The organism is Flavobacterium sp. CF108, from assembly GCF_900129795.1.
Taxonomy (GTDB): Bacteria; Bacteroidota; Bacteroidia; order Flavobacteriales; family Flavobacteriaceae; genus Flavobacterium.
In genome coordinates, this window is sequence record NZ_FQWW01000006.1 from 346,029 (window position 1) to 403,699 (window position 57,671).

General features: G+C 33.2%; 52 protein-coding genes and 1 pseudogene (1 of these 53 only partly in view). 17 read left to right on the forward strand and 36 right to left on the reverse strand.

Annotated features, from left to right (window positions below; genetic code table 11):
- Positions 1 to 14 precede the first annotated feature (14 nt).
- Positions 15 to 782 (reverse strand): hypothetical protein, encoded by a 768-nt coding sequence (locus BUE10_RS17845; protein ID WP_073487277.1) that lies wholly within the window; start codon positions 780 to 782, stop codon positions 15 to 17.
- Positions 783 to 1,479: 697 nt separating this feature from the next.
- On the opposite strand from BUE10_RS17845, the gene BUE10_RS17850 reads away from it, so the two are divergent.
- Together BUE10_RS17850 and BUE10_RS17855 are read left to right on the forward strand one after the other, a co-directional pair.
- On the forward strand, positions 1,480 to 2,097 hold the full coding sequence (locus tag BUE10_RS17850; protein ID WP_073487279.1) for a hypothetical protein: 618 nt from the start codon (positions 1,480 to 1,482) through the stop codon (positions 2,095 to 2,097).
- Between the two features lie 41 nt (positions 2,098 to 2,138).
- A complete protein-coding gene (locus tag BUE10_RS17855) occupies positions 2,139 to 2,582 on the forward strand; it encodes a hypothetical protein (protein ID WP_073487280.1) in 444 nt (147 codons plus the stop codon).
- A 200-nt stretch (positions 2,583 to 2,782) separates the two neighbouring features.
- Here BUE10_RS17855 and BUE10_RS17860 read toward each other — a convergent pair whose 3' ends face one another.
- The 3 genes from BUE10_RS17860 to BUE10_RS17870 all read right to left on the reverse strand — a co-directional run bounded on the left by BUE10_RS17860 (position 2,783) and on the right by BUE10_RS17870 (position 5,212).
- Positions 2,783 to 3,895, reverse strand: a complete 1,113-nt coding sequence (locus BUE10_RS17860; RefSeq protein ID WP_073487282.1) for a DNA glycosylase AlkZ-like family protein — start codon at positions 3,893 to 3,895, stop codon at positions 2,783 to 2,785.
- A 30-nt stretch (positions 3,896 to 3,925) separates the two neighbouring features.
- On the reverse strand, positions 3,926 to 4,711 hold the full coding sequence (locus tag BUE10_RS17865; RefSeq protein ID WP_083598156.1) for a B12-binding domain-containing radical SAM protein: 786 nt from the start codon (positions 4,709 to 4,711) through the stop codon (positions 3,926 to 3,928).
- A 216-nt stretch (positions 4,712 to 4,927) separates the two neighbouring features.
- Entirely contained in the window at positions 4,928 to 5,212 is a 285-nt protein-coding gene (locus tag BUE10_RS17870) for a cobalamin B12-binding domain-containing protein (RefSeq protein WP_073487286.1), read from the reverse strand.
- 197 nt (positions 5,213 to 5,409) lie between these two features.
- Between BUE10_RS17870 and BUE10_RS17875 the strand changes: the two genes are divergently transcribed.
- Positions 5,410 to 5,715, forward strand: a complete 306-nt coding sequence (locus BUE10_RS17875) for a MazG nucleotide pyrophosphohydrolase domain-containing protein (protein ID WP_073487288.1) — start codon at positions 5,410 to 5,412, stop codon at positions 5,713 to 5,715.
- A 166-nt stretch (positions 5,716 to 5,881) separates the two neighbouring features.
- Here the strand turns inward: BUE10_RS17875 and lysA are convergent.
- The 3 genes and pseudogenes from lysA to gltB form a co-directional block, all read right to left on the reverse strand.
- Positions 5,882 to 7,108, reverse strand: a pseudogene (gene lysA, locus BUE10_RS17880) (diaminopimelate decarboxylase); the annotation flags it as partial.
- A gap of 645 nt (positions 7,109 to 7,753) precedes the next feature.
- On the reverse strand, positions 7,754 to 9,208 hold the full coding sequence (locus tag BUE10_RS17885; RefSeq protein ID WP_073487292.1) for a glutamate synthase subunit beta: 1,455 nt from the start codon (positions 9,206 to 9,208) through the stop codon (positions 7,754 to 7,756).
- 111 nt (positions 9,209 to 9,319) lie between these two features.
- Positions 9,320 to 13,837, reverse strand: a complete 4,518-nt coding sequence (gene gltB / locus BUE10_RS17890; RefSeq protein ID WP_073487294.1) for a glutamate synthase large subunit — start codon at positions 13,835 to 13,837, stop codon at positions 9,320 to 9,322.
- Positions 13,838 to 14,252: 415 nt separating this feature from the next.
- On the opposite strand from gltB, the gene sucC reads away from it, so the two are divergent.
- Positions 14,253 to 15,446: an ADP-forming succinate--CoA ligase subunit beta gene (gene sucC / locus BUE10_RS17895; RefSeq protein ID WP_073487296.1), complete on the forward strand. Its 1,194-nt coding sequence runs from the start codon at positions 14,253 to 14,255 to the stop codon at positions 15,444 to 15,446.
- A gap of 697 nt (positions 15,447 to 16,143) precedes the next feature.
- On the opposite strand, the gene BUE10_RS17900 is transcribed toward sucC, so the two are convergent.
- The 4 genes from BUE10_RS17900 to BUE10_RS17915 all read right to left on the reverse strand — a co-directional run bounded on the left by BUE10_RS17900 (position 16,144) and on the right by BUE10_RS17915 (position 19,685).
- Positions 16,144 to 16,608 (reverse strand): DUF1456 family protein, encoded by a 465-nt coding sequence (locus tag BUE10_RS17900; protein ID WP_073487298.1) that lies wholly within the window; start codon positions 16,606 to 16,608, stop codon positions 16,144 to 16,146.
- A gap of 221 nt (positions 16,609 to 16,829) precedes the next feature.
- Positions 16,830 to 17,849, reverse strand: coding sequence for an aminotransferase class I/II-fold pyridoxal phosphate-dependent enzyme (locus BUE10_RS17905; protein ID WP_073487299.1), 1,020 nt, complete (start codon positions 17,847 to 17,849; stop codon positions 16,830 to 16,832).
- Positions 17,850 to 17,851: 2 nt separating this feature from the next.
- Positions 17,852 to 18,862: a dipeptide epimerase gene (locus BUE10_RS17910; protein ID WP_073487301.1), complete on the reverse strand. Its 1,011-nt coding sequence runs from the start codon at positions 18,860 to 18,862 to the stop codon at positions 17,852 to 17,854.
- 31 nt (positions 18,863 to 18,893) lie between these two features.
- Positions 18,894 to 19,685, reverse strand: a complete 792-nt coding sequence (locus BUE10_RS17915) for an alpha/beta hydrolase (protein ID WP_369826691.1) — start codon at positions 19,683 to 19,685, stop codon at positions 18,894 to 18,896.
- A gap of 57 nt (positions 19,686 to 19,742) precedes the next feature.
- Between BUE10_RS17915 and BUE10_RS17920 the strand changes: the two genes are divergently transcribed.
- Positions 19,743 to 20,144, forward strand: coding sequence for an excinuclease ABC subunit B (locus BUE10_RS17920; RefSeq protein ID WP_073487305.1), 402 nt, complete (start codon positions 19,743 to 19,745; stop codon positions 20,142 to 20,144).
- Here BUE10_RS17920 and uvrB read toward each other — a convergent pair.
- The 13 genes from uvrB to trmD form a co-directional block, all read right to left on the reverse strand.
- Entirely contained in the window at positions 20,141 to 22,132 is a 1,992-nt protein-coding gene (uvrB, locus tag BUE10_RS17925) for an excinuclease ABC subunit UvrB (RefSeq protein WP_073487307.1), read from the reverse strand. The genes BUE10_RS17920 and uvrB overlap by 4 nt on opposite strands.
- Before the next feature lie 422 nt (positions 22,133 to 22,554).
- Entirely contained in the window at positions 22,555 to 23,496 is a 942-nt protein-coding gene (locus BUE10_RS17930) for an alpha/beta fold hydrolase (protein ID WP_073487309.1), read from the reverse strand.
- 91 nt (positions 23,497 to 23,587) lie between these two features.
- Positions 23,588 to 23,818 (reverse strand): uroporphyrinogen decarboxylase, encoded by a 231-nt coding sequence (locus BUE10_RS17935; RefSeq protein WP_073487311.1) that lies wholly within the window; start codon positions 23,816 to 23,818, stop codon positions 23,588 to 23,590.
- Between the two features lie 121 nt (positions 23,819 to 23,939).
- On the reverse strand, positions 23,940 to 24,599 hold the full coding sequence (locus BUE10_RS17940) for a DUF3800 domain-containing protein (RefSeq protein ID WP_073487313.1): 660 nt from the start codon (positions 24,597 to 24,599) through the stop codon (positions 23,940 to 23,942).
- Between the two features lie 177 nt (positions 24,600 to 24,776).
- Positions 24,777 to 25,727 (reverse strand): 23S rRNA (adenine(1618)-N(6))-methyltransferase RlmF, encoded by a 951-nt coding sequence (gene rlmF, locus BUE10_RS17945; RefSeq protein ID WP_073487314.1) that lies wholly within the window; start codon positions 25,725 to 25,727, stop codon positions 24,777 to 24,779.
- A 137-nt stretch (positions 25,728 to 25,864) separates the two neighbouring features.
- Complete coding sequence (locus BUE10_RS17950; protein ID WP_073487316.1) at positions 25,865 to 26,527, reverse strand: thiamine diphosphokinase; 663 nt, start codon at positions 26,525 to 26,527, stop codon at positions 25,865 to 25,867.
- A 136-nt stretch (positions 26,528 to 26,663) separates the two neighbouring features.
- Positions 26,664 to 27,110 carry a DinB family protein gene (locus BUE10_RS17955; RefSeq protein WP_073487318.1) on the reverse strand — a complete coding sequence of 149 codons (447 nt, stop codon included), beginning with the start codon at positions 27,108 to 27,110 and terminating at the stop codon, positions 26,664 to 26,666.
- Between the two features lie 44 nt (positions 27,111 to 27,154).
- The gene (locus tag BUE10_RS17960) at positions 27,155 to 27,637 is read right to left on the reverse strand and encodes a GyrI-like domain-containing protein (RefSeq protein ID WP_073487320.1); all 483 of its coding nucleotides are present in this window, start codon (positions 27,635 to 27,637) and stop codon (positions 27,155 to 27,157) included.
- Between the two features lie 6 nt (positions 27,638 to 27,643).
- A complete protein-coding gene (locus BUE10_RS17965; RefSeq protein WP_073487321.1) occupies positions 27,644 to 28,465 on the reverse strand; it encodes a DUF4249 domain-containing protein in 822 nt (273 codons plus the stop codon).
- Positions 28,466 to 28,501: 36 nt separating this feature from the next.
- The gene (locus BUE10_RS17970) at positions 28,502 to 30,883 is read right to left on the reverse strand and encodes a TonB-dependent receptor (protein ID WP_073487323.1); all 2,382 of its coding nucleotides are present in this window, start codon (positions 30,881 to 30,883) and stop codon (positions 28,502 to 28,504) included.
- A gap of 145 nt (positions 30,884 to 31,028) precedes the next feature.
- Positions 31,029 to 33,251: an NADP-dependent isocitrate dehydrogenase gene (locus tag BUE10_RS17975; protein ID WP_073487325.1), complete on the reverse strand. Its 2,223-nt coding sequence runs from the start codon at positions 33,249 to 33,251 to the stop codon at positions 31,029 to 31,031.
- 281 nt (positions 33,252 to 33,532) lie between these two features.
- Complete coding sequence (gene rplS, locus BUE10_RS17980) at positions 33,533 to 33,883, reverse strand: 50S ribosomal protein L19 (protein WP_073487327.1); 351 nt, start codon at positions 33,881 to 33,883, stop codon at positions 33,533 to 33,535.
- Between the two features lie 175 nt (positions 33,884 to 34,058).
- The gene (trmD, locus tag BUE10_RS17985; protein ID WP_073487328.1) at positions 34,059 to 34,733 is read right to left on the reverse strand and encodes a tRNA (guanosine(37)-N1)-methyltransferase TrmD; all 675 of its coding nucleotides are present in this window, start codon (positions 34,731 to 34,733) and stop codon (positions 34,059 to 34,061) included.
- Positions 34,734 to 35,489: 756 nt separating this feature from the next.
- On the opposite strand from trmD, the gene tnpA reads away from it, so the two are divergent.
- From tnpA to BUE10_RS18020, 7 genes are all read left to right on the forward strand, one after another.
- The gene (gene tnpA / locus BUE10_RS17990) at positions 35,490 to 35,951 is read left to right on the forward strand and encodes an IS200/IS605 family transposase (protein WP_073487330.1); all 462 of its coding nucleotides are present in this window, start codon (positions 35,490 to 35,492) and stop codon (positions 35,949 to 35,951) included.
- A gap of 31 nt (positions 35,952 to 35,982) precedes the next feature.
- On the forward strand, positions 35,983 to 36,891 hold the full coding sequence (locus tag BUE10_RS17995) for an archaemetzincin (RefSeq protein WP_073487332.1): 909 nt from the start codon (positions 35,983 to 35,985) through the stop codon (positions 36,889 to 36,891).
- A gap of 62 nt (positions 36,892 to 36,953) precedes the next feature.
- Positions 36,954 to 37,823 (forward strand): sugar phosphate isomerase/epimerase family protein, encoded by an 870-nt coding sequence (locus tag BUE10_RS18000; RefSeq protein ID WP_073487334.1) that lies wholly within the window; start codon positions 36,954 to 36,956, stop codon positions 37,821 to 37,823.
- A 48-nt stretch (positions 37,824 to 37,871) separates the two neighbouring features.
- Entirely contained in the window at positions 37,872 to 38,219 is a 348-nt protein-coding gene (locus BUE10_RS18005; protein ID WP_073487335.1) for a cupin domain-containing protein, read from the forward strand.
- Between the two features lie 198 nt (positions 38,220 to 38,417).
- Positions 38,418 to 39,566, forward strand: a complete 1,149-nt coding sequence (locus BUE10_RS18010; RefSeq protein ID WP_234984762.1) for an MFS transporter — start codon at positions 38,418 to 38,420, stop codon at positions 39,564 to 39,566.
- A 59-nt stretch (positions 39,567 to 39,625) separates the two neighbouring features.
- Positions 39,626 to 40,558, forward strand: a complete 933-nt coding sequence (locus BUE10_RS18015; protein ID WP_053471046.1) for a peptidylprolyl isomerase — start codon at positions 39,626 to 39,628, stop codon at positions 40,556 to 40,558.
- Positions 40,559 to 40,651: 93 nt separating this feature from the next.
- A complete protein-coding gene (locus BUE10_RS18020) occupies positions 40,652 to 40,951 on the forward strand; it encodes a c-type cytochrome (RefSeq protein WP_073487338.1) in 300 nt (99 codons plus the stop codon).
- Positions 40,952 to 41,061: 110 nt separating this feature from the next.
- Here the strand turns inward: BUE10_RS18020 and BUE10_RS18025 are convergent, their stop codons facing one another.
- The 3 genes from BUE10_RS18025 to BUE10_RS18035 form a co-directional block, all read right to left on the reverse strand.
- Positions 41,062 to 41,457 (reverse strand): GreA/GreB family elongation factor, encoded by a 396-nt coding sequence (locus tag BUE10_RS18025; protein ID WP_073487340.1) that lies wholly within the window; start codon positions 41,455 to 41,457, stop codon positions 41,062 to 41,064.
- A gap of 390 nt (positions 41,458 to 41,847) precedes the next feature.
- Positions 41,848 to 42,402, reverse strand: a complete 555-nt coding sequence (locus BUE10_RS18030) for a thioredoxin family protein (RefSeq protein ID WP_073487342.1) — start codon at positions 42,400 to 42,402, stop codon at positions 41,848 to 41,850.
- Positions 42,403 to 42,598: 196 nt separating this feature from the next.
- Complete coding sequence (locus BUE10_RS18035) at positions 42,599 to 43,489, reverse strand: alpha/beta fold hydrolase (RefSeq protein WP_073487344.1); 891 nt, start codon at positions 43,487 to 43,489, stop codon at positions 42,599 to 42,601.
- A gap of 129 nt (positions 43,490 to 43,618) precedes the next feature.
- Here BUE10_RS18035 and BUE10_RS18040 point away from each other — a divergent pair, with 129 nt between their 5' ends.
- The gene (locus tag BUE10_RS18040; RefSeq protein WP_073487346.1) at positions 43,619 to 43,957 is read left to right on the forward strand and encodes a tRNA-binding protein; all 339 of its coding nucleotides are present in this window, start codon (positions 43,619 to 43,621) and stop codon (positions 43,955 to 43,957) included.
- A 1,074-nt stretch (positions 43,958 to 45,031) separates the two neighbouring features.
- Here BUE10_RS18040 and BUE10_RS18045 read toward each other — a convergent pair.
- The 4 genes from BUE10_RS18045 to BUE10_RS18060 all read right to left on the reverse strand — a co-directional run bounded on the left by BUE10_RS18045 (position 45,032) and on the right by BUE10_RS18060 (position 48,798).
- Positions 45,032 to 45,586 (reverse strand): RBBP9/YdeN family alpha/beta hydrolase, encoded by a 555-nt coding sequence (locus tag BUE10_RS18045; protein ID WP_073487347.1) that lies wholly within the window; start codon positions 45,584 to 45,586, stop codon positions 45,032 to 45,034.
- Between the two features lie 18 nt (positions 45,587 to 45,604).
- Entirely contained in the window at positions 45,605 to 46,435 is an 831-nt protein-coding gene (locus BUE10_RS18050; RefSeq protein ID WP_073487349.1) for an alpha/beta hydrolase, read from the reverse strand.
- Between the two features lie 146 nt (positions 46,436 to 46,581).
- Positions 46,582 to 46,950 (reverse strand): PUR family DNA/RNA-binding protein, encoded by a 369-nt coding sequence (locus BUE10_RS18055; protein ID WP_053471040.1) that lies wholly within the window; start codon positions 46,948 to 46,950, stop codon positions 46,582 to 46,584.
- Positions 46,951 to 47,019: 69 nt separating this feature from the next.
- Positions 47,020 to 48,798, reverse strand: coding sequence for an ABC transporter ATP-binding protein (locus tag BUE10_RS18060; RefSeq protein ID WP_073487351.1), 1,779 nt, complete (start codon positions 48,796 to 48,798; stop codon positions 47,020 to 47,022).
- Positions 48,799 to 49,002: 204 nt separating this feature from the next.
- Between BUE10_RS18060 and BUE10_RS18065 the strand changes: the two genes are divergently transcribed.
- From BUE10_RS18065 to yajC, 3 genes are all read left to right on the forward strand, one after another.
- Entirely contained in the window at positions 49,003 to 50,109 is a 1,107-nt protein-coding gene (locus tag BUE10_RS18065) for a Glu/Leu/Phe/Val family dehydrogenase (RefSeq protein ID WP_073487353.1), read from the forward strand.
- Positions 50,110 to 50,400: 291 nt separating this feature from the next.
- Complete coding sequence (gene nusB, locus BUE10_RS18070; protein WP_053471037.1) at positions 50,401 to 51,312, forward strand: transcription antitermination factor NusB; 912 nt, start codon at positions 50,401 to 50,403, stop codon at positions 51,310 to 51,312.
- A gap of 189 nt (positions 51,313 to 51,501) precedes the next feature.
- Positions 51,502 to 51,777 carry a preprotein translocase subunit YajC gene (gene yajC, locus BUE10_RS18075; RefSeq protein ID WP_073487355.1) on the forward strand — a complete coding sequence of 92 codons (276 nt, stop codon included), beginning with the start codon at positions 51,502 to 51,504 and terminating at the stop codon, positions 51,775 to 51,777.
- A gap of 275 nt (positions 51,778 to 52,052) precedes the next feature.
- Here the strand turns inward: yajC and BUE10_RS18080 are convergent, their stop codons facing one another.
- From BUE10_RS18080 to BUE10_RS18095, 4 genes are all read right to left on the reverse strand, one after another.
- Positions 52,053 to 52,613 (reverse strand): YdeI/OmpD-associated family protein, encoded by a 561-nt coding sequence (locus BUE10_RS18080; protein WP_091290729.1) that lies wholly within the window; start codon positions 52,611 to 52,613, stop codon positions 52,053 to 52,055.
- Positions 52,614 to 52,640: 27 nt separating this feature from the next.
- Positions 52,641 to 53,918, reverse strand: coding sequence for a peptidase T (gene pepT / locus BUE10_RS18085; RefSeq protein WP_073487358.1), 1,278 nt, complete (start codon positions 53,916 to 53,918; stop codon positions 52,641 to 52,643).
- A 119-nt stretch (positions 53,919 to 54,037) separates the two neighbouring features.
- Complete coding sequence (locus BUE10_RS18090; protein ID WP_073487405.1) at positions 54,038 to 55,180, reverse strand: formylglycine-generating enzyme family protein; 1,143 nt, start codon at positions 55,178 to 55,180, stop codon at positions 54,038 to 54,040.
- A gap of 110 nt (positions 55,181 to 55,290) precedes the next feature.
- Positions 55,291 to 56,244 carry a DUF6515 family protein gene (locus BUE10_RS18095; RefSeq protein ID WP_073487360.1) on the reverse strand — a complete coding sequence of 318 codons (954 nt, stop codon included), beginning with the start codon at positions 56,242 to 56,244 and terminating at the stop codon, positions 55,291 to 55,293.
- 220 nt (positions 56,245 to 56,464) lie between these two features.
- Between BUE10_RS18095 and BUE10_RS18100 the strand changes: the two genes are divergently transcribed.
- Positions 56,465 to 57,499 (forward strand): quinone-dependent dihydroorotate dehydrogenase, encoded by a 1,035-nt coding sequence (locus BUE10_RS18100; protein WP_073487362.1) that lies wholly within the window; start codon positions 56,465 to 56,467, stop codon positions 57,497 to 57,499.
- On the opposite strand, the gene BUE10_RS18105 is transcribed toward BUE10_RS18100, so the two are convergent.
- On the reverse strand, positions 57,485 to 57,671 hold the end of the coding sequence (locus tag BUE10_RS18105; protein WP_073487365.1) for a DUF3307 domain-containing protein. 530 nt of this gene lie beyond the right edge of the window; 187 of the gene's 717 nt are visible here — the last part of the coding sequence; its start codon lies beyond the right edge, outside the window — the gene reads right to left on this strand; the stop codon is at positions 57,485 to 57,487. The genes BUE10_RS18100 and BUE10_RS18105 overlap by 15 nt on opposite strands.

Sequence of the window (57,671 nt, forward strand, 5' to 3'; positions counted from 1 at the left end):
TTGAATGGCTTTATTTACAAGCGAGATTTTTGGGCTAATAATGGAGTTTTTTTATATTTAGGATAAATGCAAATACCTACAGTCGTTAAAAGCAATCCAAATATACCAAAGAAACCAATTCCCCAATAATCATTGTTTCGATTTGTTTTATTAAAATCAGATAAGGATAAATATTTGAAGTTTTTGTTCTCTACTTCAACGACATCAATTTTTTCGTAATGAAAGTATTTGTCCAAAAATGACATTTGAGCCTTTTTACTTATTTTCTTTTGATATTGATCTTTTTTAATAGTGAGATAAATTTCATCTCCCTTTTTAAAATCACTCATTAAACCTTCATAATAAGTTTCGCCTAATGCCAAACTTCCAATTTTGAATTTGAAATCACTTAAAGTTTCTAATTTAAAAACCAATGATTTGGATTTTTTACTACGTTGTAATTTGATATCCTCTGATAATGTTCCTTTTATGACATAAACATCGTTTTTAGTTAAGCTAGTGTCTTCGTAAAATTGGCTTGCAATGTAAATAAATAGAATTCCCAAGAAAGTCAAAATAATAGAGAATCTTATTTTTTCTTTCCTCTTTAGTTTTTCTTTTAAGATATTATCTTCTGGTTTGCCTTTTATTATTTTCGATTTTATTTCCTGAAAATTACTATACTCATAACTGCTAAACTTGATTATTTCGTTTTTATTTGTTGTGAGATACAAATATTCGTAATTACCATATTTGCTTTCTTTTTTTCTAACCAGCCAGCTATTTATTTCATTAAGAAACAAGGTTCGTTTGACTAGTCCTAAAAAGTGATGAAATTCAATTTTATCAGAATAGATATTGATTTTGGGTAAAGTAAGAATAGAATAAAGGATGAAGACTGCAAAAAGTATAAAACAGCTTCCGACCCCTAAATTAGGATATGAAATGAAGTTATTAGAGGTGTATTTTGAAAAGGAAAGAAAACTTAAAAAAGAAAAAAAGAGGATTCCAAATAAGTAGAAGATTCTATTTGAAGTTTTAAATTTTGAAGCTATTACCAGGTTTGACATGTACAGTGGTTCTTAATTCCTATATTCAAATATAAAGAATATTCTAATGTTTAATTTTGTTTTGAAATTCTTGTATATCAAAAATAGAACTTTTTCAAGTAAGGTGACCCTATTTTAAGTCGAATAAATCTGCTCAAATCTATAAAATTTGTGTTATCGAGTTTCTTTATTATGAACACAGTTTAAAACCATATTGTCGTGTTGTACAATGATATATGAAGTAAATTTATAGTTTTAAAATAGGTATAAATACGCTGTCTGTAATTGATTTTTTTGAATTAAATTGTCAATGAATTAGAAACCTGAATAAATTTTGATCATAAATCTCAAAGCAGTTTTTTATGAGGGAAGTATAGTATAAGTTCAGGATTTTTAAACTAAAAGCTAAAAACATCTAAAAGCAAATTTTTAATCCCAAATTATTTAAATAATGGACAATATTAGATTAAATTTCATCAATAGATCAAATGATATAAATAACAGTAGTATCGTTATTTTTCAGCGTAATGTTGCTCAGGAGTTTGGAGAAATTGCAGTTGCATGGAAAGTATTTAAAAACTGTGGTGTTATGGAGAATCATCCTTTCGAATATTCATTGGATTTTGGCGTTACTGTAGCTGATACTTACGGAAATTTTTCTCCAATGTTTCCTGCTGCTGCTGGAAATACGTATGATTTTGTCGAAAGTGGATTTGGTTCTGTTCTTCAGCTTTCGGCAAGAAAAGCAGCCAATCCTTCAGAAATCGAAGTAAGAAACTTACTGCGCATTGGTGCAATTGGTGTAAGCTGTTATAGAAATATGAGCCTACTGGCAATAAGAACAAAAGTGGCTCCTGGAGAAAAAGCTTATTTTGAATTTGAACTCCGAATTTTTATTGGACTTGCTTCTGAAATAGAAGTAGGTGATATATTAAATTCGGATATTATTTCTACTATTAATACAGAAATTAATTTGCTTGGAATTACGAGTGCAGACATAGTGCTTACAGGAGGCGGAGCAGGTCCAAATTCTGCTCCATTTAATTTTGTTTTAGAAAATGTAGTATAATTTGAAAAATTTTGACTGCTAATTTTTTAAAATTAAAATAAATGGAATATTTTAAAGAATATATTTGGTATTCGGGTGATTGGAAACGAAATGGGAATAATCATCAAGTTCCTTATAACGGAGTAAAAATTACAGCTAATGCAAATTACGCTGTATCTACGCGTTCACCGAAAATACAAAGACTAGTTTCTGTTTCTGTAAAGGTGGCCGATTATACGTATAACATTGATGGTACTGTTGTTAAAATTGAACTTCTTCAAGATGGTCTTTGGTACGATATTATTATACCTGAAAGCGATAAAATTTCATCATCAAAATCCTATCCTGAATTTACCTTAAAAGGCTTAAATGAAGGTTTAGGGAGATTAAGATTAGAAACTACTACAGCTGGGGTTTTTCTTAATATTCAATTTAAATATGGTGAATACGAAAGAAAAGTAATGGGATATATCATGAAATTTCAGGAAGCTTATTATGAAGAATGAGTTTAATGTTTCAAGTTTCTCCTGCTAACTGGGCTTAGACTTCGCTCAGCCTGACAATGTATAAATCTAATATCAGAAATCTACAATAAAAAAATCCCGCCTCAATTAAGAAACGGGATTACAGTGATATTCTTTTTTTTATTTTTAAACTATTATCCATGCTGGCATGAGCCACGAGAAATGTTTTTGTAAGCCGGAAATTATTTTAATGTTTTTTCATTTTTTGATAAACATTTTATGGTTTTAACAACTTCAATATCTAATATTTTAGAATCATTTTTTGAAAATTTTTCAAATAATTCTGTTTCGACAGTATTACTTTTTTTATTCCATTTCCATAAGCCAACAATCATTCCGTTTTTAATAATACTTGACCTTGCTTCTCCAATTGGATTAAATAATGCAGAATAATTTTTTTTTGATACATATCTTAATCTACTCTCAAAATAACCTTTTAAAAATGGATCCTCATACGCCAATAGTTTGATGTTTGTAAAATCCGATTGATTTTCAGTTTCTTTTAGGGTTTCTAAATCTTCATTTAGTAAAAAAAAAGGGGATTTTATCTCTTTTATATGAATAATGCAAAATTCTTTTTTTAGATACTCTAAAGATTTTCTAATTAATGAGACTGGTAATCCTGTCCACCATACAATATCTTGTTCAGTTACCGGTCCATATTGTTTTATGTATATATGTATTAGTTTTTTTAGAGAATCAGTTTCTGAAATACCTTCTAAAAAAAGTGTAGGATATCTTTTTTCGGTTAAGGCATAAATGCGCTTTTCAGTTCCCCAATAAGTGCTTTTGTTTAGATAACAAATAATACCATCTTCCCAAAGTTTTTTAATAATAGCTCTTGTAACATTAATATTTATATTTTTTTTAATGAAGAGATAGTTTTCTATTTCTTTTGAACTCAGTTCGTTTTCTTGTAAAATTGACTTAATTAATTCTTCTATGTATAATATTGTCGAGTTGGTTACATTCAATTTTTTTAAAAGCCCTAAACAAATTGTGTTTCTTATTTTTCTTGTTGATTGATGAACTATTGGAGCCATATCAAGATTAACTGTATGTAACGTAGTTCGCATACAGCGTAACTTGATTAAATTGTTTTTAGTGAAAGTTTCAGAAATTAGTTCTTCTGGATTGAAATCGTCTAATCTGGTATTTAAAGTTGAAAATGGAGTTATCAATCTTGCAGAATGCAATCCAATTAAACTATTTACAACATTAAAAATATTATTCTCAGTTTTTATTAAACAATGTTTGTTGTTGTTGTATGTTTGGATCTTTTCTAAATTTATCATAAAGATGATTTTTTAACATGAGGTTAGAATTTAAATTTCATATTTTGGCGGCCATTTGCTTTCAATATACTTATTCAGCATTTCGTACGAATCGTTTGTCACTTTAAAGTTATTGTCATTTCCCCACCAATGATAGTGGTTATGATGTATATGGAATTTGCCCCAATCTCCATCCCAATTAGGTGAATTTAAAGTTCCTCTCAAATTATATTCATTAGGATTATTATAAACATAAGTGCCAGGAAGAGGAACAAAACGAAATAAAGAGATTCTATCAATTAAATGCCCTACATTTTCTAATAAATTTATAGTCTCCATTGTTGTTTCATGATTTTCACCAGGAAAACCATGAATTAAAAATATTTTATTCTTTATGCCTGTTTCGTGAGTCATTTTAAGAGATTTTTTTATTTGCGAAACATCAATTTTTTTCTTCATTGCATCTAAAATTTTCTGACTTCCTGTTTCTACTCCTAAATCTAATTCATAGCAACCTGAATTTTTCATTCTGAGCAAGATGTCAGGATCTACTCTATCAACTCTAGATAAAGTAGACCATGATAAATTTAAATCCTTTATTGAATCACAAATGTCTTGAACATTTCCTTTATTCAAAATAAAATCATTTCCAACTACAGAAAAACCTTCAATTTTATAATTTTCTATTAAATGTATTAATTCATGTCTTATGTTGTTGCCGCTCCTATATTGAACTTGAGTTTGAGATGAAGCACAAAATCTGCAAGGAAATGGACATCCTCTTCCTGGCATTATATGTGTCATCAATATGTTTGTGTTAGACATTCTATTATTCATAATAAAATCGTCTTGAGGTATTAAATGTCGAGCTGGTAAAGGAAATCCATCAATATTTTTATTTAATTTTCTTGGTGGTGTTTTAAACGGTTTTCCATCTTTAATAAAACATACACCTTCTATTTTATCAAAGTTTTTGGTATGAATTTCTTTTAGTATTTCAATAATAGTAATTTCACCTTCTCCAATTCCTACAACATGAGGTTTTAAATCTATTTAAGTTTGTTCAGGAAATAAATTTGCATGTATTCCACCAACCATCAATAAGGTTTTATTATTTATTTTGCTTTTAAACCTACATTCAATAAACATATTAAAAGTTGCAGAAGTTGATATGCTAAAAGCTAATGCATCATAATCTGAAAAGTCATAAATTAAATTATCTGAAGTAAGTTTTATAATATCTACATTATATTCATGTTCTTCCAATGCTGCTGCAATATATAGAGCTCCAAAGGGAGGAAATTCTTTTCTTTTTGTTTTATATCTTGCGATCTCCATTACTTAGGGATAAATAACTGCTATTTTCATAATTGTTTGATTAAATTAATAAGTAAGAAAATTAAGTAAATAATTTATAAAAAACAATTTAAAAAGTAAGAAAAAAATTATATAAATAAAAGGATTGCCATATATTTACAAACATATATGAAGAGATAAAAAGAAAATCAGTTAATAATAAAATGTAAATAAAAAGAATGGATTTAAATGAATTAACAAAGAAAGTTGTAATGGTATCTGATCAGTATGAAAAAAACTGTAATATTAAAAGAGATGATGACTGGTATATCTTAAAACTACAAGAAGAATTAGGAGAGTTAACGCAAAATTATCTTTCATATACACTTAGAGGCAGGAACAGGAACCTTACAAACGAGGAATTGAAAAAAAATATCTCTAATGAACTGGCTGATATTCTTGGGCAGGTTTTATTATTTGCCAATCATCATGATATTGATTTAGAAAAGTCTATGGAAGATAAATGGTTTTCATATTTGAAATAAAGTGTTTTCAAAAAGTAAATGATCGTGATAAACTTTGCAAGGTTTCGACTTCGCTCAGCCTGACAGGCGTTTATAAATATAAAGCCCGAACTTTAAAATCTACAATAAAAAAATCCCGCCTCAATTAAGAAACGGGATTACAGTGATATTCTCTTTTTTTTTTATTTTAAACTGTTGCAGCAACTTCTTGCGGTAACGGAATTTGATTTTTAAGTAAATCTTCGAATGTTTCGTGTGCGCGAATCAAGATTCCTTGTCCGTTCATCCAAAGAACTTCGGCTGGTTTGTATCTTGAATTGTAGTTTGAAGACATTGAAAAACAGTATGCTCCGGCGTTTCTGAAAGCAAGAATATCGCCTTCAGTAATTTCCGAGATTCTACGGTTGTTGGCAAAAGTGTCTGTTTCGCAAATGTAACCTACAACAGAGTAAAAACGCTCTTTTCCTTTTGGGTTTGAGATGTTTTCTATATAATGTTGTGAACCGTAAAACATTGGACGGATTAAGTGGTTGAAACCACTATCGATTCCGGCGAAAACTGTTGAGGTTGTTTGTTTTACTACGTTTACTTTTGCTAAGAAGAAACCTGCTTCACTCACAAGGAATTTTCCCGGTTCGAAAATCAACGTTAAATCTCTGCCATATTCTGCACAGAAAGAATTGAATCTTTTTGATAATTTTTTACCTAATTCTTCGATGTCGGTTTCGATATCGTCTTTTTTGTAAGGAACTTTGAATCCGCTTCCGAAATCTAAGAATTGTAAATCTTTGAAATGTTTTGCAGTATCAAATAAAATTTCGGCAGCATACAAGAATACTTCGATATCTAAAATATCAGATCCTGTGTGCATGTGAATTCCTACGATGCTCATTTTTGTATTCTCTACAATTCGCAAGATATGCGGAATTTGATGTACAGAGATTCCGAATTTACTATCGATATGTCCAACAGAAATATTGGCATTTCCGCCCGCCATTACGTGTGGATTAATACGGATACATACTGGAATATGAGGATGTTTTGTTCCGAATTGTTCTAAAATAGATAAATTATCGATATTGATTTGTACACCCATTGCGGCAACTTCTTCGATTTCTTCAAGAGAAACTCCGTTTGGTGTAAAGAAAATTTTGTCAGGGTCATAGCCAGCATGAAGTCCTAACTGAACTTCCTGAATTGATACAGTATCTAAACCAGACCCCATGTTCTTTAATAACTGAAGAATCGCAACGTTTGACAATGCCTTCATGGCGTAATTAACTCTTAAGTTTTCTACCTTAGAGAAAGCTTTAGTTAATCTATTGTACTGAGATTGGATTTTTTCTGCATCATAAACATATAATGGACTTCCAAATTGGTCTGCTAACTGCAGTAAATCTTTTGCTTGCATTTTTAAATCATTTTGGGCAAAGTTATTACACTTTTGACTAACTGCAAATTATTTGTAGAAAAATAACAAATTGTAACAAATTGTTTGTTTTTAAACAAAAAGTTGTTTGTTTTCCAATTTTGTAACGTAGTAGGAGGTTCAAAGGGGCAGAGATACAAAGATACAAAGGTTTTTTGCCACGAATTACACGAATTACACTAATTCATAAATGCTGTTGAGAATTTTTTGCCACAGATTTTACTGATTAGCACAGATTATTTTGTTTGCCACGAATTACACGAATTATCACTATTTTTTTTAATTTCCTCAAAATGCTTAAAGCATAGCCCGTGGTTTCAACCACGGAAACGTTATGAATTGGGCGTAATCATATATTATGTCCCCGTGGTTGAAACCACGGGCTATGTTTGAAATAGAAATCGGCCAAAAAATAGAAATTCGTGGAAATTCGTGGCAAACAAAAAAAAATCCTTTTAATCTGTGACTCGAGCGATAGCGAACAGGCGAAGCAAATCGGTGGCTAAAAAACAAAACCCCTGAATAAAAATTCAAGGGTTTGTAAGTAGTTATGTTGTTTATTGGAATGAAGATTAAATAAAATGCAAGGAAAAAAACTTAGCATCTCAGTATCTTAGAATCTATAAAAAATTATAGACTCGGTAAATCTCCTCTTCCTTTAGTAGGCAGGTTGGTAGAGCCCATTAAGAACAAATCTACCTCTCTTGCTGCTTCGCGACCTTCTGAAATAGCCCACACGATTAATGACTGTCCTCTTCTCATATCACCAGCTGTGAAAATGTGAGGTACGTTTGTTTGATAATTATGTGCTTTATAGTTGCTTCTAAAATCTAATTCAAGACCTAATTGCTCGCTTAATGTTTTCTCAGGACCAGTAAATCCAAGAGCTAATAAAGCTAAATCGCAAGGCCAGATTTTCTCAGAACCTTCTTTTTCGATTAATTCAGGACGCTGACCCGGAGTCATTTTCCATTGCACTTCAACGGTTTTTAATCCGGTTAATTCTCCTTTATCGTTAGAAATAAATTCTTTAGTATTGATTAACCAGTTTCTGTCGCAGCCTTCTTCGTGAGAAGACGATGTCTTTAATTGCAGCGGCCAGAAAGGCCATGGAGTTGACTCGCTTCTTCCAACTGGAGGTTTTGGTAAAATCTCAAAGTTAGTTACCGATTTTGCTCCGTGTCTGTTTGAAGTTCCAATACAATCTGAACCAGTATCTCCACCACCAATAACGATTACATCTTTTCCAGTTGCTTTAATTTGGTCCGGAATTAATTCTCCGTATAAAACTTTAGTTTGTTGTGTTAAGAAATCCATTGCCTGAACAACGCCTTTGCTTTCGATTCCTTTAGTTGGCAAACTTCTTCTTTCTGTTGCTCCTCCGCATAAAACGATAGAATCGAAAGTGTTTAATTCTGCTACGCTAAAGTTTACACCAACGTTTACATCAGTTTTGAAAGTGATTCCTTCTGCTTCAAGAATGGCTACACGTCTGTCGATAATTCCTTTTTCTAATTTGAAATTAGGAATTCCGTAACGTAATAAACCTCCAATTGCATTGTCCCTTTCAAAAACCGTAACCGTGTGTCCGGCTCTGTTTAATTGCTGTGCAGCTGCAAGTCCCGCAGGTCCTGAACCAATAACGGCAACCGTTTTTCCTGTTCTCTTTTTTGGTGGCTGAGGTTTGATCCAACCTTCGGCAAAACCAATTTCAACAATGTTTTTCTCGATGTTTTCGATTGATACAGGATCTTTGATGATTCCTAATACACATGCTTTTTCGCATGGAGCAGGGCATAAGCGTCCTGTAAATTCCGGAAAGTTATTAGTCGATTGTAAAATCTCTAATGCGCTTTGCCATTCTTCCTGATGTACCATGTCGTTGAAGTCAGGAATTAAATTTCCTAACGGACAACCACTGTGGCAAAAAGGAATACCACAATCCATACATCTTGAACCTTGTTCTTTTACTTTATCTTTTGCTAACGGAATAGTAAATTCGTTGTAGTTAGAAACACGTTCTGCTACTGCTAAATTACTTTCGTCGGCTCTGTTATATTCTTTAAATCCGCCTATTTTACCCATGACATTTTAAATTAAATTCCAATTTCTTTAAATTCCAAATTCCAATTTTTTATTACTATAGGCATTGATATTGCCATTGGAATTTGGAATTTTATTTTTTGAAATTGATTTTTATCCAGCTATTAATTCTTCTATTTTTTTCTCTTCTGCAATTCTTTGTAATGCTTTTTTGTAATCAGTTGGCATCACTTTTACGAAGTGCTTTTGTTGATTTTCCCAGTCTGCTAAAATTCTTTTTGCTAATGGACTGCTTGTGTACAATGAATGATTTTTGATCAATCGTCTTAGTTTTGTAAGATCTTCTTCTTCCATAGGGTCGAATGCAACCATTTCCATGTTACAAACTGTTGAGTCGAATTTCTTATTTGGATCGTAAACATAAGCTACACCACCGCTCATACCAGCTGCGAAGTTTCTTCCTGTTTTTCCTAAAACTACTACTGTACCACCGGTCATATACTCGCATCCGTGATCTCCAATTCCTTCAACAACTGCTGTTGCTCCAGAATTTCTAACACAGAAACGCTCTCCGGCCATTCCATTAATATAAGCCTCTCCGGTAATAGCTCCGTAAAGGGCAACGTTTCCAATAATGATATTTTCTTCAGGTTTGAAAGTTGCAGTAGGAGGTACTTTTACAATTAGTTTTCCTCCAGAAAGACCTTTTCCTAAATAATCATTACAGTTTCCGTGAATTTTAAATGACAATCCGTTTGTTGCAAAAGCACCAAAACTTTGTCCGGCAGAACCTTCAAAATCAACTAAAATAGTGTCATCAGGTAATCCTTGTGCGCCGTAGATTTTTGAGATTTCATTACTCAAAATCGCACCTACAGAACGGTCTGTATTTTTAATTTTAAATGTTACTCTTGTTTTTTCTTTTCTATAAATAGACGGAATCGCTTCTTTAATAATGTCAAAATCTAATACATTTTCAAGTTGGTGATCTTGTTGCGTTGTATTGTGATTTGGTTGTGTTTTCGCTTTTTCCGGTTTGTATAGAATTGGTGATAAATCTAAACCATTTGCTTTGTAATGTTTGATCGCTTTGTTCACATTTAATTTTTGTGACTGACCAACCATTTCTTTTAAAGTTCTGAAACCTAGTTGAGCCATGATTTCTCTTAACTCTTCAGCAATAAAATACATAAAGTTGATTACGTGCTCTGGAGTTCCTTTGAAATTTTTTCTCAATTCAGGATCCTGAGTTGCAATACCAACCGGACACGTATTTAAGTGACAAGCTCTCATCATGATGCATCCAGAAGCTACAAGCGGTGCAGTTGCAAAACCAAATTCCTCAGCTCCTAATAAAGCTGCGATTGCAACGTCACGACCTGTTTTTAATTGTCCGTCACATTCTAAAACTACACGGCTTCTTAAATCGTTTAAGATCAAAGTTTGCTGAGCTTCAGCTAAACCAAGTTCCCATGGAATACCTGTGTGCTGTAAAGATGTTAATGGTGCAGCTCCCGTTCCTCCGTCATAACCAGAAATTAAGATAACGTCAGCTTTTGCTTTGGCAACACCGGCAGCGATGGTCCCAACTCCAACTTCAGAAACTAATTTTACGTTTACACGCGCTTCACGGTTTGCATTTTTCAAATCGTAAATCAACTGAGATAAATCCTCAATTGAGTAAATATCGTGGTGAGGAGGAGGCGAAATCAAACCTACATAAGGTGTAGAGTTTCTTGTTTCAGCAATCCAAGGCACCACTTTTTCTCCAGGTAATTGTCCACCTTCACCAGGTTTCGCACCTTGAGCCATTTTAATCTGGATTTCTTTAGCGTTTGTCAAATAGTTGATCGAAACACCAAAACGTCCCGAAGCAACTTGTTTAATTGCACTGTTTCTAGAATCTCCGTTAATTTCTTTCTGGAAACGTTTTGGATCTTCTCCACCTTCTCCAGAGTTACTTTTTCCGCCAATTCTGTTCATTGCAATCGCTAAATTCTCGTGTGCTTCTCTAGAAATAGATCCGTAAGACATTGCACCCGTTTTGAATTTCTTTACAATTTCTGTCCAAGGTTCTACTTCATCAATAGAAATTGGATCTAAGTTGTTGAATTCAAATAAACCTCTAATAGTCATTAAGTTCGAGCTTTGCTCATTAACGGCATTTGAGTATTCTTTATAACTTTCAGGGCTGTTTAAACGAACCGCTTGTTGTAATTTAGAAATAGTGGTTGGGTTAAACATGTGTTTTTCACCGCCGCGTCTCCATCTGTAAATACCTCCAATTTCTAAAGAAAGCAAACTTGCCACTTTTGAATTCGGGAATGCTTTTTGGAAACGTTTTTTCACTTCTTTTTCTACTTCCATTAAACCAATACCTTCAATTCTTGATGGAGTGTAAGGGAAGTATTTAGAAGTAAATGTTTTGTTTAAACCTAAAATCTCGAAAATCTGAGCAGCTCTGTATGAATGTAATGTAGAGATACCAATTTTGTTCATGATTTTAACGATTCCTTTTGCAATCGCTTTGTTATAGTTTACAACAGCATAATCAGCTTTTACTCCGGTAATGAAACCTTGTGCAACCTGATCGTGAATGATTTCGTTTACCATGTAAGGATTGATCGCACTTGCACCGTATCCAAATAATAAAGCAAAATGATGAGGTTCACGAGGCTCTGCAGATTCGATTATGATTCCGAATTTAGAACGAACCTGTAAAATGTTCAAAGAGTGGTGAATGTAAGAACAAGCCAATAACATAGGAATTGGAGCTAATTCTTCACTTACGCCTCTATCAGAAAGAATGATAACATTACATCCTTCATTTACAGCTTTGAAAGTTGCCTGAACACATTTTTCAAGTGCACGCTCTAAACCGTTAACTCCTTTCTCTATTTTATATAAAGTAGAAATTGTAGCCGATTTGAAATCTACGTGATCAATGTTTCTAATTTTATCTAAATCCTCGTTAGAGATAACCGGATTTTGGATTTTTAATTTTTTACACTGTTTAGATTCAATTTCAAAAATATTGAAATCTCCTCCAACAGCTAAACTAATATCGGTAATGATTTCTTCACGAATACCATCCAAAGGCGGGTTGGTAACCTGAGCAAACAATTGTTTGAAATAGTTGTACAACAATTGAGGCTGGTCTGATAATACTGCCAAAGGCGTATCGTTACCCATAGAACTGATCGCTTCAGCTCCTTGACCTCCCATTGGGTTGATGATTGTTTTTAAATCTTCAATTGTATATCCAAATAATCGCTGTCTTGTCTGGAAATCTAATTTCTCAACCGGAGTAGGGTTATTGGTATAAGGAACTTTTGCTAAAGGCAATAAGTTAGCATCCAGCCATTCCTGGTATGGACGTTTTGTAACGATTGCTTTTTTAACTTCTTCGTCTTCAATAATACGGCCTTCGTTCATATCAACCAAGAACATTTTTCCTGGCTCTAAACGACCATGCTGAATTACATCTTCTGGATCGATATCTAGTACACCAATTTCTGATGACATGATTACGAATCCACTATGTGTTAATGTATAACGAGAAGGACGTAAACCGTTTCTGTCTAGTAAAGCTCCAATTACGTTTCCATCTGTAAACGGAATAGAAGCTGGACCATCCCAAGGCTCCATAATACAAGCGTTGAACTCGTAGAAAGCTCTTTTTTCAGGAGACATTGTCTGGTGTTTTTCCCAAGCTTCAGGAACAACCATCATCATCGCTTCTGGCAATGAACGACCTGTCATTAATAAAAGTTCAACCACCATATCCATAGAAGCAGAATCTGATTTTCCTTCTAAGATAATTGGGAATAATTTTTTGATATCATCGCCAAAAACTTTGCTCTGCATAAGCTCTTCACGAGCACGCATACGGCTTACGTTTCCACGAAGTGTGTTGATCTCACCATTATGACACATGTATCTAAACGGTTGAGCTAAGTCCCAAGAAGGGAATGTATTTGTAGAGAAACGCTGGTGTACAAGCGCTAAACGAGTCACCAAGTCTGGATCTTTCAAATCTATATAATAACGGCTGATGTCTTCCGGCATCAATAGACCTTTATATATTATAGTAGTTGTCGATAAACTAGTAAAATAAAACATGTGGCTTTCTGAGGTTTTAGATCCTCTTACGGCATGTTCAGCAATTTTTCTAGCTGCAAAAAGTTTTGCATTAAATTCTTGTTCAGTTAAATCTTGTCCATTTTTAGAAACGAAAACTTGTTTAACTGATGGTTCTTTTTCTGCGGCGATCTGCCCTAAATTTTCAACGTCAACAGGTACATCTCTCCAACCTAAGATCTTTAAATTTTGATCTTTAATAGTTGATTCAAATGCATTGATACAAAAAGATACCTGGTTTTTGCTTTTTGGTAAAAAAACCATTCCTACTGCATACTCACGCGTTTCTGGGATTTCAAAGTCACAAACCTTCTTAAAAAAATCATGAGGGATATCAAATAATATTCCCGCCCCGTCTCCAGTTCTTCCATCAGAACTAACGGCACCACGATGTTCCAATTTAATTAAGATGTCTAATGCTTTATGAATAATATCATTTGATTTAATACCATTCAAATTACAAATAAATCCTGCACCACAATTGTCGTGTTCAAATTCAGGCAGATAAAGCCCTTGTTCTTTAACTTTCATTCTTGATATTTTTTCTACAAAAATAAAGATTTCGTTAAACATAATGTAGTGAAATTATACTTTCGCTTACATTTTTGTTGTAATATTAGAAAAAGGCTTCTTAATTGATAATAATATTATATTAACCATTGCGAAATGATAAAATGATAATCCAAATTAAAATATATTAAGAAAAATCGTCTCAAGACTAATAAATACGGTGATGTTTTTGTTAAATATCAAACGTTTTAGTGGTTTTGAGTTAACTTTAATAAATCGTTTAGTTAACTATTTCTTTGCGTTATGAAAGAATAAACGTTTAATACCTATAAGTGTCATTTTTTAATAGAAAAAGATTTTACTTTTAAGTTGTATTTTGTTACTTTTGTCCGACTTTTATTCTGAACTAAATTCAGAACCAGACAAATTCTATATTATGAACATACACGAATATCAAGGAAAAGAAATTTTAGCAAGTTACGGAGTACGCACTCAACGCGGAATTGTGGCTAACAATGCGGTTGAAGCTGTAGCTGCTGCAAAACAATTAACTGCCGAAACTGGTACAGGATGGCACGTAATAAAAGCACAAATTCACGCAGGTGGTCGTGGAAAAGGTGGTGGAGTTAAGCTGGCAAAAAACTTACAGCAAGTTGAAGAGTTAGCAGAACAAATCATCGGAATGCAATTGATCACACCTCAGACTCCGCCTGAAGGTAAAAAAGTAAACAAAATTTTAGTTGCTGAAGATGTTTACTATCCTGGTGAAAGTGAAACTTCTGAGTTTTATGTTTCTGTTTTATTGAATAGAGGTACAGGACGCAACATGATCATGTATTCTACTGAAGGTGGAATGGATATTGAAGAAGTTGCTGAGCATACTCCTCACTTAATCTTTACTGAAGAAGTTGATCCTTCTGTAGGTTTACAAGGTTTTCAAGCAAGAAGAATTGCCTTTAACTTAGGTCTTTCTGGAAATGCTTTCAAAGAAATGGTAAAATTCATCGATGCATTATACAATGCTTACATTGGTTCTGATGCTTCTATGTTTGAAATCAACCCGGTTTTAAAAACATCTGATAACAAAATCTTAGCTGTTGATGCTAAAGTTAATATCGACGATAACGCTTTATACAGACAAGCTAAATATGCTGAGATGAGAGATATCCGTGAGGAGAATCCAATCGAAGTTGAAGCTAAAGAAGTAGGTTTGAACTATGTTGACCTTGACGGTACTGTAGGATGTATGGTAAATGGAGCAGGTCTTGCAATGGCAACTATGGATTTAATTAAATATGCTGGTTTTGAGCCTGCTAACTTCCTTGACGTAGGAGGAACTGCTGATGCAAAACGTGTTGAAACTGCTTTCAGAATTATCTTGAAAGATCCAAACGTAAAAGCTATTTTAATTAACATCTTTGGAGGAATCGTTCGTTGTGACCGTGTTGCTCAAGGTGTTGTTGATGCTTACAAAAACATGGGTGACGCTATTAAAGTGCCAATCATTGTTCGTTTGCAAGGAACAAATGCTGAAATTGCAAAAGAATTGATTGATAATTCTGGTATGCCAATTTTATCAGCTGTTCAATTCCAAGAAGCTGCTGATCAGGTTAAAGCTGCTCTTTCTTAATTAAATAAGAAATCAATTTATATAGAAAATCCCTTCGGTATTCGAAGGGATTTTTTTGTTTACAGCATTTAGTCGCATGTATAATCGTAGAGACGCACAGCAGTGCGTCTAACGTCTCGGAAATCCATATCGGTTACGTTGCGTAGACGCACTGCTGTGCGTCTCTACGATGAATGATGTGTAATAAAAGATCCCTTTGATATCGGAGGGATTTTTTTGTAATTATACCAAAAACATTTCGTTTGAGAATATTTTTTAAGACAAAGTATATTGTAGAGACGCACAGCAGTGCGTCTACGCAAAGTATTTCTCATTATGGATTCACGAGACGTTAGACGCACTGCTGTGCATCTCTACGATGAATGATGTGTAATAAAAGATCCCTTTGATATTCGGAGAGATTTTTTTGTAATTATGCCAAAAAATATTCCGTTTGAGAATATTTTTTAAGACAAAGTATATCGTAGAGATGCACAGCAGTGCGTCTACACAACGTATTTACCATTGTGGATTCCCGAGACGTAGACGCACTGCTGTGCGTCTCTACGATAATTCTGCGTAAAAAAACTCCAATTAAAAATATAGCCACAGATTAAAAAGATTAGAAGGATTTTAAAAATCTGTGTTAATCTTTTTAATCTGTGGCTAAAAAATATTAGCGAACTTTGCGTAAATCCTTGCATTCTTTGCGGTTGAATTATTTCTTATTCTTACCGTTTTTGTAAACCACTTTTTCTACAACAGATGTTTTTCCATTTCCTTTTGGGAATGATTTCTTTTTAGTTTTTCCCGCTGCTGAACCTGACTTTGATGGACTTTGATCACCTCTTCCTCTTTCAGAATCTTTTGGAGCAGCTTTAAATTCAGGTCTTTCTTTAGAAGTTTCTTTCTTCGGAATCTCTGCTTTATGTTTTGCTAAAACATCTGTTGGGTTTTTAGGGTTTTCTTTAGTTCCTCTTAAATGAATAACCAATCCGTTTAAGAAGTTTCTTAAAACCTGATCACCGCATTCCATATAATTTTCATGGTCTTCGGCTCTGAAAAAAGCACCTAATTCTGATTTTGAAATTCTAAAATCTACTAATTCTAAAATCTCAACTATTTGGTCATCACGGAGCATTAAAGCCACGCGAAGTTTTTTAAGTATATCGTTATTTGTCATCGTTTATTTTTTGCAAAGGTACGGTTTAAAAACAATTCGGAGTATTTATTTTTTCTGCCACGAATTACACGAATTTTCACGAATTACTTTTTATGTTTTTTGCCACAGATTAAAAAGATTTTAATGATTTTCTTAAGCAATTTATAAATCCTCATAATCCTTTCAATCTGTGGCAAAAAAATTCGTGGAAATTCGTGTAATTCGTGGCAACCTTAATAATGCTATGAATTCAAAACTGCAGCAAGTTTTTCTAAATCTTCTTTGAGATGATTGGCTGTAATTACAATTCTATTTAAGGGTTCAGCGTTTTTGGTATATTTAAAACTGGCAATAATAATCTTTTCGTTTTTTAATTTTTCTACTAATTCCTTTGATAAAAGATAAATCAAAGGATAGTTCTTATCAAATTTAATATTGTTGTTTTTGACTAAAATCGAATCCACATACTTTAAATTATCCAGTAGTTTGATGTGCTGCAAAGTATAAATTTCTGCAGCATCAGAAAGAGTTTGCACAAAAGCAGGGTTCATTCCAGCTGCACTTGTAAAAGTTTCCATTTCTTTTATTTCATTGATAAAATCAAGATCGCCAGCAATTACTCCTCCGGTTAAACCGAAAGCTTTTCCCAGAGAAGAAACCATAATTTTTCTTTTGAGAGGGAAATCAACTGAAGCGTAAATTCCTGCTCCATTTTTGCCTAAAATCCCAAAAGAATGAGATTCATCTAAAATTAAAGTAACTTCTTTATGAGTTGGAATTTGTTCTAAAAAAGATAAATCAACAGGCTTTGTTTCAAAAGTAGGAACACCATCGGTAAGAATCGTTATTTTCTCCCGTTTAGAGTCTAATAAACGCTCATTTAATTTGCCATTTAGGAATAACGGAAGACTATTTTCAATGCTGATTGCATTATGCGTATCATTAAAATGAAAAAAACAATGGGTCTGCTTTTTCATTAAATCTATCACCAATTTTCCGGCCAGCATTCCTGAGGAAACGGTAACCGTACTTTCTGAACCTATATGAGTTGCTAAAAACTTTTCGCCTTTATCATAAGCCTTTAATTTGATATTGGCTGTTCTGGAACTCCCGTAAGTTGTTCCCCAATTAAGAATGTTCTTAACAACCAAATCCTGAAAATTTTTGTTAGTTGGCAATCCTAAATAAGCAGTTCCGCCAAAATACAAATATTGTTCTTGGTCAATTTCAATAATTCGATCGGGAAATTTTTCTACTATCATTTTTATAGAAGTGTAACTCCGGTTCCGTTAAGTTCAGAATAACTCACAGCGCCATTTTTTATGGTTACTCCAGTTGCAATATCTTGTGCCAAAAGTAATGCGCCATCCATATCAACATAATCAAGCTGAGGTAATAAATGGGCAATTGCAGAGATTCCAACAGTAGATTCGGTCATACAGCCTACCATTGTTTTTAATCCCAATTTTTTAGCTTCTTCAATCATTCTTTTGCCGGGAGTTAAACCGCCGCATTTTACCAATTTGACATTTACTCCGTGAAAATGATTGTGGCATTTAGCCACATCTTCTTCAATAATACAACTTTCATCAGCAATTACAGGAAGAACAGAATGTTTAAAAACTTCTTTATGTGATTCCCAATTATCTGCTTTCATAGGTTGTTCTAAAAACTCAACGCCCAGTTTTTTTAATTCAATGGCATTATTAATTGTTTCCTCAACACCCCAGCCGCAGTTGGCATCAATTCTAAAAATGGCATTGGTGTGTTTTCTAAGTTCTTTTACAATAGCAATATCTTCTTTGGTACCTAATTTAATTTTATAAATAGGCCAGGGAAGTTCCTGCATTTTTGAAACCATTTTTTCAATAGAAGCAATTCCAATTGTGTAATCCGTAAGCGGATTTCTTTCGGTTGTGTAATTCCATAATTCGTATAATTTTTTGCCTTTTTTACGGGCGTACAAATCATTATAAGCCAAATCTAAAGCGCAAAGTGCAAACATATCCTCTTTTAAATACGGATGGATTTTTGTCCAAAATGTATCTGGAGTTTCATCTTCAGTATTTTCAATAATGCTTCTGATTTTTTCTAAATCCTGCATCATCATTGGAACTGTTGTTTTGTAATACGGATTTGAAGTTGCTTCTCCAAAACCCGAAAAGCCATCACTCTGAAGTTCAACAATCAGCGAAGGCTGAAAATCAATTGATTCTCTTGAAATCGTGAAAGTATGTTTTAGTTTTAGGTTATATTCTCTTAAAATTAGTTTCATGATTTTTGTGCTATTTTTTTTATGTTTTTCTTCAATAATTAAGCCAAAGAACCGCTTTTACAAAACCGTCCCGCCACAATTTTTCATTATGTTCGCCGCCTTTTACAATTTTAGATTTGGTCAGATGAAGACAGTAACAACGCTTTGTGTCTAATAATTTTTCCATTTTGGTCATGTCTTTCACCATATTTTTATCTTCTTTATCGCCACATAAAAAGTAAAATTTGGTTTTAATTTTTGGTATCTTTTCTGTAAAAGTGAAAATATCGTTTGTGTACCAAAACGAAGGCGAAAAAACTCCCGCTTTGCCAAATACTTCGGGATATTTTAAAGCTCCGTAATAAGAAACCAAACCTCCCAATGAACTTCCAAAAATGATTGTATTCTTAGCTTTTGTTTTGGTTCTGTAGTTTTTATCGATATAAGGTTTCAATGTTTTTACGATAAATTCTAAATAATTATCAGCATTTCCACCGCCATATTTTTCGTTTTTAAAAGGCGTTAATTCTTCGATACGTTTTTCATTTCCGTGTTCAATCCCAACAACAATTACCTGCGCTTTTAAACTGTCTAGTTTTTCGTCGACATTCCATTCGCCCACATATGAAGTTTTAGCATCAAATAAGTTCTGAGCGTCGTGCATGTAAATCACACTATATTTTTTGGCTGAAGCCGAATAATTTTCAGGAAGATAAATCCAAATTTTCTTTTTGGTCTTTAATTGAGGTGCATCAATTTCGAAAGTTGATACATTTTTTGAAGCTGTACTTTGGGCATTTCCGGAAATCATCCAAAGAAATATAAATATGAAAAATCCCCTCATCATTAGATTTTGTATTTTTAATTTAAAAGCAATATTTTAGCTAAAAATAATAAATTGATGAATACCGAAGCACAAAAGAAAAGTTTACTTTTAGAATTGATCGCCTTTTCTACAGTTGATGGGCAATTGCATAAAAGAGAGTATGATTTTATATGGCATGTTGCTCAGGAATTAAAGATTGATTTTGATGTTTTTCATGATTTATTTCATCAGGAAACGAAACCAGTTGTTGTAAAATCAGAATTTCAGCGCATTCAGCAGTTTTACAGATTGGCTTTAATCATGCACTGCGATGGAATTTTACATGAAAAAGAGGCAGTAGGCATTCAACAGATTGCAATTGAAATGGGATTGAACCCAGGTGCAGTAAAACGCATTTTAGATTTAATGAAAAAGGCTCCAAACGCCATGATAGAGCCTAAAGTTTTATTAAGAGTTTTTCAGGAACAACACAATTAAGGTAATTGTTCCTGTAGTTTTTTGATATCGTCACGCAGTTTTGCAGCCTGCATAAAGTCTAATTCCTTAGCTGCTTTTTCCATTGATTTTCGTTTCTCACGAATCATTTTTTCAAGATCAGCTTTAGACATATAAGCCGTTTCAGGTTCTGCAGCAATTGATAAAGTATGACCTAATTCGTATTCGACTAAAGGATTTTTGGTAAAAGCACTATCTATTTTTTTGTTTAATGCCTGTGGCGTTATATTATTTTCGACATTAAAATTGATTTGTTTTGTTCTTCTGTAATTGGTTTCGTCGATTGTTCGCTGCATACTCGCCGTAACTTTATCGGCATACATAATCGCTTTACCGTTTAAGTTTCTTGCCGCACGACCAATAGTTTGGGTTAAAGAACGATAATTTCTTAAGAAGCCTTCTTTATCGGCGTCAAGAATTGCTACAAGCGAAACTTCGGGTAAATCCAAACCTTCACGAAGTAAGTTTACTCCAATTAAAACATCAAAAATACCTTTTCGTAAATCCTGCATGATTTCGATACGTTCTAAAGTATCCACTTCAGAGTGGATATAACGGCATCGGATGCTTACTTTAGTTAAGTATTTGGCCAATTCTTCGGCCATTCTTTTAGTCAAAGTTGTCACCAAAACTCTTTCGTCTAATTCGCAGCGAACCTGAATTTCTTCAATCAAATCATCAATTTGATTTAAACTTGGACGCACTTCAATAACCGGATCTAATAATCCCGTTGGACGAATAATCTGCTCGACATAAATACCATCAGATTTCTGTAATTCATAATCTGCAGGCGTTGCCGAAACATAAATTACCTGATTCTGTATGGCTTCAAACTCTTCAAATTTCAAAGGTCTGTTGTCCATTGCAGCTGGTAAACGGAAACCATATTCAACCAGATTTTCTTTACGGCTGCGGTCGCCTCCGTACATGGCGTGAACCTGCGAAACCGTAACGTGGCTTTCGTCAACAATCATTAAAAAATCATTTGGGAAATAATCTAATAAACAGAAAGGTCTTGTTCCGGCTTGTCTTCCATCAAGATAACGGGAGTAATTCTCAATTCCGGAGCAATAACCCAATTCACGAATCATTTCTAAATCGAAATTGGTTCTTTCTTCTAAACGTTTGGCTTCTAAATGCTTACCTATTTCTTTAAAATAATCTACTTGTTTTACCAAATCCTGCTGGATTTCCCAAATTGCCCCTTGAAGGACTTCGGGCGAAGTCACAAACATATTGGCTGGGTAAATAGTTAGTCTTTTGAATTTTTCAATTACTTGAGAAGTCTTCGCATCAAAAGATTCTATTTCTTCAATTTCATCTCCAAAAAAATGAACTCTGTAAGCGTCATCAGCATAACTTGGATAAATTTCAACCGTGTCGCCTTTAATCCTGAAAGTTCCCGGATTAAAATCGGCTTCTGTTCTGGCGTATAAACTTTGTACAAGACTGTGCAGTAATTTTGTTCTCGAAATAACCTGATCCCTGCTAATCTCAATAACATTCTTTTTAAATTCAACAGGGTTTCCAATACCGTATAAACACGAAACTGAGGCTACAACTAAAACATCACGTCGCCCTGAAAGCAGGGAAGAAGTGGTGCTTAAACGCATCTTTTCAAGCTCTTCATTGATAGATAAATCTTTTTCAATAAAAACTCCTGTTACAGGCATAAAAGCTTCCGGCTGATAATAGTCGTAGTAAGAAACAAAATATTCAACCGCATTATTCGGGAAAAATTGTTTGAATTCTGAATACAGCTGCGCAGCCAAAGTTTTGTTATGTGCCAAAACTATAGTAGGACGCTGTACTTCCTGAATAACATTGGCTACTGTAAATGTTTTACCAGATCCTGTAACTCCTAATAATGTTTGGTATTTTTCTCCATCAACTACACCTTGTGCGAGTTTTTGTATGGCTTGCGGCTGGTCTCCTTTTGGACTATATTCTGAAGATACTTGGAAATTCATTTGTTACTGATGAAAAGTTGGTTTTGTAAAGATACAAAGTTTGAATGCTATAAAAAAGATAAAAAAGCCGGTGATTTGTATAGTCCCTACGGGACAATTTTAAAATATGATAATCATTTTTTCTACCGATATTTAATCTCTACGAGATATGTTTAATGACAAATTATATATTGTAAAATTATCTTTTAGATATTAAATTTGATTGAAAAATTTCACTTGTATCTTAAAATTAATTCAAAAAAATTATCTCGTAGAGATTAAATATCGGTAGAAAAACAAATATTCGTTTGTAGAAATTGTCCCGTAGGGACTACATTTTATGATACAAGTTCGCCACGAATTCCACAAATTTCCACGAATTGATTTTACATAATCCAATTAAATAAATTCGTGGAAATTTGTGGAATTCGTGGCAAATAATCTTATTCTAAAAAATTAATAACAGCATCATTTATAATTTTTGGCTGATCGATAGTTAAAAAATGTCCGGCATCTTTTATGATTTTTGTTTTGCTGTTGGATAAGTGCTTTTGTGCACGCTCTAAACTTTCTTCAGAATTAATAACATCTTTATCACCAATTAAAACCAAAACAGGATTATGGATTGATTCTAATTCTTTATCTGAAAAAGGCATCATTTTTAACATACTCGAATTTGATTTGGCGTATTTATTAGCCAAGTAAAATTGCCTGTTATAGATAGGACTAATTTTTTCAGGATGCGTAGAAAATGTTTTTAATGTTTTGCTGAATTTCTTTTCACTAGGAAAAAGTTTTAACATTAAAGCCGATGATGTTTTTCTTGGTTTATCTATAAATTTAAAAGTCTGTGCCGGACTCAATAAAACAATTTTGTCAATTGAATTGGTTTTTTGAGTTGCTAATAATGTTGCAATCCAGCCGCCTCGGGAAGCGCCGATAATATCAAATTTCTTTAATTTATAATGATCGAAAATTTCGTTGTACCAAATGACAATTTCTTCTGATGAAAGTGGTTTTGCTGTTAAATGAGATTTGTTGGGTTCCATCAAAAAGTCGATAGCATAAATGCGGTGATTTTTAGCCAAAACTTTAATGTTAGGATACCACATCGTTGAGCTGGCATCCATTCCGTGTAGTAAAACTAAATCTTTTCCTTTTTTTGGCCCGGCGATAATAATATGTGCCGTTCCAAAACTTGTTTTTATATTTTCTTCGGTATACGGAATATCCCAAAGTTTTAAAGCCTTGTTATAAGCGGTTTCATATTTTTGTTCTTCGCTTTTGGTTTTAAAAACATAATCTTCAAATTTTGCTTTTTTGGTTGAAGCGCAGCTTGTGACTAAAAATAAGAGAATTGCTAATCTGGAGTATAATTTTGACATGGTTATAAGTTCAATTTGAACTTAAAGTTACGATTATAGAAAACAGAAACTGTATCAGAATTTTGTTTTAAAATATCATAATTACAATCTGTTATGCTTTTTTAGCTGTCAAATGATATATCTGAACAAATGATAAAATTGCATTTGGAATAATAATCGGTAAAAGCCATTGATTAAAATCTCTGTAATCTTTTAAAAAGATGCCGTAAATTACAAAACAAATACAGCCGAATAAGTTTATGAGTCGGATTGTTTTAAGATCTTTCAGTAAAAATCCTCCAACAATAAAAAAGGAAGCTAGATAACCAATATATTCTGCCATGATTTTGATATTTAATTGTTTAGAACAAACCTACCAAAAGTGTAATGTAAAATCAAGAGTTTGGTTGAAAATCAGAGATATAGATTTTTTTGATTTCAATTTAATTTCCCTCTAATATTTTTTAGAAATACAATTTCTTTTCTAAAAATCTTTCTTTTGAAAAACTTGTTAGAATATCATAAGCACTTGATTCATTGTCTTCATGTCTTCTCCATACAAAATTAGCATACCAATCTGCAAGCCAGATCATTTTATTATTTGTACTTTCTAAGAATTCACACGAAATATCCATATTAATTCCATTTCCCCAGATTTCCGTCTTTATGTAGTCTGGAAAGCTCTCTCCATGACTAACTTTTATAGTTCTTTTATCTAAAACAATCTTTACATTATCATATTTAATGATTTCAGGTTTAAGCAACAAACCAAGTACATAATTGTAAAAGATATTTTTATCCTTTCGTAAGGATTCAAAGACTTTTGATTTATTTACTGTAATTGAAATAATTTTAAATGAACTGCTCTTGACAATTATTTTATTAGTTACTTGGGAAGTAATAAAAGCACAATGTTCAGGAAGAAAATTAGCTCCTTTTTTCTCTATGTTCGGAGTTAGGTTATATTTTTTATAAATTTCAGAAATAAAGCGAGAAATATATTTTTCTTCTTCATTAGATATAACGATACCGGTAATTGTAATAAATTTACTTGATCCACCATATCTGTTTGGTTTATCAAATTTCCATCCTAAATCGCCACTTTCATCAATGTATATCTTCATGCCATAAAAAAAAGGGCTAAGAAGCCCTTTGGTATTTTAAAAATAGCCCCTAAAAACGATGTATTTAGAATACATTTATGGTAGATGTTTCACCGCCACGTTGACTCAGGAATTACCTATTTAATGGTGCAAATATAAGAATAAAAAATTAATAAATTTTATTTTGTAGGATTAATTTTAAATTTTAAAAGATTTTTGCTCTGCATCATTTAAAAAACTCCACGCCACAATACGACTATTTTTCTGCCCTTGTGACATTTCAATTGTTTTAACTTCAAAAGCATTTACTTTTTTCAAAGTTTTGTAAATCGAAGAAAGATTCTCTTTTTTAGAAACCAAAGTCGTAAACCATAAAACTTGCGAAGCGTATTTTGCACTTTCATAAATCATTTGGGTTACAAAACCAATTTCGCCGCCGCTGCACCACAATTCAGCATTTTGCCCTCCGAAGTTTAAAACTAGATTTGTATTTCTTTTTTCTTTTGGATTTAGATTGGAAACTTTTCTCGAAGTACTTTTATTCGCTTCTTCTGCCGATGCGTGAAAAGGCGGATTACACATTGTGAATGTAAATCGGTCTTCGGGAATTATAATATTTTTAAAGATAAATCGGGATTCTGTTTGTTGTTGTAAACTGATTGCATCGATTAATCTTGAATTAGCTTCGATAATTTTGCTGCAGTTTTCGATTGCTTTTTTGTCAATATCAGTCGCAACAAAACTCCAGTTGTAAATTGAATTCCCTAATATCGGATAGATTAAATTTGAACCTGATCCGATATCTAGCCCTAAAACAGAATTTCCTTCTGGAATTTGATTGTTGTTTGTTTCGGCTAATAAATCAGCGATATAATGAATGTAATCGGCGCGACCTGGAATTGGCGGACAAAGATAATTTTTAGGAATATCCCAGTTTTGAATTTCATAATACGTTTGCAGTAAAGCTTTGTTTAAAGTTTTTACCGCATTTGGATTAGCGAAATCAACAGTTTCAATTCCGTATTTATTGATGGAAATAAAAGCTTTTAATTCGGGACAATTTGAAATTAGAAGTTCAAAATCATATCGGGAACGATGTAGATTTCTTGGATGTAAATTGTCTTTTTGGGAATTGTTTTCTGCTTTCATTTTGATTTATTTCGATGCAAAGGTACACATTCCTTTTTTGGGATTCAGAATTCCGGAAGAATGATGTATTTAATGAGAATCTTTGCGTAAACCGGATTAAAATCCAGCCCTACAATATAAACCGAGCCTTCGGCTCTTTAATCAAAACATTCCATTAATAACAAATCACCGTTTGTGTGGTTTATAGTAACCAAACCATCTTTTGCTACAGAATTGCTGCTTCCGGTTCTGTAACCCATTGTTAAAGTGTCATTTTGTAGAGGATATTCTAGATTGGTAGAATAAATGCCGTTTACAACACCAATCGGAATCAAAGAAATTGGAGTTTTGGCAGTATACCATTTTTCGAATTTTGTTGGAAGCAAAAAGATTTTTGAGTGATCGTCAAGAATTACAATTTTAAGTAAATCTCTGTAACGAACGATATTAGTTAAGTTGGTAATCGTATGATCTGCGCGTCTTCCGGTTGCCCAAACTACGTTTACGGCAGGAATTTTTCTTTTAACTAAATAATCAAAAGCTTTTTCTAAATCGGTTTTATCCTGATCCGGAGTGTGAACTATTTCAAGTGGATATTGTGACGTTTTATAAATTTCGGGATCAAAACCTCGGTCAAAATCTCCTAAAAGGACATCGACTTTAATGCCTAATTCAATCACTCTTTCTATAGCCGAATCTAAAACGATAACAAGCGGAGACCATTCTAGCAATTGTCCTAATAATTCAGGATCGCAGGCCGCTCCGTTTGCAATTATTAAAGCTGGTTCCTGATCGTCGCGAACTATGTGGTGTGATGACATGTGAGTTTTTTTGAATGTAGCGCAAAGGTACGGCTTGAATTTTAGATTTTAGAGTGTTGATTTTAGATTTTTTTGCCACAGATTAAAAGGATTCAAATGATTAATCCTTTTAATCTGTGAAATCTGTGGCTAAATATTATATATCCAGCAATCTTCTATGATAATTTATCTGCCCGACATGATAGGCTAAATGTGTCGAAAGGTGAACTAAGAAAAATCCGGTTGTCATTTCTTTTTCAAAAACGATCTCAGGATATATGTTGCTTAAATCTTCTTCAGTTAAAACATCGAGCACATCATTTACAACGATAATTGTATTTTCAATTTTATCGATTAATTCTGATTTTGGAATATCTTTTAAGGAAAATTCTAAAGGACGATTTCGAATATATCCAGTTTTTCCAATTTGAGCTCCAATATAAGTATTGATGTTTCCAATTAAATGCAGTGTAAGATTTCCGGCAGAATTTGAAATGTTTTTATCTACAGCCCAAATTTGTTTTTCGAATTCATATGATTCAATTTCAAATTTAAGTTTATTTAAATCTCTGTTAAAAAGTATTTTTAGTGTTTCGATTAACATGTTTTTTATTTGAAGATTAAAAAGAATAATTTGTAGACAAGCGGTTAATCTCTGTTTTTTATCGGAATCCAGATTTCTTCTTCTGATTCCGGATCTTCTTTTTTGTACTTATGATCCATCACGGCAAAATGCGGCCTGTCGTCAACGGTGTATTTTGAATTCGGAAGCCATTCTGCAAAGATGGTATGATACGTTTTATGTCCTTCTGAAGCAGGACCGTAATGTATAAAAACGGCATATAAACCATCTGGAATAATTAAAGTTTCCATTTCTAATGGAACTTCGTCATAATTTCCGACTTCTACAGCAGCCCATTTCTGAAATGTTTTGCCTGGGTCAAAGTTATCAAAATGACCGTCAGAAAACACTTCAAGCGAATATAAATTCTCGTTAATTGTATTTTTGATTTGCTTTCGTTTTGGCATAAAATTACTCCACAACTGAAATGTTTTGTTTTCGATAAATGACATTTCAATGTATTGTCCGATCAGTTTTTTCTCGGTTAAAGTTTCAATTCTGGCTTCCATGTTTTATTATTCTATTTTGAATTTTTTTGTTTGACTTTCGCTAAGCGAAAAATAGCCTAAAGGATAATTTGCTTTATCGGTTGTATTGATGATGTTTCCTTTTACGGTTGCGGGCGGCGATTGAAAAGGCCCGCCAACATTACTGCCGGCAATACTTACCAAAATATTCATATAATTATAGTATTGCTTTGAAATGCCGAAATGTGTTATTTCTAATTCATCTCCGGCTTTGAGCTCGTCATCATCAGAAACACTAAAGAATTCATTTCCTTGAAAAAACTTATCTTCATCAACATAAAAATTAGAGGTAACTTTATTAGAGTACACATATTTGTATAAATAGAAATTATCTGCATCTGCAGGGTCATTATAATAGGCTCTTATTTCGATATCTTTTCCTGTAAATCCGCCTTCGTTATTTTGTTCAATATGCGTAATTGGCGCAACAGATTTTAAAGTTTCAGAGGCTGTATAGGTATTTTCTCCGCTAATAACGGTTAGTGTATAAGTTTCATTAATTTCAGGTGCAAAATTATTACAGAGATAGCGTCCCGTTTTTGGAACTTCGGTAAAATTAAATTGCACGTTTTTACTGTTCCTAATATAGATAGTTGCTCCGGAAACCGTTGGAATTACCGATTCAAAATAACCAGTAGTTGTTGTTAATTTTATAACCTGCTGCTTTCCTGTTGTACCTTTTTGCCAGTTTATGGCCGCTTCGATAACTAATTTTGGAGGCGCGGTATCCAGCTCAACATCTACAACATCTTCACAGCTTGTGAAGAAAACCGATGTAAATAAGAGGATTAATGTGATTACTTTTTTCATACTATATCTTTTTATTTTCTTTGCAGAAATGAATTTTTAAAATTTGAAATTATAACTAACGGCCGGAACAATTCCGAAGATTGATAATCGTACCGCTTCGTTTAAACCTGTGTCAGCATTTTGTCTAAAATTGATTGAAGCTGCGTTGCTTCGGTTATATAAATTATAAATGCTGAAAACCCATTCGCCTTTCCAGTTTCTGCCTTTATTACTTCGCGGTGTTAAAGTTGCCGAAATATCTAAATGGTGATAAGCCGGAAGACGATTTTCATTTCGAAGGCCGTAACTCGGAACTGTAATGCCTAAATATTCATATTGCGAATTCGGATACGTAACAGGCTGCCCGGATTGTAAAGCGAAGTTAGCACCAAAAGACCATTTTTCGTTTAAATTATAAGCAGACGTTATCGCCAAATTATGTGTTTTGTCGTAAGGAGTACTATACCATTGACCATTATTGATTCCAATTTCTTCCGGAGTTCTTCCAGGCGTTTGCTGTTCTGATTTTGATAAAGTGTAGGAAATCCAGCCGTTAAATTTGCCTTCATTTTTTTTAACCATAATTTCTAAACCGTAGGCACGCATTCTTCCGTTTAAGATAACTTGTTCGATGGCGTTATTGGCAATTAAATTGGCACCGTCAATATAATCTAATCTGTTCTGTATTTTTTTGTAATACGTTTCAACTTCCAGCGAATAAGCACCTTCTTTAATATTTCGGAAATATCCTAAAGCAACCTGATCTGCAATTTGCGGTTTGATATAATTGTCACTTGGCATCCAAACATCGAGCGGAGTAGGAGATGAGGTGTTTGAAATTAACTGAAGATATTGCGCCATACGATTATAACTCGCTTTTATGGACTGATCGTCATTTAATTGATAAGATATCGAAAGTCTTGGTTCGAAATTATTATAATTCTGGATTACTTTATTTTTACCGAAATATTTTGTTGAAGTTGGAACTCCTTTTTCGTAAACCTCGGTATCTGAATTGAAAACTACCGGATTATTATTGTCGTAATAATTTATGGTTGAAGAACCCAAACGATAAAACAAACTGTAACGCAATCCATACGCCAGCGTTATTCTTTTTGAAAGCTGATTTTCGGCATCTAAATAAATCGAAGGTTCAAATGCATATTTTTTATCTAATTGATCGGGATTAATTCCAGAAGTAGTATTACTTGGTATAATTGTTCCAGGATTGAAATCGTAGTAAATTCCGTTTACACCATAGTTTAATTTGAATTTATCTGAAATATAATGTTTGAAATCGTATTTGATATTATAGTTTTGAATTCCCGAATCCCATTTAAAACCAACATAATCCAAGTCAAGTCCGTAATAATAATCGCTGTAGATAAGAGATAAATTAGAGAATAATTTATCAGAATATAAATGATTCCAACGAAGGTTTAAAGTAGAATTTCCGTAAATATTAGTAAAACTTTTGTTTAAGCTGAAAACATCACGCCCAAAATATCCGGATAAATATAAATTGTTATTGTCGTTTAATTTATAACTCAGTTTCGCATTTAAATCATAGAAATAAGCAGAATTGTCTTTGTTGTCTTCTGAAAGTTTTAAAAATAAATGGGCATAAGATCCTCTTCCGCCAATTAAAAAAGAACCTTTGTCTTTTACAATTGGACCTTCCAGAAGCAATCGGCTTGAAACTAAACCAATTCCTCCATTCATATGGAAGTTTTTGCTGCTTCCGTCTTTTTGGTAAATATCTAAAACAGAAGAAGCTCTTCCTCCAAAACGCGCCGGAATTCCGCCTTTATATAATTTTAAATCTTTAATAGCATCGGGGTTAAAAACCGAGAAAAAACCAAAAACGTGAGAGGAATTGAAAATAGTCGCTTCATCCAATAAAATTAAATTTTGATCTGCGCCGCCGCCGCGAACATTGAATCCAGAAGCGCCTTCGCCTGCATTTGTAACTCCCGGAAGTAATAAAATTGATTTTAAAACATCGACTTCACCTAAAACTACGGGCATTTTTTTTATGGTTGAAATAGAGAGTTTGTTAACGCTCATTTCTGGCGATTTGATATTTATTTTCTTTTTATTATCTGTAATGACAACTTCCTGAAGTTCTTCGCCGCTTTCGTTGATGGAAAAATTGTTTTTGGTATTTTGATTTAAATTGATGGTTTGTTGAATAGTTTGATAACCCACATAACTAATTTCGATTTGATGTTCGCCGCGAGGAACTGTAATAGAATAAAATCCGTATTCGTTTGTTGTAGTGCTTATTTTTAAAGTTGGAATATAAATATTGACACCAATTAAGGTTTCGTTGTTTTTTGAATCTTTAATAGTACCGCTTAGTGTAAATTTATCCTGAGAGAAAGAATGAAGTGTGGTAAAAATAATGATAAGAAGGAAACTAATCTTTTTTGTAATCATCTTTTTGGTTTTGAGTTACATAGTTAACAATTCTTACTATATATTACAGTCCAACTATTGTTAAACATTAGTTAAGAATAAAAAAGGGCAGCTTATAAAAGCTGCCCTTTTTGTCTATATTTTAAAAATACACAACGTGCATTTCTTATTTTATTTTTGCAATAATTGCATTGAATGTTTCACTAGGACGCATTGCTTTGCTTACTAACTCAGGAGTTGGCTGATAGTATCCGCCAATGTTTTGAGCTTTTCCTTGTGCACCAATTAATTCTGCATCGATTTTAGCTTCGTTTGCTTCAAATTCTGCAGCAATTGGAGTAAAGATCGCTTTCAATTCTGCATCTTTATTTTGAGCAGCTAAAGCCTGAGCCCAGTAAAATGCAAGGTAAAAATGAGAACCACGGTTATCAATTTGTCCAACTTTACGAGCTGGAGATTTATCGTTTGCCAAGAATTTATCGTTTGCTTCGTCAAGAGTTTCAGCTAAAACAATAGATTTAGAATTGTCTAAAGTTTGTCCTAAATGCTCTAATGAAGCACCAAGAGCTAAAAATTCTCCTAATGAATCCCAACGTAAATATCCTTCTTCTGTAAATTGCTCAACATGTTTTGGAGCAGATCCTCCAGCACCAGTTTCGAACAACCCACCACCGTTCATTAACGGAACGATAGATAACATTTTTGCAGAAGTTCCAAGTTCTAAAATTGGGAATAAATCTGTAAGGTAATCACGTAAAACGTTTCCTGTTACAGAAATAGTATCTAAACCTTTGATGATTCTGTCTAAAGTAAATTCTGTAGCAGCAACCGGGTTTAAAATACGGATATCTAAGTTTGTAGTATCGTAATCTTTAAGATATTTTTGAACTTTTACGATCAATTCTCTATCGTGTGCTCTGTTTTCGTCTAACCAGAAAACAGCCGGAGTGCTAGATAAACGAGCTCTGTTTACAGCTAGTTTAACCCAGTCCTGAATTGGAGCATCTTTTGCCTGACACATTCTGAAAATATCGTTTGTTTCAACGTTTTGTTCCATTAAAACAGTTCCGTTTGCATCAACAACACGAACAACACCATCACCTTTTATTTGGAAAGTTTTATCGTGAGATCCGTATTCTTCTGCTTTTTGAGCCATTAATCCAACGTTAGGAACACTTCCCATTGTTTTAGGATCAAAAGCACCGTGTTTTTTACAGAAATCAATAGTTGCTGTATAAATACCAGAATAAGAACGGTCTGGAATAACTGCAATTGTATCTTGTGCCTTACCATCTTTGTTCCACATCTGTCCAGAAGTACGGATCATTGCAGGCATAGAAGCATCAACAATAACATCAGATGGAACGTGTAAGTTTGTAATTCCTTTATCAGAATTAACCATTGCTAAAGCTGGTCCGTTTTCGATAGCTTTCGTAATGTCAGCTTCAACTTCAGCCTGTTCAGGTCTTCCGGCAATTTTTGCGTAGATATCACCTAAACCATTTCTTGTATCAATATTTAATTCTGCAAATAAAGTTTCGTGTTTTTTGAAAAGATCAGCAAAATATACTTCAACGATAGCGCCAAAGATAATTGGATCTGAAACTTTCATCATTGTAGCTTTCAAATGCACAGAAAGTAAAACACCTTCTTTTTTAGCTTCTGCAATAGCATCGGCAGCAAAAGCTTTTAATTTTTTTACACTTAAAACAGAGCTGTCGATGATTTCTCCAGCTTTAAGCGGTGTACTTGCTTTTAAAACAGTTGTAGTTCCGTCTTTTGCAACAAATTCGATTTTTACATCGTTAGCTTCAGCTACAGTAAGCGACTGCTCACTTCCATAGAAATCACCGTTTGGCATTGAAGTCACTTTAGTTTTTGAGTCAGCAGACCAGGCACCCATTGAGTGTGGATTTGCTTTTGCAAAGTTTTTAACGGCTCTAGGAGCTCTACGATCAGAGTTTCCTTCACGTAAAACAGGGTTTACAGCAGAACCTAATACTTTTGCATATTTTGCTTTAATTTCCTTTTCAGCATCGTTTTGCGGATCTTCCGGGAAATTTGGAACGTTGTAACCGTGAGATTGTAATTCAGCAATAGCAGCTTTTAATTGTGGTACAGATGCTGAAATGTTTGGTAATTTGATGATGTTAGCTTCTGGTTTTGTTGCTAATTGACCCAATTCAGCAAGAGCATCTACTGTTTTTTGAGCATCTGTTAAAGACTCAGGAAAATTAGATAAAATTCTTCCTGCCAAAGAGATGTCTCTTGTTTCAATAGCAATACCAGCTGTTGAAGTAAAAGCCTGAACAATAGGTAATAAAGAATAAGTCGCTAATAAAGGCGCCTCATCAGTTAAGGTGTAAAAAATTTTTGAATTCTGTGTCATTTTTTTTTTTTTTATAATCGTGTCGTCAAAGAATGGCGATGTAAAAGGTATGAGCTGGCTCAAAATGAGCGGAGCAAATATAATAAAAACAGTCCGAAAACGGTTTAGTTTTCCTGATAATTGCTGAAATTATCAGATTGCTAATACGATTTCGTAAAATTGCTAAATCGATGATTTTGATATTAAAAAATTACGGTTTTGATATTGCTTAAAATAGAGTCATAAAAAAAACTCGTTTCAAATAGTATGAAACGAGTTTTTTATAACAGATTGATAAATGATTATCTTCTTTTATCTTTAATCTTAGCTTTTTTACCAGTAAGTTCTCTGAAGTAGAAAATTCTAGCTCTACGAACTGCACCTTTTTTGTTGATTTCGATTTTTTGTAAAGCTGGTAAGTTTACTGGGAAGATACGCTCAACTCCAATAGCTCCAGACATTTTACGAATCGTGAAAGTTTCTGTGTTACCAGAACCTCTTCTTTGAATAACAACTCCTTTAAAAAACTGAGTTCTTGTTTTTTCACCCTCTTTAATTTCGTAGAAAACTGTGATAGTATCTCCAGCTCCAAATTCAGGGAAATCTTTTTTAGCAACGAATTCGTTTTGAACGAACTTTAATAAATCTGCCATGATAATTTTATTATTATAGTTTTAATAGAGTAACATTCACGGATCTCGCCAGAGGTTAGTCTAATTCGGGTGCAAATGTAATTAAAATATTTAAAATTCCAATAAAAATAAATTCCAAATTCCAATTTCTTAACTAGTTGATTAATTGGGATTTGGAATTTTAAAATTTTGGAATTTATTCTAGCAAATCTGGACGTCTGTTTTTTGTATGTTCGTACGCCATATCTTCACGCCATTTATCTATTTTGGCAAAATGTCCGCTGGTTAAAACTTCAGGAACTTTCCATCCTTTATAATCTGCAGGCCTTGTGTATATTGGTCCTGAAAGCAAATTGTCCTGAAAACTATCTGTCAACGCTGAGGTTTCATCGCTTAAAACACCCGGAATTAAACGGATTAAAGCATCTGATAAAACTAATGCGCCCAATTCTCCGCCAGATAAAACGTAATCACCAATCGAAATTTCTTTAGTAATAAAATGATCTCTAACACGCTGGTCAACACCTTTATAATGTCCGCATAAAATGATAATGTTTTCGTACATCGACATTTTGTTAGCCATTTTTTGATTTAAAGTTTCGCCGTCAGGAGACATATAAATGATTTCGTCATACTCACGCTGACTTTTAAGATGCGTAATACAATCGTCAATAGGCTGAATTGTCATTACCATTCCCGCACCGCCGCCAAAAGGATAATCATCTACACTTTTTTGTTTATTAGTGCTGTAGTCGCGAAGATTATGAAAATGTACTTCGACCAAGCCTTTATCAATGGCACGTTTCATAATCGATGCCTCAAAAGGGCTTCTTAATAATTCAGGTAAAAGTGTAACAATGTCAATTCTCATTTTTTCTTCAATAATTTGGGGCAAAGATACGAAGTTAAAAATGAAGATGTAAAATGTATAGTCCCTACGGGACAAAAAATCATGTCGATGCAAAATTTTTCTACCGATATTTTGTTCCTAACGGAACAATTTGTTTTGGATTTACATTATTTAATGGGATAATATATTGATAAAATTTTGACATTTTTTTATTAAAACTCTCGAATTATATTTAGATGTATAGTCCCTACGGGACAAAAATCTGTGTGACAAAAAAAAATCTACCGATATTTTATCCCTAACGGGATATTTTTTTTGACTGTATGGCTTTTATGTGGCAATATTCATGAATAAAAATTTTGCTAATATTTTTTTGTATCAGAATTACAGTTTTAAATATAAGCCCCTACGGGACAAAAATCTGTGTGAATAAAATATTGCTACCGATATTATATTCCTAACGGAACTTTCTGTCGTAATTCCATTTTAATAAATTCCAATTAAAATCAATAAGATTTCCCGTTAGCGAGAAAATATTGGTAGAAAAAAATATTAAGGTTCAAAAGATATCCCGTTAGGGATAAAATATCGGTAGAAAAAATAGATCAAGGTTCAAAATGTCCCGTAGGGACTATACGTTTTTATTTAAAAAGAAGGAATATTCTTTCTTTTTAATTACATTTGAAAAGCGATCAAAAAATATTCCGCTAGGAATAATATATCGGTAGAAAAAAATATTATTTAAGAAAAAATGTCCCGTAGAGACTACACACAATCATGGCAAATACCTACACACAAATCCACATTCATTTTGTTTTTGCTGTAAAATATAGACAAGCAGTTATACATACAAACTGGAAAAATGATTTATATAAATACATTTCCGGAATTATTAAAAACAATAATCATAAGGTCTTAGCGATCAATGGTGTTTCTGACCACATTCATATTTTAATTGGAATAAGACCCGCACAATCAATAACTGAATTGATGAAAAGCATAAAGCAAAATTCATCAAAATGGATAAACGAAAATAAATTCACTAACATTCATTTTGAATGGCAGGAAGGTTATGGTGCATTTTCATATAGTAAATCTCAATTAAGCGCAGTTTCCGACTATATAGAGAATCAAGAGGAGCATCATAAAAAGAAAACCTTTAAAGAAGAATATATCAATTTTCTCGAAAAATTTGAAGTTGATTATGATGAAAAGTTTATTTTTAAGGAATTAATTTAAAATTGGTTTTTTAATTATATCCAAAACGTAAATGAAAAAAATAACCTTCTTCATTCTTATATTATTATGCGCTTGTAACAAAGAAAAAGCGAAAGTAACCTCAAAAGAAGCTCCAAAACAAATTCCAGAAGAAGCGTCCTATTTTAAAGATATTAAAAGGAATGACGTTAAATTACCAAAACCAAGTTATGGCGATTGGCTTTTTTCTCATCCTGAAGATGGACAGACTTTTGAACAATATTATTTATCAAAACATATTGTTCCGACTAAAGAGGAGAATATTATTTACATAAAACCAATTGGAAATTTTAATTCTCTGCAAAAGAAACAAATTCAACTTGTTAATGAGTATTTAGAGCTCTTTTTTCAATTAAAAACAAAAACATTAGAACCGATTTCTAATAATGTAGTTCCAAATTCAGCAAGAAGAATGTCTACTGAAGGTCATGAACAATTATTAGCAGGATATCTTTTAAATGATGTATTAAAAGAAGAAAAACCGGAGAATAGAATTGCATTAATGGGACTTTCAGAATTGGATTTATATCCTAAACCCGAATGGAATTATGTTTTTGGTTTGGCATCTTATCGTGATAAAGTAGGTGTAAGCTCTATTTACAGATTTCAGGATGGTAAACTTACTGCAGAAAATTTTGATTTATGTTTAGTAAGATTACTCAAAACGAGTTCTCATGAAATTGGACACATGTTTGGAATGCACCATTGTATTAATGCAAATTGTGTAATGAATGGTACTAACGGTTTATCTGAAACAGATAGAAGTACGATTCGATTATGCTCTGTTTGTCAGAGAAAATTAAATTCATGTATCAAGTATGATAATAAAAAGAGATTAACTGAATTAGAAAACTTTTTTAAAAGAAATAATCTAACTGAGGAATCTGATGCAATGAAGAAAGATATCTCGGTTATTCAATAAATAGAAAATAATTTTGAGAATCAATTTTTATAGTAGATTTACTTTCTAAAATTCGATCACAAATGGTTACAAGAAGAAACTTTATTATAAACACAAGTCTGGCTGCTACGGCTGTTCTGGCTTTACCGTCATTAGCATTTTCTATGAATAAAAAAGAAATTGGTTTGCAGTTATATACATTGCGTGAAGAACTTCCAAAAAATGTAAAACAGACTTTAGAAAAAGTTGCTGCGTCAGGATATACAAATGTAGAAACGTATGGTTTTTCTATTAAAGATCAGTTTTGGGGATTGTCTCCAGTTGAATTGAAAAAGATATTGGACGATAATAAATTAAAAGCAGTTAGCGGACATTATAATTTAGGAAGCTATTTGTACGACGGAAATACAGCGGAATTAATTGCTGCAATTGAAGCCGCAAAGATTTTAAAAAACGAATTTTTAACCGTTCCGTGGATTGATGAGCCTTTTAGAAAAATAGAAGATTATAAAAAGATTGCGCTGCGTTTGAATCAGGCCGCAAAAATGTGCAAAGAAGCGGGGTTAAAATTAGCGTATCACAATCATGATTTCGAATTTCAAAAACATGATGGCATTACCGGCTATGAAATTTTATTAAATGAAACTGATAAAAACCTGGTTTATTTTGAACTAGATTTATATTGGGTAGTTCGTTCAGGAAATGATCCGTTAAAATTATTCAAAGAAAATCCGGGACGTTTTAAAATGTGGCACGTAAAAGACATGGACAAAACAAATCAGGCTTTGAATACAGAAATTGGTTCAGGATCAATTGATTTTAAGCCTTTTTTCAAAGAAGCAAAACAATCTGGAATGGTTCACTTTTTTGTTGAGCAAGAAAATAATTATGCTGGAAATTCTTTTCAATCCATTAAAACAAGTTCTGATTTTATTTCAAAAGAATTGATCTAAAACCGAATCATTTAAAATCTTATTTTTGTAAGAATAAAATTAAAAATCATGCAGAATATCAAAACAAGCAAAGAATTTATAAAAGGAGACGAAATAGAGTGGGAAATAGTTGGTGAAGGAATAAAACGTAAAATCCTGGCTTTTGATAATAAAGTTATGCTTGTAAATGTTCATTTTGAAACTGGAGGAATTGGCGTTTTACACGAACATTATCATTCTCAGGTAACGTATATCGCAAGCGGAAAATTTGACGTAACCATAAGCGGTGTTACACAAACTTTAAAAGAAGGTGATAGTTTTTATATTCCGCCTCACGCCATTCATGGGGTTGTATGTTTAGAAAGTGGAATGTTGACCGATGTTTTTAGTCCAGCGAGAGAAGATTTCTTAAAATAAATAAAATAAAATCAGTAAATATCCGCGTCTTGGCGATAGCGAATCCGTTTAATCAGCGTCAATTTTTAGAACACTGATGACGCAGATTCGCTATCGCGAAGACGCAGATTTAGACAGATTTTATCAAAAAATAACTTTAATTATAAATATTGATGGTATTTTTGTAAAATGAATTTATCTAAAACCAACGTCCTGTTTATGGCAGTTTGCACTGGTCTTATAGTAGCAAATCTTTATTACTGCCAGCCTTTAATTGTTTTAATTGCCAACGAATTTAAAATTCCAGAAGCCAGCGCCGGAACTATAACGTATTTAACTCAAGCGGGTTATGCTATTGGTTTGTTTTTTATGGTGCCGCTTGGCGATAAATTAGAGCGAAAAAAGCAGATTTTAATTACCACTTTTGCCTCTGTAATTGCATTGCTTATTGCAGCAACAGCAAAAAGTTTTTTTATTTTACAAATCGCTTCTTTATTAATCGGAATCACTTCGATTGTACCGCAGCTTATTTTGCCTTTGGCCGCCTCGTTAAGTACACCAGAACAGCGAGGAAAAGTTATCGGAACCATTATGAGCGGTTTATTGGTCGGGATTTTACTTTCCAGAACTTTAAGCGGTTTTATTGGAGAAGTTTTAGGCTGGAGATCAATGTTTTATATCGCCGCCGGAATTTGTCTTTTAATCTTTTTCGTAATTCAGAGTAAATTCCCAGTAAACAAACCACAGTTTCAGGGAACTTATGGTCAATTAATCCAGTCTTTATTTACACTTATAAAAACACAGCCGGTTTTGCGTGAAGCTACAGCAATCAATGTTTTCAGCTTTGCTCAGTTTGGAGCTTTCTGGACCACAATGGTTTTACTGCTTTCTGGAGAACCGTTTCATTTTAACAGCGCAACAATTGGTTTATTCGGAATTGTTGGAGCATCCGGAGCTTTAGCTGCACCTTTGGTTGGGAAAATCGGCGATAAAGGAAATTCAAGAATTGCAGTTGGTTACGGCTGTTTATTAATTCTAATAAGCTTCTTGATTTTTTATTTTTCAATAGAAAGCGTAATCGGAATTGCTATTGGAATTGTATTTATTGATATCGGAATTCAAGGCGTACATATTTCAAACCAAACCAGGGTATATTCGCTATTGCCAGATGCGAGAAACAGATTAAATACGGTATTCATGTCGTTTAGCTTTTTAGGAACTGCTGCCGGATCTGCATACGGATTATTATTGTGGAAACTGGGCGGATGGCACGCTGTAACAATTGGCTGTATGGTTTTATCTGCACTATCATTAACTGTTTACGGACTTACTTATAAATCATCCCGAAGTGTCGGGACTAAAAAATAGAAAGCGCAAATTGATATAAAATTAATTTGTAAATTTGCGTTCAATTAAAAAATAACAACATGGAAAACGGAATATACGCTAAATTCAACACAAGCAAAGGTTCGATTTTAGTTAAACTTACACACGACTTAACACCAGGAACCGTAGGGAATTTTGTAGCTCTTGCAGAAGGAAATATGGAAAATAAAGTAAAACCTCAAGGACAAAAATTCTATGACGGATTAAACTTTCACAGAGTAATTCCTGATTTTATGATTCAGGGTGGATGTCCTAAAGGAACTGGAACTGGAGATCCTGGATATAAATTTGATGATGAATTTGATCCAAGTTTAAAACACGATCGTCCGGGAGTTTTATCTATGGCAAATTCAGGGCCTGGAAGTAATGGTTCTCAATTTTTTATCACACACGTTCCAACTCCTTGGTTAGACGGAAAACACAGTGTTTTTGGTCACGTTGTAGAAGGACAAGATGTAGTTGATGCTGTTGCTCAAGGTGATGCTTTAGAGACTTTAGAAATCATCAGAGTTGGAGAAGAAGCTCAAAAATGGAATGCTATTGAAGCTTTTATTGGTTTAAAAGGTGCTCGTCTTAAACGTGAAGCGGCTTTAAAAGCAGAATCTGAAGCAAAAATGGAACAATTAGCGGCTGGTTTTGATAAAACAGAAAGCGGTTTACGTTACAAAATGATCCAAAAAGGTGAAGGTAAAAGAGCTGAAGCTGGAAAAACAGTTTCTGTTCACTACGAAGGTTCTTTAGAAAACGGAAAAGTTTTCGATTCCTCTTACCCACGTAAAAAACCAATCGAATTCAAATTAGGAGTTGGACAAGTTATCGAAGGATGGGACGAAGGTATTGCTTTATTACAAGTTGGGGACAAAGCTCGTTTTGTAATTCCATCTGATTTAGCTTATGGTCCATCTGGAGCCGGAGGAGTTATCCCGCCAAACGCAACTTTGATTTTTGACGTTGAATTAATGGACGTAAAATAAGAATTTACAAGCAATTTAGTATTGTTTTAAATAGCAATCCCATTCGCAAGCCGAATGGGATTTTTTTTATATTTACTATAAAAACCAGAGACAATGAAAAATATTTTAATCCTTGCAGTGCTTGCTTTATTTGTAGTTTCCTGCGGAACTCAGAAAACACCAGCTGTTGCAGCTACTCCTGCCGAACCTGCAAAAACGGTGGCATTAACTCCTGAATTAGAAGCAGGTAGAGATTTGTATGAAAACAATTGCGCAAAATGCCACAAATTGAAAGATCCAAAGAAATATACAAAAGAAGAATGGGGACCAATTTTGGTTAGAATGGGTAAAAAAGCTAAGTTAGATGAAACCCAAATGGCATCAATTACAAATTATATTGATTCACAATTGTAATTCTGCATCTTAAAAAGCATAACAAAAAACCTGTTCAATAATTTGAACAGGTTTTTTGTTTTTCAAATAGATATAAAAAAACACCTTCACAAAATGAGGTGTTTAAAAAGTTAGGAATGATGTACAGCCGTATTGTCTACCGCGATAATTTTTAAAGTTTTGATACCAGCCGGCATTTCCCAGTCAACTTCGTCGTTTTCTTTAAAACCAATAATAGCAACACTTAAAGGCGCCAGAATTGAAATTTTTGATTGCTTTATATCTGCAGATGAAGGTAAAACAATTTGAACTTTCATTTGTTTCTTCGCTATTACATCTTCAATTGTTACTAAAGAATTGATTCTGATAACAGAGCTGTCAAGTTCGCTTTCCTTGCTTATTACAGCGCGGTCTAATTCTTGCGAAAGCTGATTTGCTTCTTTAGTATTTGTTGAATTTTTACTTTTTAAAATCAATTCCCTTAAAAATTGATAATCTGATTTACAGAAAGTGGGTGTTGGTTTCATATCTATATTGAATTTATTGTTATATTATTTGAATGATTTTTCTTCTTTTATGCTTTCTAAAGCGAGTGATTGCTCAGCCTGTTTAAAAAACAAGATAAATGTCTAAAAGTGTTTAGTTTGAAAAACAAAAAAATATCTGACCAAAACTTAAATTTTGCCAAATAAATAAATGTTTAAATTGATGTAAATCCTCCGCCTGAAAGAAGAATTGAAATAGACGGAGGCCTAATTAATAAAGGCCTTACTATGTGAAATAAATACAGCCGAAAGCGGTTTTCTCTTACAAGAAAACGCAGATCTAAAAGCTGTGAATATTGTTATAGTGTTCACAATGAGTGATTTTAATTATGATCTGCAAAGATAAGTAAAGTTTTTTGATTCTTACAAAATTTATTTCCATTTGATATTACACCCAATGCTTGGTTTCTGAATTTCATTTAAAATTCGGTTGTAAATCAAGGCATCAATGGCATTTCTTAAATCAGTTCCGCTTAACGGAATTCCGTTTCCGGGTCTTGAATCATCAAGTTGTCCTCTGTAAAACAATTTATCCTGATTGTCGAATAAATAAAAATCTGGAGTACAGGCTGCGTCATATGCTTTTGCTGTTTCCTGCGTTTCATCAAATAAATAAGGAAAATCAATTTTATGCTGTAAAGCAAAATCAGTCATTAATTCTGGAGAATCCTGCGGATATTTCACGATATCATTACTTGAAATAGCGATAATACCAAGTCCCTGAACGCGATAATCGTTAGAGATCATCACAATTTCATTAATAACATGAAGTACAAACGGACAGTGATTACACATAAAAATAACAAGTGTACCTTTTGATCCTTTTAAATCCTCAAACGAATAAGTGTGATTCGAATTCGTATCTTTTAGATAAAATTCTGGAGCAATTGTTCCAAGCGGAATCATATTTGAAGGAGTGCGTGCCATTTTTTACAGAATATTAATACTCAAAAATAGCTTTTAAATTCTGTATAAAAAAGAGCACAAGAAGAATTGTTGTGTATACTTAACAGTATTTATTTAGCCCACAGATTTTACGGATTAAACTGATTATTAAATTTTAAAAATAATCTTAATCTGTGAAAATCTGTTTAATCCGTGAAATCTGTGGCCCATATTATTTTTATGAATTTAAAAATTCAAGTAAATCTTCGTTTAATTTGTCTCTGTCGGTATAAAATAAACCATGCGGAGCGCCTTCGTAAACGATATATGTATTATTTGCAATAGCTTCTGATGCTTTTTTAGACGTTAGGTCGATAGGAACAATTTTATCGTCATTTCCGTGAATGATTAAAGTTGGAACCGTTATAGTACTTAGTTCGTCTCTAAAATCAGTAAATGAAAACGATTCGGCGCATTTTAAAGTTGCGTGTGGAGAAGCAAAGGAACAAAGCATTCTGTAATATTCTAATAAAGCCGTGCTTAACGGTTTATTGATAATATTTACGCCAAAAAATGTCTTTCCGAAATTATCAACAAATCCAATTCTGTCTTCTTTGATTGCTGCTGCAGTAGTTTCACTTTTTTCTCTTGGGTGCCCGTCTGGATTATCTTCTGTTTTTAATAAAAAAGGAATAATCGACGAAATCAAAGCGGCTTTTGCAACACCTTTTCCCTGATATCTGCTAAAATAACGAACCACTTCGCCGCCGCCCATAGAAAATCCAACCAAAGTTACATTCTCTAATTCCAGCTGGTTTATAATTTCGCTTAAATCATCCGTTAAAGTATCATAATCATAACCTTCCCACGGCTGCGACGATTTACCAAAACCGCGGCGGTCGTAGGCAATTACTCGGTAATTATTTTTAACCAAATATTCAACCTGATATTCCCACATTTCGTTAGAAAGCGGCCATCCGTGAATTAAAATAACTGGTTTTCCTTCTCCGTAATCTTTAACATAAAGCTTTACGTTCTTGGCAGTTTCAATGAATTTATCTGTATTTAATTGATGAATATCAAAATCTAAATCTCTTAAAGTCGGGGCATTTATTACACTATTTTCCATTTTTATATTTTTTACTAATTAGTTACTAATGCATGTCTAGTAAAATTAAATAGAGTATAAAAAAATAGGTTATAGAATTAGTTGTATTACTTACAAAATTTATAGGTTTGTAAATAAACAATTTTCAAAATGGATTTAACCTGGAACGAATTCGAAAGAACTGATATGCGCGTAGGAACAATCATCGAAGTAAATGATTTTCCTGAAGCCAGAAAACCTGCTTTTCAATTAACTATAGATTTTGGTGTCGAAATTGGCATCAGAAAATCATCTGCACAAATTACTAAACGATACAAAAAAGAAGATTTACTAAACAGACAAATAGTAGCAGTTGTAAATTTCCCTAAAAAACAAATCGGAAAATTTATGAGCGAATGTCTGGTTCTTGGCGCTGTAGGCGAGGAGGAGGGAGATGTTATTTTATTAGCTCCGGATTTTAAAATATCAAATGGTCTTCGAATAGGATAGTTTTAGTTTACAGTCGCAGTCTCAGTCTCAGTTTTTTGTTTAGCCACAGATTCCACAGATTAAAAGGATTTTTGATGTCGCGCTCATTTTTGCCACGAATTACACTAATTTGCACGAATTATTTTTTAAACTCTAGCTTTGTGACCTTTAATAAATCAAAGATTCATCAAACTTTTAATAAAAGACTTCGCGAACTTTGCGTAACATCTTCGCAGCCTTTGCGGTTAGTTTTTAGTCGCAGTCTCAGTTTGCCACAGATTTTACAGATTAAAAGGATTTTTGATGTCGCGCTCATTTTTGCCACGAATTACACTAATTTGCCACGAATTATTTTTTAAACTCTAGCTTTGTGACCTTTAATAAATCAAAGATTCATCAAACTTTTAATAAAAGACTTCGCGAACTTTGCGTAACATCTTCGCAGCCTTTGCGGTTAGTTTTTAGTCGCAGTCTCAGTTTGCCACAGATTTTACAGATTAAAAGGATTTTTGATGTCGCGCTCATTTTTGCCAAGAATTACACTAATTTGCACGAATTATTTTTTAAACTCTAGCTTTGTGACCTTTAATAAATCAAAGATTTCACAAACTTTTAATAAAAGACTTCGCGAACTTTGCGTAACATCTTTGCGGCCTTTGCGGTTAGTTTTTAGTCGCAGTCTCAGTTTGTCACAGATTTTACAGATTAAAAGGATTTTTGATGTCGCGCTCATTTTTGCCACGAATTACACTAATTTGCACGAATTATTTTTTAAACTCTAGCTTTGTGATCTTTAATAAATCAAAGATTCATCAAACTTTTAATAAAAGACTTCGCGAACTTTGCGTAACATCTTCGCAGCCTTTGCGGTTAGTTTTTAGTCGCAGTCTCAGTTTGCCACAGATTTTACAGATTAAAAGGATTTTTGATGTCGCGCTCATTTTGCCACGAATTACACTAATTTCCACGAATTATTTTTTTAACCCAGCTTTGTGATCTTTATTGAATCAAAGATTCAGCAAACTTTAAATAAAAACTTTGCGAACTTTGCGTAATACCTTTGTGTGCTTTGCGGTTAAATTCGCTTGCAAAGCTTTAGTTTTTAGGATCTATTTTTGTAATTAATTGTTGTAAAATCAACTGCCCTTCTTCCCAATATCTTAAATCAGAGTCTGAGTTAATATGTCCTTGTTCACCAACATTTACAAAATCACTTCCCCATTTTTCGGCAAAATATTGTTTTCTTTCGAATAACGCATACGGATCATTTTCGCTCGCCACAACTATCGACGGAAAAGGCAATTTATAAAGCGGCATAGGAGAAAAATTTCTAATAATATCTGGCGTATGTTCCGGCGAATCAACATCGGCAGGAGCGACTAATAAAGCACCAATAATATTTTTATTAGAATTGTTTTCTGCCCAATGTAAAACTAAAGAAACGGCAAGACTGTGTGCTACTAAAATCGTTGGACTTTCTAATTTAGAAACAGCTTCGTTTAAGCGAGCAATCCAATCTTCGCGAACAGGTTCGTCCCAATTATCCTGAACTAAACGAATTGAATTTTTAAATTTTTCATGCCAAAAGGTCTGCCAGTGTTTCTCTCCAGAATTTCCTAATCCCGGTAAAATTAAAAGTTGTGTTTCCATTGCCGTGGAATTATATGTTTATTTCTTATTTTGTTTTTCTTTTAAAATTCGGTTGACCTCGTTTACCAATAACGGAAAACCAGGTTCAGTCATTCCGTGGCCGTAGCCGTCTAATTCGTAAAGTTTAGTCTGTGTATGACCGACTAGTTTCATCATTCTAGCCATATATGCGTTTTCTTCATATCGGCCTAACATTTCCAGTTCACGATCCCCTGTAATCAATAAAAGCGGCGGAGCATCGGCGCGAACGTGGTATAAAGGTGCAAAAGCATCAATTGTAGGTTGTTTTTCCGGGATTCCGTTTTCTCTTCTCACTTCAAAATGCGTAATACATTGTCCGCTAAACGGAATAAGTCCCGCAATTTTATTAGCATCAATTCCTTCTTTTTGCAGCCATTTTTTATCTAAACCAATCATCATTCCTAAATATCCTCCAGCAGAATGACCAGAAACGAATATTAAAGAAGAATCACCGCCATAATTGCTGATATTATTAAATGCCCAGGCAACAGCCGCTGCAGCATCTTCAATTGCTTTAATAGTTTTTGCTTTTGGAGACAATCTATAATTTACGCCAATAATGGCATAACCTTTATTTTTTAAAGCTTCGGGAATTTCTTTATTTCCACCAGTTAAACCTCCGCCATGAAACCAAACAATTGTAGCAAAGCCTTTTGTGTTTTTTGGATAATAAATATCCAGAACACATCTTTCGTTAATGTAACTGTCGGATTTATTTATTTCTGATGAATAATACTGAATATTTGATTTTGTTTCATATTCTGTTTTTTGAGCAGATGCTGAAAAAGTAATCAAAATGAAACTAAGTAATAGAATTAATTTTTTCATTTTATAAGAGTTTGAATAAATCTAAAATCTAAAGTCTGAAATCTAAAATAATTCATCTCGACTAAAATTATAGAATTTAAATATATAAAAAAAGTCCAAAAATGCTGCACATATTGGACTTGAACTTTTAGAAAAGTTATATAAGATTAAATATCGTCAAAATCAATATCAGTAAAGCTAGATCTTGGTGTTTCTGCTTTATCAGAACCGTATTCTTTTTTAAAATCTTTTTGATGTCTTTCAGAGATTACTTCTTCACCCTTGTGGTTCAAAACGTATGAAGTCATCTCTTCTAGTATTTCAGCAAAAGCACTAAAATCTTCTTTGTATAAATAAATTTTGTGTTTTTTAAAGTGAAAAGAACCATCTTCTTCTGTAAACTTTTTGCTTTCGGTAATCGTGATATAGTAATCGTCAGCCTTAGTAGCTCTCACATCAAAGAAATAAGTTCTTCTTCCTGCTCGTAATACTTTAGAAAAAATCTCTTCTTTTTCTAACATGTCATTTTCTCTCATAATACGTTCTATCATTTTTGGTAATTAATAGTACTCAAAAATCATAAAAATTTATCGATTACGCAACAATTAAAGTAATTCTTTTTCCGAAAGTTGTTTTAAATATAACGATGCATAGTAACCTTCCTGATTTATTAATTGATTATGAGAGCCTTGTTGAATGATTTCGCCATCCTCAATAATGATGATTTTGTCGGCATTTTTGGCAGAAGACACTCGGTGACTGACAATTATAGTGGTTTTATTCTTACAAAATTCAAACAAATTATGTAGGATAGTTTCCTCAGTTTCGGTATCAACTGCAGACAAACAATCATCAAAAAGTAAAATCGCCGGATTTTTTATAATGGCTCTCGCGATCGATACACGCTGCTTTTGTCCGCCGGAAAGTGTAATTCCTCTTTCTCCTAAAATAGTGTCATATTGTTTGTTAAATGCAATGATATTATCATGAACGACAGCATTTTTTGCAGCTTCAATAACTTCTTCGTCAGTAGCATTTTGGTTTCCGAATTTGATGTTATTTTTAATTGTATCCGAAAACAAGAAAGCATCCTGCGGAACAATTCCGATGCTGTTTCTTAAATCATTTAAATTTAAAGAACTGATTTCGTTTTGATCAATTGTAATCCTTCCATCAGTAACATCGTAAAGACGAGAAATCAGAGATAAAATGGTAGATTTTCCGGAACCTGTTTTTCCTAAAATCGCCAGCGTTTCTCCTTTTTTTACCGTGAAACTTACATTTTTTAAAGCTTCGATATTAGTGTCTTCATACGTATAACTTACGTTTTCAAAAGCAATTGAACCTTGTATATCTGATGAATTTTGATTGTTATTTTTAATCTCCGGTTCAATTTTCAAAAATTCATTTAAACGTTTTTGAGAAGCCTCTGCTTCCTGAACCATAGATGAAACCCATCCAAGAGAAGCAACAGGCCAGGTTAACATATTTACGTATAAAATAAATTCGGCAATTGTACCAATATTCGGGATCGTTCCGTTGATGTACATAACACCTCCAAAATAAATTACAACCAAATTACTGATTCCGATTAGGGCAATCATCAAAGGCCCAAACAGCGACTGAACTTTGGCTAGATCTAAACTCTTGCGTTTACTTTCTTCGGAAAGATTTATCATATTATTTTGATGCTGATTCTCTAAAGAATAAGCTTTGATAACTCTAATTCCTGAAAATATTTCCTGAGTAAAACTCGAAACCTTAGATAAATACTGCTGAAAAGTAGTGCTTCGTTTATTGATTTCTGAACTTAATTTGAAAATACAATAAGACAAAATTGGCAGCGGAAGAATCGTATATAAAGTTAATAAAGGCGAAACATTATACATATATAATATTACGATCGCAAAACGAATAAACGTATTTATAGTATACATTACCGCCGGGCCTACATACATACGAACTTTAGAAACGTCTTCACTGATTCTGTTCATTAAATCTCCAGTACGGTTTTGTTTATAGAAATTTTGAGAAAGGTTTTCGTATTGTCTAAAAACCTCATTTTTTAAATCAAACTCAATATGGCGCGACATTACGATTAAAGTCTGGCGCATTAAAAAAGTTAAGAATCCTCCAACAATTGCACTCCCCGTGATTAAGAGTACGTTATGAATTAATTCCTGCTGATAATAGTCTACAAGCATAGATGATTTTTTATCGGCATCAGATAGTTTTAAAAACTTTTCGATAATGTCAAAAGAGTGGCTAACCAGCTTTGGAGTAAATAAAAAGAATATTTGTGCGATTATGGTGATTAAAATTCCGAGAGAAAAACTGAATTTATATTTAATGAAATATTTGTTTAAATAGCTTAATTCTTTCATTTTTTTAAGAGATTCGATATTGACTTGATTTAATTTTATGAATTATACTTAATTAAAAGTATAATAAAATGCAATCTAATCAAAATAAATATTTTGTATAATTGTTATTTTAAAGATAAAAAATTAGCACATGTATATTTTTTGTTTATGTTTGAGTTGTCTTTTTGACAAATTCATAATTTTAAACAACTAAATAGTAACGCTATGGATGCAACTTTCGCAACTGGAAAGGAACTTCAAAAAATGGATCCTGTTTTTGGTCAATTATCTTTTGACGATCACGAACAAATTGTATTTTGCAATGACAAAGATACAGGTTTAAAAGCAATTATTGGTATTCATAATTCAGTTATGGGGCCAGCTTTAGGAGGTACTAGAATGTGGAATTACAATACGGAATGGGAAGCTTTAAACGATGTTTTGCGTCTTTCAAGAGGTATGACTTATAAATCTGCGATTACCGGTTTAAATATTGGTGGCGGAAAAGCAGTAATTATTGGTGATGCTAAAACGCAGAAAACTCCTGAGTTGATGCGTAAGTTTGGTGAGTTTGTTCACTCTTTAAGCGGAAGATATATTACAGCTGAAGATGTTGGAATGGAGACTAAAGACATGGACACTGTAAGAGATGTAACGCCTTATGTTACTGGAATTTCTGAAGAAAGAGGCGGATCTGGAAATCCTTCTCCTGTAACAGCTTACGGAGTTTATTTAGGAATGAAAGCTGCTGCTAAAAGTCAGTTTGGTACTGATGTTTTAGACGGTAAAAAAGTTTTGGTTCAGGGAATTGGACACGTGGGTGAAGCTTTGGTTGAGTATTTAACTAAAGAAGGAGCTCAGGTAACGATTACTGATATTAACGAAGAAAAATTATATCAGGTTGCTTCAAAATACAATGCAGCAATTTATACTGGTGAAGATTTATATACAGCAGATGTTGATATCTATGCGCCTTGCGCAATGGGAGCAACAATTAATGACGATACAGTAAACAAAATTAAAGCTAAAGTTATTGCTGGAGCAGCAAATAACCAATTAGCTGATGAAAATGTTCACGGGCCAAGATTACAGGAAAGAGGAATTTTATATGCTCCTGATTTCTTGATCAACGCTGGTGGAATCATCAATGTTTATGCTGAATTAGAGCATTATGGAAAAGCTGAAATCATGGCTAAAACCGAAAATATCTACAACACTACTTTAGAAATTATCGATTATGCTGTGAAAAACGGCATGACAACTCACAAAGCGGCACTTACAATTGCTCAAAATCGTATCGATGCGAGAAAAATTGAAAACGCTAAGAAGTAATTAGTGTTCAGTGTTCACTTTTTTTAGTGTTCAGTTATAGTATTCAGTCTCAGTTTACAGTTTGGTCTGTAAACTGAGATTTTTTTTATCAGTATCTAAGACTGAACACTAAATACTGATAACTGACCACTGATAATTAAAACAGGCCATTAAATTCTGAAAACTGACCACTAAAACCATGACTTTTTTGCGAATAAATTTTAAAATATGCCTTAAAAGTTATACTTTTGCAGACTAATTTTTAAATGTTCTTACAAGGTGGTAAATAGAAGACACATACGCGTTAAAGTCATGCAATCCATTTATGCAATGCACCAAAGCGGTTCTGATAATATGGAAAAAGAAGAGAAGTTTCTTTTTTACAGTATTGATAATATTCAGGACTTATATCTTATAATGCTTTCTTCATTGATTGAAATTTGCAAAAAAGAATCAGTATTCTTGCATTTGTCAAGCAAAAAACATCTTGCTACTGCAGCAGAACGTAATCCGAACGAGAAGTTCATCAAAAACAAAATCTTTCAGCTTCTTGCCGAAAGTAATTCCCTTAGCATCGCTTTAGAAAACCGTAAAATCAACAACTGGTCATTAAACGACGATTATATCATTTTGCTTTTAAATGATATTAAAGCAAGCGATTTGTACAAAAAATATATGAGCAATAATGTCAATACTTTTGAAGAAGACAAACAATTTATTGCTGATTTATTTGCTGAGGTTATTGTTCCAAATGATAAATTATACGAGTATTTAGAGGATGATAAATTGACTTGGGTTGATGATATTCCGGTTGTAAATACACATATCATTAAACAATTAAAAGCAATTAAAACCGAAGATCCAGACGATTTTAGAGTTCCTAAATTGTACAAAGATGTTGAGGATAAAGATTTTGCTAAAGATTTATTTAGAAGAACAGTTTTAAACGAAGCTGTTTTAGCAAAAGAATACGATGATAAAACGCCAAACTGGGACAGCGAAAGGATTGCAGAAATCGATACAATTATTTTGAAAATGGCAATTTGCGAATTCTTGAAATTCCCTTCAATTCCTGTAAAAGTAACTCTTAACGAATATTTAGAAATTGCAAAAGAGTATTCTACACCAAAAAGTAGTATTTTTATCAACGGAATTTTAGATAATCTTGTAAAAGAACTTACCGCTAATAAAAAGATGGTAAAAGTTGGTAGAGGGTTAATGTAAATTTAAATAATCAATTTTTTTAAATTCCAAATTCCAATTAACTTTGTGTCACTCTGAGCGAAGTCGAAGAGCATTCAAAGACGGATAGGATTTAGTAAAGTTGAATTTAAAAAAAAATAATAATGTCACTCTGAGCGAAATCGAAGAGAAAAAAATATTAATAATAAATCAAAAAACAGAATTTAAATTATGGGACAATTAACTCAATTTGCGCCATTTCTATTAATGTTTGTGGTAATCTATTTCTTCATGATCAGACCACAGCAAAAAAGAGCAAAAAACGAAAAAGAATTTGAAAGCGGCCTAAAAGTAGGTGATAAAATAGTTACTAAAAGTGGTTTCCACGGTAAAATTGCTGAATTAGCAGAAACTACTGTTGTAATCGAAACGATGTCAGGTAAATTAAAATTAGAGCGTTCTGCTATTTCTTTAGAATTAAGCGCTGCTTTGAATAAAAAGGCTTAGGCTTTTTTAAAATTGCAATATTTTAAAATCCCAAATTCCAAATATGGAGTTTGGGATTTTTTTTGTTTATGCTAAGCGTGTGGTCATTGCGAGGAACGAAGCAATCTCACGATGCTTATCACAAATGCTTATCACTAATGTTCATGTTAGTGCGGTTGCTTCGTTCCTCGCAATGACAATACTTTGCGTAAAGAAAAAACCCTTGTCAAAGTTTAAACCTTTGACAAAGGTCTCGTATAGTTTGGAATTTGGAATTTAAAAAAATTGAAATTTAATTACCTGTATTTATCATTCAACCCAATATTCCCTAAAATCATTGGAATCACTTTTTCAATTCTCGAAAGTTTTGTTTTTTCCTGTTTAGCAGTTTCAATATATTCTAAAAACTCGTATTGTTTATAAGGGCTAAACTTTTCAAAAGCTGCTGTCAAAGCCGGATTTTTAACCATTTCTGCATTAAGAAGTTCAGAAACTATAGCTTCTTTTTTTGAAGGTTTAATGATTTTTCCCTGCTTTTCATTTTCAATAGCTTCTAAGATATATTCTAAAATTTCTTTTTCGTTTATTTCCTCTTTTGAAGAAAAACGCCATTGACGCAAGGATTTTGTAACTTCTTCCTGAGCATTGATAAGTTTCTTTTTATCATCTTTCAGGAAAACACCATTAAAGAACCAAATCGCAAAATAATCTTTAAAACCTCCTAAACCAATGACATTTTTTTTCTCGTAAACATAAACCGGACCGCCCCATTTTGTGGTTTCTGTCAGTTCGGTTTTGTCAATAATAGCTTTAAGAAGAAGTAATTCTTCTTCCCATTTACCGCTATATTTCCACATGCCTTTATTTTCAGAAGCTGATTCCAATTATTTTTTCGCTTTAGATTTTTCGTTTACATCAAAAATACCCTGAATTGCTGTAAGTTCAGCAATTTTTACAATAACATCAGTTGCTTTTTGAATACTTTCTGCCGGAACATATTCGTATTTTCCGTGGAAGTTGTGTCCACCTGCAAATATATTCGGACAAGGTAATCCCATGTATGATAATTGAGATCCGTCTGTACCGCCGCGAATAGGTTTTATAATTGGTTTGATGTTCAATTCTCGCATTGCTTTTTCGGCAATATCCACAATATGTTTTACCGGAAGCACTTTTTCCTTCATATTATAATACTGATCTCTAACTTCAGTAGTAACAATATCTTCGCCGAATTGTTTAGCAAATTTCTTATTGATTTTTTTGGCAATTTTTCCAATTAAATCTTTTCGTTTTTCAAACTTGCTTTTATTATGATCACGGATAATTAATTCTAAAACGGTTTCTTCAATACTTCCCGTTAAATGATGAACGTGGAAAAAACCTTCGTAACCTTTTGTTTCCTGTGGCGTTTCACCTTTTGGAAGTTCATTAATAAACTCATTTGCAATCAACATTGAGTTGATCATTTTTCCTTTTGCATAACCAGGATGAACACTTTTTCCTTTAAAAGTAATTTTAGCTCCGGCAGCATTAAAATTTTCATATTCTAATTCGCCAATCTGACTTCCGTCCATAGTATAAGCCCATTGAGCACCAAATTTTTCAACATCAAAATGATGCGCGCCGCGTCCAATTTCTTCATCGGGAGTAAAACCAATTCTGATTTTTCCGTGTTTAATTTCCGGATGCTGGATTAAGTATTCCATTGCCGAAACAATCTCCGTAATTCCGGCTTTATCATCGGCACCTAACAAAGTAGTTCCATCAGTTGTAATGATTGTCTGCCCTTTATATTGTAATAAATCTTTAAAATAATTAGGAGAAAGAACGATGTTTTTCTCAGCGTTTAAAACAATATCTTTTCCGTCGTAATTCTCTACAATCTGTGGTTTTACATTTGCACCGCTAAAATCCGGAGAAGTGTCGAAGTGAGAAACAAACCCAATTGTAGGTACTTCGTAATCAACATTACTTGGCAGTGTTGCCATAATGTAAGCTTTGTCATCTATTGTAACATCTGTTAAACCAATTGTTTTTAGTTCTTCAACTAATTTATTGGCAAGATTCCACTGTTTTTCTGTACTTGGGGTTGTTTTTGAATTCGGGTCTGATTCAGTATCAATTGTTACATAACTGATAAAACGATCAATGATATGTTGCATTTCTTTTTATTTTTAGCAAATATAGACATTTTTTTTAGCAGGTAAATTTGCGGTTTACCTTCAAAAATAAAAAAAGGATTCTGTTTTTGAGAATCCTTTTTTATGGTAACTTTTATCTTTTAAATACTTTTCACACATCTAAAACCAAGATGATTGGCAGCAGATCTAATTTCGCCTTTTCCTCTGGTTCCCACCATATATCTGGTGCAATATTGATCTGTACATAAAAAGGATCCGCCTCGGTGTACTCTTTTTATCTGCGTTGGATCGTTAGGATCATTATAAGCATCCGGCCCTTGTGGGTTTTTAGCTGTTTTCCCGCTTTCGCTTAATGTTTTATAATAATCAACACTGTACCAATCGTTTGTCCATTCCCATACATTTCCTGCAACATCATACAATCCGTAAGCATTTGGAGCAAATTGTGCGACAGGAGCAATGCCTTTAAAACCATCTTCTCCCGTATCGCCATCTTTAATCGGGAAATGTCCTTGGTAAATATTAGCCTGAAATTTTCCGTTTGGTTTCAACTTATTTCCCCAGGCATAAATTTCCCCAGTTTTTCCGCCTCTTGCTGCAAATTCCCATTCTGCTTCAGTCGGAAGTCTTTTTCCTGCCCATTTTGCATAAGCTGCGGCATCTTCATAAGTAATATGTACAACAGGGTATTTTTCTTTCCCTTTTATAGAACTTTGAGGGCCAAGCGGATGCTTCCAGTCTGTTCCGCCAACGTAAGACCACCATTGCAGAAAATTATTCAAATTTACGGCTGATGGAGTAGGTGTAAATATTACAGAACCTGTAATTAAATCTTCTTCGGCAGCTGTTGGAAATTCTTCTTTAGTCGGTTTTTGTTCCGCAACGGTAATGTATCCGGTTGCTTTTACAAATTTTTCATATTCTTCGTTTGTCACTTCAGTTTTATCCATATAATAACCGTCGACATAAACACGATGAATAGGAGCAGCATCTTTTGTTACGCCAGATAAACTGCACAAACTTTCATCTGCAACATTGCTTCCCATTGAGAATTCACCGCCCGGAATCCAAACCATTCCTTCCGGAGCTTTTCCTGCGGGTTTATTTTTATTTTCGATGGTAGGTTTAAATGCCGATGGTTCTGACGTATTTGGAGTTTCATGACAATCTAAAGCAGCTTCTGTTACTTTTGCTTTTGGCGAAATTAATTTTGTTACACCATAAGTAATTGAAATTATGGAGATTGTTAGTATAGCGAAAATCCAAAAAGTTTTATTTTTCATTGTAATGGTTTTTTGAGCTGTATTGGTTGTCAATAAGTTGAATCAAAAGTATGAAAATAACTTTTAAAGTTATATTAGTTTGATAGAATTAATAAAATAATTATATTTTGTTATTTATCTTCTTCCACCAAAACTACTTCATATTTGTCTTTTCCGTCAACTTTTACAGGTTGATAATAGGTTTCACCAAATTTTACATATTTTACATCACCAATTGTTACTTCTTTACCGCCTTCTGGCAAATTATCTACTATTGTTCCTGCTGTTGGAGGAACTACTTTGTAAGTGCTGCCATCTTTTTCATAATAAGTTCCTCCGTAATAGTAATTGTTTACTGTTCCAGTATTAACGGTTTGCGCACCACTCGGAATATTGTTTACTGTTCCTCCAACTGGAGCAGGCACAGCGGTATAACCTCCGTTTGAAGGAGCATACCAAACTCCCTGATCATAATGATACTGGGTACTTTCTACACTCACAACTATTGCTGTCACCGCTAAAGTTGCCACAAAAAATCCCCACGGATGCCAAACCGGGCCATAATAAAAGGGTCTGTACGGATGAAAGTAATACGGATTGTAGGCATGATATCTGTAACCGCCATACACATATGGAGGACGGGCATAAACAACTGTATTTCTTCTAACTACAGTATTTGTGTTGTTGTTTATTGTAATATCTCTGCTTCGGTCTACATTTCTTGTATTGCCGCTTATATTAGTGTTTCTGTTACCAGAATTTCTTACATTATTGTTAGAATTTCGGTTATTTATATTGCTTCTGTTATTGATATTTGTTGTTGAACCATTGGCTGGTCTCGTAACTCTGGTTCCAGAGCCGTTAGATCCAGGTCTTGTTGCTGCGGGTTTATTTACTGCTGGTCGTGATTGATTGGCCGGCCTGTTTACCGATGGTCTTGTTTGAGTTCCTCCACTAGGTCTGTGAACGCCGCCGCCACCGCCGCCCACACGCCGCTGCGCTATGCTGTCAATAGAAATCAAAAAAAACGATCCGGCTAAACATATTGTTGCTGCTTTTCTTATTGTTTTGTTTATATTTTTCATTTTCAGTATTTTAAGTCAGATAAAGTTATTAAAAAAATGAATTGCTGAAAAGAATTGAAGTGAATATTTTGTAAGTAAAATATTGTTTTAAACAAAAATCTTTATTTAAGAGGTGCTTTTTGAAGTACAAAAAAACACATAAAACAGTTTTTTGTAAAATGATTCCTTTTTAAACTTTAATAACTAAATTTGCAGCCAAAATAACAACAACACAATTCTTATGTATAAATTGATAATTCGCCCAATACTTTTTTGGTTTGACCCGGAAGAAGTGCATTACTTTACTTTTTCATTTGTAAAATTCATTTCAAAAATCCCTGGAGTTTCATCAATTATAAGATCAATTTATGAAGTAAAAGACGCTCGTTTAGAAAGAGAAGTTTTTGGAATTAAATTCAAAAATCCGGTTGGACTTGCGGCAGGATTTGATAAAGATGCGAAGTTGTACAAAGAACTTTCTGATTTTGGTTTTGGTTTTATCGAAATTGGAACTGTAACTCCGATTGGTCAGGAAGGAAACCCTAAAAAGCGTTTATTTCGTTTAAAAGAAGATCAGGCGATTATTAACCGAATGGGTTTTAATAACGGCGGAGTTCTGGAAGCTGTTGAACGTTTGAAAAAGAATTCAGGCGTTTTAATTGGCGGGAACATCGGAAAAAATAAAGTGACACCAAATGAAAATGCGGTAGACGATTATATCATTTGTTTTGATGCACTTTTTGATCACGTAGATTATTTTGTAGTAAACGTAAGTTCTCCAAATACGCCAAATTTAAGAGCATTACAGGACAAAGAACCTTTAACGGCTTTATTGCAAACGCTGCAAAACAGAAATATCGAAAAGCAAAAAACAAGCACTCAAAAAGTAAAACCAATTCTTTTAAAAATTGCTCCAGACCTTACAGATGAGCAATTATTAGACATTATTGATATTGTAAAAACTACACAGATTGCGGGTGTAATTGCAACAAATACGACTATTTCAAGAGACGGGCTTCAGTCTCAAAATCAATCTGAAATGGGAGGTTTATCTGGAAAACCATTAACAAAACGTTCTACAGAAGTAATTCGTTTTCTTTCGGAAAAAAGCAATAAAGCATTCCCAATTATTGGAGTAGGCGGAATTCACTCTGCCGATGATGCCATCGAAAAATTAAATGCAGGAGCAAGTTTAGTGCAATTGTACACTGGTTTTATTTATGAAGGGCCAGCGTTAATAAAAGCAATCAATAAAAAAGTTTTAGGGCAGTTGTAAAAGAAGTGCCTGAACCAGTATTCCGGCAAGAATTGCGATTCCGAAACTGATTAATGTACCAATTAAAACGTATTCGGTTAGTTTTCTGTCTTTGGCTTCTTTTAAATCTCCAAATCTAAAAATAGATTTAGCGGCCAGTAAAAATCCAATTGCTTCAAAATGTCCGGTTAAG

Excerpts from the sequence above, each read along its gene's own strand:
- BUE10_RS17850 (WP_073487279.1), top strand. The coding sequence starts at position 1,480 with ATGGACAATATTAGATTAAATTTCATCAATAGATCAAATGATATAAAT.
- BUE10_RS17855 (WP_073487280.1), top strand. The coding sequence starts at position 2,139 with ATGGAATATTTTAAAGAATATATTTGGTATTCGGGTGATTGGAAACGA.
- BUE10_RS17860 (WP_073487282.1), bottom strand. The coding sequence starts at position 3,895 with ATGATAAATTTAGAAAAGATCCAAACATACAACAACAACAAACATTGT.
- BUE10_RS17865 (WP_083598156.1), bottom strand. The coding sequence starts at position 4,711 with ATGAATAATAGAATGTCTAACACAAACATATTGATGACACATATAATG.
- BUE10_RS17870 (WP_073487286.1), bottom strand. The coding sequence starts at position 5,212 with ATGGAGATCGCAAGATATAAAACAAAAAGAAAAGAATTTCCTCCCTTT.
- BUE10_RS17875 (WP_073487288.1), top strand. The coding sequence starts at position 5,410 with ATGGATTTAAATGAATTAACAAAGAAAGTTGTAATGGTATCTGATCAG.
- BUE10_RS17885 (WP_073487292.1), bottom strand. The coding sequence starts at position 9,208 with ATGGGTAAAATAGGCGGATTTAAAGAATATAACAGAGCCGACGAAAGT.
- gltB (WP_073487294.1), bottom strand. The coding sequence starts at position 13,837 with ATGAAAGTTAAAGAACAAGGGCTTTATCTGCCTGAATTTGAACACGAC.
- sucC (WP_073487296.1), top strand. The coding sequence starts at position 14,253 with ATGAACATACACGAATATCAAGGAAAAGAAATTTTAGCAAGTTACGGA.
- BUE10_RS17900 (WP_073487298.1), bottom strand. The coding sequence starts at position 16,608 with ATGACAAATAACGATATACTTAAAAAACTTCGCGTGGCTTTAATGCTC.
- BUE10_RS17905 (WP_073487299.1), bottom strand. The coding sequence starts at position 17,849 with ATGATAGTAGAAAAATTTCCCGATCGAATTATTGAAATTGACCAAGAA.
- BUE10_RS17910 (WP_073487301.1), bottom strand. The coding sequence starts at position 18,862 with ATGAAACTAATTTTAAGAGAATATAACCTAAAACTAAAACATACTTTC.
- BUE10_RS17915 (WP_369826691.1), bottom strand. The coding sequence starts at position 19,685 with ATGAGGGGATTTTTCATATTTATATTTCTTTGGATGATTTCCGGAAAT.
- BUE10_RS17920 (WP_073487305.1), top strand. The coding sequence starts at position 19,743 with ATGAATACCGAAGCACAAAAGAAAAGTTTACTTTTAGAATTGATCGCC.
- uvrB (WP_073487307.1), bottom strand. The coding sequence starts at position 22,132 with ATGAATTTCCAAGTATCTTCAGAATATAGTCCAAAAGGAGACCAGCCG.
- BUE10_RS17930 (WP_073487309.1), bottom strand. The coding sequence starts at position 23,496 with ATGTCAAAATTATACTCCAGATTAGCAATTCTCTTATTTTTAGTCACA.
- BUE10_RS17935 (WP_073487311.1), bottom strand. The coding sequence starts at position 23,818 with ATGGCAGAATATATTGGTTATCTAGCTTCCTTTTTTATTGTTGGAGGA.
- BUE10_RS17940 (WP_073487313.1), bottom strand. The coding sequence starts at position 24,599 with ATGAAGATATACATTGATGAAAGTGGCGATTTAGGATGGAAATTTGAT.
- rlmF (WP_073487314.1), bottom strand. The coding sequence starts at position 25,727 with ATGAAAGCAGAAAACAATTCCCAAAAAGACAATTTACATCCAAGAAAT.
- BUE10_RS17950 (WP_073487316.1), bottom strand. The coding sequence starts at position 26,527 with ATGTCATCACACCACATAGTTCGCGACGATCAGGAACCAGCTTTAATA.
- BUE10_RS17955 (WP_073487318.1), bottom strand. The coding sequence starts at position 27,110 with ATGTTAATCGAAACACTAAAAATACTTTTTAACAGAGATTTAAATAAA.
- BUE10_RS17960 (WP_073487320.1), bottom strand. The coding sequence starts at position 27,637 with ATGGAAGCCAGAATTGAAACTTTAACCGAGAAAAAACTGATCGGACAA.
- BUE10_RS17965 (WP_073487321.1), bottom strand. The coding sequence starts at position 28,465 with ATGAAAAAAGTAATCACATTAATCCTCTTATTTACATCGGTTTTCTTC.
- BUE10_RS17970 (WP_073487323.1), bottom strand. The coding sequence starts at position 30,883 with ATGATTACAAAAAAGATTAGTTTCCTTCTTATCATTATTTTTACCACA.
- BUE10_RS17975 (WP_073487325.1), bottom strand. The coding sequence starts at position 33,251 with ATGACACAGAATTCAAAAATTTTTTACACCTTAACTGATGAGGCGCCT.
- rplS (WP_073487327.1), bottom strand. The coding sequence starts at position 33,883 with ATGGCAGATTTATTAAAGTTCGTTCAAAACGAATTCGTTGCTAAAAAA.
- trmD (WP_073487328.1), bottom strand. The coding sequence starts at position 34,733 with ATGAGAATTGACATTGTTACACTTTTACCTGAATTATTAAGAAGCCCT.
- tnpA (WP_073487330.1), top strand. The coding sequence starts at position 35,490 with ATGGCAAATACCTACACACAAATCCACATTCATTTTGTTTTTGCTGTA.
- BUE10_RS17995 (WP_073487332.1), top strand. The coding sequence starts at position 35,983 with ATGAAAAAAATAACCTTCTTCATTCTTATATTATTATGCGCTTGTAAC.
- BUE10_RS18000 (WP_073487334.1), top strand. The coding sequence starts at position 36,954 with ATGGTTACAAGAAGAAACTTTATTATAAACACAAGTCTGGCTGCTACG.
- BUE10_RS18005 (WP_073487335.1), top strand. The coding sequence starts at position 37,872 with ATGCAGAATATCAAAACAAGCAAAGAATTTATAAAAGGAGACGAAATA.
- BUE10_RS18010 (WP_234984762.1), top strand. The coding sequence starts at position 38,418 with ATGGCAGTTTGCACTGGTCTTATAGTAGCAAATCTTTATTACTGCCAG.
- BUE10_RS18015 (WP_053471046.1), top strand. The coding sequence starts at position 39,626 with ATGGAAAACGGAATATACGCTAAATTCAACACAAGCAAAGGTTCGATT.
- BUE10_RS18020 (WP_073487338.1), top strand. The coding sequence starts at position 40,652 with ATGAAAAATATTTTAATCCTTGCAGTGCTTGCTTTATTTGTAGTTTCC.
- BUE10_RS18025 (WP_073487340.1), bottom strand. The coding sequence starts at position 41,457 with ATGAAACCAACACCCACTTTCTGTAAATCAGATTATCAATTTTTAAGG.
- BUE10_RS18030 (WP_073487342.1), bottom strand. The coding sequence starts at position 42,402 with ATGGCACGCACTCCTTCAAATATGATTCCGCTTGGAACAATTGCTCCA.
- BUE10_RS18035 (WP_073487344.1), bottom strand. The coding sequence starts at position 43,489 with ATGGAAAATAGTGTAATAAATGCCCCGACTTTAAGAGATTTAGATTTT.
- BUE10_RS18040 (WP_073487346.1), top strand. The coding sequence starts at position 43,619 with ATGGATTTAACCTGGAACGAATTCGAAAGAACTGATATGCGCGTAGGA.
- BUE10_RS18045 (WP_073487347.1), bottom strand. The coding sequence starts at position 45,586 with ATGGAAACACAACTTTTAATTTTACCGGGATTAGGAAATTCTGGAGAG.
- BUE10_RS18050 (WP_073487349.1), bottom strand. The coding sequence starts at position 46,435 with ATGAAAAAATTAATTCTATTACTTAGTTTCATTTTGATTACTTTTTCA.
- BUE10_RS18055 (WP_053471040.1), bottom strand. The coding sequence starts at position 46,950 with ATGAGAGAAAATGACATGTTAGAAAAAGAAGAGATTTTTTCTAAAGTA.
- BUE10_RS18060 (WP_073487351.1), bottom strand. The coding sequence starts at position 48,798 with ATGAAAGAATTAAGCTATTTAAACAAATATTTCATTAAATATAAATTC.
- BUE10_RS18065 (WP_073487353.1), top strand. The coding sequence starts at position 49,003 with ATGGATGCAACTTTCGCAACTGGAAAGGAACTTCAAAAAATGGATCCT.
- nusB (WP_053471037.1), top strand. The coding sequence starts at position 50,401 with ATGCAATCCATTTATGCAATGCACCAAAGCGGTTCTGATAATATGGAA.
- yajC (WP_073487355.1), top strand. The coding sequence starts at position 51,502 with ATGGGACAATTAACTCAATTTGCGCCATTTCTATTAATGTTTGTGGTA.
- BUE10_RS18080 (WP_091290729.1), bottom strand. The coding sequence starts at position 52,613 with ATGTGGAAATATAGCGGTAAATGGGAAGAAGAATTACTTCTTCTTAAA.
- pepT (WP_073487358.1), bottom strand. The coding sequence starts at position 53,918 with ATGCAACATATCATTGATCGTTTTATCAGTTATGTAACAATTGATACT.
- BUE10_RS18090 (WP_073487405.1), bottom strand. The coding sequence starts at position 55,180 with ATGAAAAATAAAACTTTTTGGATTTTCGCTATACTAACAATCTCCATA.
- BUE10_RS18095 (WP_073487360.1), bottom strand. The coding sequence starts at position 56,244 with ATGAAAAATATAAACAAAACAATAAGAAAAGCAGCAACAATATGTTTA.
- BUE10_RS18100 (WP_073487362.1), top strand. The coding sequence starts at position 56,465 with ATGTATAAATTGATAATTCGCCCAATACTTTTTTGGTTTGACCCGGAA.